Annotated in this window: 34 protein-coding genes and 1 tRNA gene; 30 read left to right on the plus strand and 5 right to left on the minus strand. The window is 60.0% G+C overall.

The window, feature by feature from the left end:
- The 11 genes from B3H65_RS03570 to B3H65_RS03620 form a co-directional block, all read left to right on the plus strand.
- Positions 1-999, plus strand: a 999-nt coding sequence (locus B3H65_RS03570) for a Glu/Leu/Phe/Val dehydrogenase dimerization domain-containing protein (RefSeq protein WP_286684159.1), incomplete at its 5' end; no start/stop codon positions are given.
- A gap of 300 nt (positions 1,000-1,299) precedes the next feature.
- Positions 1,300-1,383, plus strand: a tRNA-Leu gene (locus B3H65_RS03575).
- A gap of 76 nt (positions 1,384-1,459) precedes the next feature.
- Positions 1,460-2,743, plus strand: coding sequence for a trigger factor (gene tig / locus B3H65_RS03580; RefSeq protein WP_009140589.1), 1,284 nt, complete (start codon positions 1,460-1,462; stop codon positions 2,741-2,743).
- A gap of 147 nt (positions 2,744-2,890) precedes the next feature.
- Positions 2,891-3,514 (plus strand): ATP-dependent Clp protease proteolytic subunit, encoded by a 624-nt coding sequence (locus tag B3H65_RS03585; protein WP_009140588.1) that lies wholly within the window; start codon positions 2,891-2,893, stop codon positions 3,512-3,514.
- Between the two features lie 2 nt (positions 3,515-3,516).
- The gene (gene clpX / locus B3H65_RS03590) at positions 3,517-4,929 is read left to right on the plus strand and encodes an ATP-dependent Clp protease ATP-binding subunit ClpX (protein ID WP_286684160.1); all 1,413 of its coding nucleotides are present in this window, start codon (positions 3,517-3,519) and stop codon (positions 4,927-4,929) included.
- A gap of 331 nt (positions 4,930-5,260) precedes the next feature.
- The gene (locus tag B3H65_RS03595) at positions 5,261-6,058 is read left to right on the plus strand and encodes a sulfite exporter TauE/SafE family protein (RefSeq protein WP_286684161.1); all 798 of its coding nucleotides are present in this window, start codon (positions 5,261-5,263) and stop codon (positions 6,056-6,058) included.
- 64 nt (positions 6,059-6,122) lie between these two features.
- Positions 6,123-6,431: a hypothetical protein gene (locus tag B3H65_RS03600; protein WP_286684162.1), complete on the plus strand. Its 309-nt coding sequence runs from the start codon at positions 6,123-6,125 to the stop codon at positions 6,429-6,431.
- 1,006 nt (positions 6,432-7,437) lie between these two features.
- The gene (locus tag B3H65_RS03605; RefSeq protein WP_286684163.1) at positions 7,438-8,892 is read left to right on the plus strand and encodes a helix-turn-helix transcriptional regulator; all 1,455 of its coding nucleotides are present in this window, start codon (positions 7,438-7,440) and stop codon (positions 8,890-8,892) included.
- Positions 8,893-8,943: 51 nt separating this feature from the next.
- On the plus strand, positions 8,944-9,210 hold the full coding sequence (locus B3H65_RS03610) for a hypothetical protein (RefSeq protein WP_286684164.1): 267 nt from the start codon (positions 8,944-8,946) through the stop codon (positions 9,208-9,210).
- A 96-nt stretch (positions 9,211-9,306) separates the two neighbouring features.
- Positions 9,307-12,012, plus strand: coding sequence for a valine--tRNA ligase (locus B3H65_RS03615; RefSeq protein WP_286684165.1), 2,706 nt, complete (start codon positions 9,307-9,309; stop codon positions 12,010-12,012).
- Between the two features lie 117 nt (positions 12,013-12,129).
- Positions 12,130-13,488: a bifunctional folylpolyglutamate synthase/dihydrofolate synthase gene (locus B3H65_RS03620; protein ID WP_286684166.1), complete on the plus strand. Its 1,359-nt coding sequence runs from the start codon at positions 12,130-12,132 to the stop codon at positions 13,486-13,488.
- Positions 13,489-13,495: 7 nt separating this feature from the next.
- Here B3H65_RS03620 and B3H65_RS03625 read toward each other — a convergent pair whose 3' ends face one another.
- Positions 13,496-14,584 (minus strand): anaerobic sulfatase maturase, encoded by a 1,089-nt coding sequence (locus tag B3H65_RS03625; RefSeq protein WP_286684167.1) that lies wholly within the window; start codon positions 14,582-14,584, stop codon positions 13,496-13,498.
- Positions 14,585-14,796: 212 nt separating this feature from the next.
- Here B3H65_RS03625 and B3H65_RS03630 point away from each other — a divergent pair, with 212 nt between their 5' ends.
- Positions 14,797-15,888, plus strand: a complete 1,092-nt coding sequence (locus B3H65_RS03630) for a M24 family metallopeptidase (RefSeq protein ID WP_286684168.1) — start codon at positions 14,797-14,799, stop codon at positions 15,886-15,888.
- A 313-nt stretch (positions 15,889-16,201) separates the two neighbouring features.
- Here B3H65_RS03630 and B3H65_RS03635 read toward each other — a convergent pair whose 3' ends face one another.
- The 3 genes from B3H65_RS03635 to B3H65_RS03645 are packed head-to-tail and all read right to left on the minus strand — an operon-like array spanning position 16,202 to position 19,451.
- Positions 16,202-16,591 (minus strand): DUF1667 domain-containing protein, encoded by a 390-nt coding sequence (locus B3H65_RS03635; protein WP_286684169.1) that lies wholly within the window; start codon positions 16,589-16,591, stop codon positions 16,202-16,204.
- 2 nt (positions 16,592-16,593) lie between these two features.
- Positions 16,594-18,009: an NAD(P)/FAD-dependent oxidoreductase gene (locus B3H65_RS03640; protein ID WP_286684170.1), complete on the minus strand. Its 1,416-nt coding sequence runs from the start codon at positions 18,007-18,009 to the stop codon at positions 16,594-16,596.
- Between the two features lie 2 nt (positions 18,010-18,011).
- Entirely contained in the window at positions 18,012-19,451 is a 1,440-nt protein-coding gene (locus tag B3H65_RS03645; RefSeq protein ID WP_286684171.1) for an NAD(P)/FAD-dependent oxidoreductase, read from the minus strand.
- A gap of 318 nt (positions 19,452-19,769) precedes the next feature.
- Between B3H65_RS03645 and B3H65_RS03650 the strand changes: the two genes are divergently transcribed.
- The 4 genes from B3H65_RS03650 to B3H65_RS03665 all read left to right on the plus strand — a co-directional run bounded on the left by B3H65_RS03650 (position 19,770) and on the right by B3H65_RS03665 (position 23,921).
- Positions 19,770-20,201 carry a double zinc ribbon domain-containing protein gene (locus B3H65_RS03650; RefSeq protein ID WP_009140572.1) on the plus strand — a complete coding sequence of 144 codons (432 nt, stop codon included), beginning with the start codon at positions 19,770-19,772 and terminating at the stop codon, positions 20,199-20,201.
- Positions 20,202-20,362: 161 nt separating this feature from the next.
- Entirely contained in the window at positions 20,363-22,123 is a 1,761-nt protein-coding gene (gene thrS, locus B3H65_RS03655; RefSeq protein ID WP_281694336.1) for a threonine--tRNA ligase, read from the plus strand.
- A 134-nt stretch (positions 22,124-22,257) separates the two neighbouring features.
- The gene (locus B3H65_RS03660; RefSeq protein WP_286684172.1) at positions 22,258-23,271 is read left to right on the plus strand and encodes a PLP-dependent transferase; all 1,014 of its coding nucleotides are present in this window, start codon (positions 22,258-22,260) and stop codon (positions 23,269-23,271) included.
- A 77-nt stretch (positions 23,272-23,348) separates the two neighbouring features.
- A complete protein-coding gene (locus B3H65_RS03665; protein ID WP_286684173.1) occupies positions 23,349-23,921 on the plus strand; it encodes a manganese efflux pump MntP family protein in 573 nt (190 codons plus the stop codon).
- Positions 23,922-23,934: 13 nt separating this feature from the next.
- Here the strand turns inward: B3H65_RS03665 and B3H65_RS03670 are convergent, their stop codons facing one another.
- Positions 23,935-24,267: a winged helix-turn-helix domain-containing protein gene (locus B3H65_RS03670; protein ID WP_117679338.1), complete on the minus strand. Its 333-nt coding sequence runs from the start codon at positions 24,265-24,267 to the stop codon at positions 23,935-23,937.
- Positions 24,268-24,400: 133 nt separating this feature from the next.
- Between B3H65_RS03670 and B3H65_RS03675 the strand changes: the two genes are divergently transcribed.
- The 14 genes from B3H65_RS03675 to rpoD all read left to right on the plus strand — a co-directional run bounded on the left by B3H65_RS03675 (position 24,401) and on the right by rpoD (position 44,211).
- Positions 24,401-25,912 (plus strand): IMP dehydrogenase, encoded by a 1,512-nt coding sequence (locus tag B3H65_RS03675; RefSeq protein WP_286684174.1) that lies wholly within the window; start codon positions 24,401-24,403, stop codon positions 25,910-25,912.
- A gap of 141 nt (positions 25,913-26,053) precedes the next feature.
- The gene (locus B3H65_RS03680; protein ID WP_009140566.1) at positions 26,054-26,815 is read left to right on the plus strand and encodes a MurR/RpiR family transcriptional regulator; all 762 of its coding nucleotides are present in this window, start codon (positions 26,054-26,056) and stop codon (positions 26,813-26,815) included.
- 178 nt (positions 26,816-26,993) lie between these two features.
- On the plus strand, positions 26,994-28,199 hold the full coding sequence (locus B3H65_RS03685; protein ID WP_286684175.1) for an enolase C-terminal domain-like protein: 1,206 nt from the start codon (positions 26,994-26,996) through the stop codon (positions 28,197-28,199).
- A gap of 47 nt (positions 28,200-28,246) precedes the next feature.
- Positions 28,247-29,641 carry a PTS transporter subunit EIIC gene (locus B3H65_RS03690; RefSeq protein ID WP_286684176.1) on the plus strand — a complete coding sequence of 465 codons (1,395 nt, stop codon included), beginning with the start codon at positions 28,247-28,249 and terminating at the stop codon, positions 29,639-29,641.
- 313 nt (positions 29,642-29,954) lie between these two features.
- Positions 29,955-32,525 (plus strand): leucine--tRNA ligase, encoded by a 2,571-nt coding sequence (gene leuS, locus B3H65_RS03695; protein WP_286684177.1) that lies wholly within the window; start codon positions 29,955-29,957, stop codon positions 32,523-32,525.
- Positions 32,526-32,737: 212 nt separating this feature from the next.
- Positions 32,738-33,232 carry a ribosome maturation factor RimP gene (gene rimP, locus B3H65_RS03700; protein ID WP_009140562.1) on the plus strand — a complete coding sequence of 165 codons (495 nt, stop codon included), beginning with the start codon at positions 32,738-32,740 and terminating at the stop codon, positions 33,230-33,232.
- Positions 33,233-34,504: a transcription termination factor NusA gene (nusA, locus tag B3H65_RS03705; RefSeq protein ID WP_117679342.1), complete on the plus strand. Its 1,272-nt coding sequence runs from the start codon at positions 33,233-33,235 to the stop codon at positions 34,502-34,504.
- 67 nt (positions 34,505-34,571) lie between these two features.
- The gene (gene infB, locus B3H65_RS03710) at positions 34,572-37,265 is read left to right on the plus strand and encodes a translation initiation factor IF-2 (RefSeq protein WP_286684178.1); all 2,694 of its coding nucleotides are present in this window, start codon (positions 34,572-34,574) and stop codon (positions 37,263-37,265) included.
- 15 nt (positions 37,266-37,280) lie between these two features.
- Positions 37,281-37,739: a 30S ribosome-binding factor RbfA gene (rbfA, locus tag B3H65_RS03715; protein WP_009140559.1), complete on the plus strand. Its 459-nt coding sequence runs from the start codon at positions 37,281-37,283 to the stop codon at positions 37,737-37,739.
- Entirely contained in the window at positions 37,732-38,757 is a 1,026-nt protein-coding gene (locus tag B3H65_RS03720) for a DHH family phosphoesterase (protein ID WP_286684179.1), read from the plus strand. Before rbfA ends, B3H65_RS03720 begins: the two co-directional genes overlap by 8 nt.
- A 14-nt stretch (positions 38,758-38,771) precedes the next feature.
- A complete protein-coding gene (gene truB / locus B3H65_RS03725) occupies positions 38,772-39,707 on the plus strand; it encodes a tRNA pseudouridine(55) synthase TruB (RefSeq protein ID WP_286684180.1) in 936 nt (311 codons plus the stop codon).
- On the plus strand, positions 39,704-40,720 hold the full coding sequence (gene ribF / locus B3H65_RS03730) for a riboflavin biosynthesis protein RibF (protein ID WP_286684181.1): 1,017 nt from the start codon (positions 39,704-39,706) through the stop codon (positions 40,718-40,720). The genes truB and ribF overlap by 4 nt, the downstream gene beginning before the upstream one ends.
- Positions 40,713-42,791, plus strand: a complete 2,079-nt coding sequence (gene dnaG, locus B3H65_RS03735; RefSeq protein ID WP_286684182.1) for a DNA primase — start codon at positions 40,713-40,715, stop codon at positions 42,789-42,791. The genes ribF and dnaG overlap by 8 nt, the downstream gene beginning before the upstream one ends.
- Positions 42,792-42,879: 88 nt before the next feature.
- Positions 42,880-44,211 carry an RNA polymerase sigma factor RpoD gene (gene rpoD / locus B3H65_RS03740; protein ID WP_286684183.1) on the plus strand — a complete coding sequence of 444 codons (1,332 nt, stop codon included), beginning with the start codon at positions 42,880-42,882 and terminating at the stop codon, positions 44,209-44,211.
- Positions 44,212-44,626: the final 415 nt, after the last annotated feature.

A 44,626-nucleotide genomic window follows, 5' to 3' on the forward strand; every position in this document is an offset into this window, starting at 1 on the left:
CCCATGGGCGGCGGCAAGGGCGGCTCGGACTTCGACCCCAAGGGCAAGTCCAATAACGAAATCATGCGATTCTGCCAGTCCTTCATGACCGAGCTCACCCGCCACATCGGTCCCAATACCGACGTTCCCGCCGGCGACCTGGGCGTTGGCGGTCGCGAGATCGGCTACATGTTCGGTCAGTATAAGCGCCTGCGCAACGAGTGGACCGGCGTTCTCACCGGTAAGGGCCTCTCCTTCGGCGGCTCCCTCGCCCGTACCGAGGCAACCGGCTACGGCCTGGTCTATTTTGTGGACGAGTACCTCAAGTGCCACAACGACTCCTTCGAGGGCAAGACCGTCGTGGTCCACGGCTCCGGCAACGTCGCTATCTACGCTATCCAGAAGGTTTCCCAGCTGGGCGGTAAGGTCATCGCCGCTTCCGACACTAAGGGTTGGGTCGAGGATCCCGAGGGCATCGATTACAAGGTCCTCGAGGACATCTACAACAAGAAGCGCTCCGGCAACGACCGCGGCGTGAGCCTTGCCATGTACGTCGACGCGCGTCCCGCCGCTACCTGGCATGCAGAGGACGGCCGCGGCGTGTGGCAGCTTCCCTGCGACATCGCCCTGCCCTGCGCTCGCGAGAACACCCTGCTGCTCGAGGACGCTCAGGCTCTGGTCGCCAACGGCTGCAAGATCGTGGGCGAGGGCGCCAACATGCCCACCACCACCGATGCCACCAACTACCTGATCGAGAACGGCGTCGCCTTCATGCCCGGCAAGGCTGCCAACGCCGGCGGCGTTGCCACCTCTGGCCTCGAGATGGCTCAGAACGCCGAGCACCTCTCCTGGAGCTTCGATGAGGTCGACGGCAAGCTCGAGAACATCATGCGCGGCATCTACCACGCATGCGACGACGCCGCGACCGAGTACGGCTTCGAGGGCAACTACATGGTCGGCGCCAACATCGCCGGCTTCAAGAAGGTCGCCGATGCCATGATGGCCCAGGGCATCGTCTAATCGATTCGTTCGTCATTTGATATAGCCTTCACCAAAGGGGCGTCCTCGGTTTGCCGGGGACGCCCTATTTGATTCAATGGACAGTTGAGTGGCTTGCCTTCTCTAGGCAATACTTAACGTGCAGCGTCGTCTGACGAGTTTGGGCGGGAATGGGCGGGAATAGAGCGGGGCGGGGGAGTGCTCCTTGCTTTATCTATGGACGGTCTATGGACGGACCGTGTGCTGCCCCGGGCACTATTCTATGTTCATGGGTCATAATGCCCATGTATCTGCTATCATACAAAAGTTGCTGTCATATATGCGGGCGTGGCGGAATTGGTAGACGCGCTGGGTTTAGGTTCCAGTGGGATTCCCGTGAAGGTTCGAGTCCTTTCGCCCGCACCATCTGACAACATTGGTTTTATCGTCAACTGGGTTTGATCGGCACCCCATCTAAGCCGATGGTATTTGAGGAGGAACGTTGAACATCTCTGCTTCTGACGTGAAGGACGCCAAGCTTACCGCTACGGTCACCATTCCCGCTGCCGACGTTGATGCCACCATCAAGAAGGCCTACAAGGCTGCTGCCAAGCAGTACCGTTTCCCGGGTTTCCGCCCCGGCAAGGCCCCTCGTCCCGTCATTGACAGCATGCTGGGCAGCGAGGCCGTTCTCGCTCAGGCCACCAACGAGCTGATCGGCTCCAACGAGGCCAACGTTCTCAACGAGCTCGACATCGTCCCCGTCAAGGAGGGCAACTACGAGAACATCGATCTTTGCCGCGACGGTGAGGACTACACCTATTCCGTCGAGTTCACCCTCCGTCCCTCCGTCGTCCTGACTTCTTATGATGCCGTCGAGATCGAGATGCCCCCTGCAGAGGTCACCGAGGCTGAGATTGACTCCCAGGTCGACATGCTCATGGGCTATCACGCAACCTTCGAGGACGTCGAGCGCGCCGTCGAGGCTTCCGACTACATCACCATGGATGTCGAGAACGTTAAGAACGCCGAGGCCATCGCCGGCGAGGGTCGCATGTTCGCTATGGACTCCCAGTCCATGCCCGCAGAGTTCACCGAGGCCGTCCTGGGCATGAACGTCGGCGACGAGAAGGAGATCTCCTGGACTCCCGAGGGCGCTGAGGAGGCTACCATCAAGGTCACCCTCAAGTCCGTCAAGGAGCGTAAGGTCCCCGAGCTGACCGATGAGTTTGTCAAGGAGTCCTTCAGCTTCGACAGCATCGACGCCATGCGCGACGCTATCAAGCTCGAGGTCGAGGCTGACAAGTCCTCCAAGCTTCCCGCTCTCAAGGAGAACCGCGTTGTCGCCAAGCTGGCCGAGCGTCTTGAGCTCGACAAGGTTGACGAGGACTACGAGCAGTCCGTCTTCTCCGAGCTGGGTCAGAACTTCCTGCAGAACCTCTCCGCTCGCGGCATGACCCTGGACGCCTGGCTGTCCGCCAACGGACTGACCTCCGAGGCGTTCATCGCCGACCTGCACCAGCAGGCTGACGACGTCGCTCGCGAGTCCCTCGCCCTCGACGCCCTGGCCCGCGAGCTCAAGCTCGAGGTCACCGACGAGGACATCGACGAGGAGTTCAAGAGCGCCGGCGTCGAGGACGTCGAGGCTTCCAAGGCCGCCTTTGTTGCCGAGGGCCGCATGCCTGCCGTCCGCGACTCCATCCGTCGTTCCAAGGCCGTCGACTGGCTGGTCGAGACCGCTAAGGTTACCGAGGTTGACGAGTACGCCGAGCGTGCCGCCCAGTAGGGATATCAACCGACTCGCACACCCTCTTCGAGGGTAGAGTAATATACCGGGTAACACCGGATCAGTTTCGTACGGTGCAACGACTCATAGCGCGCATGCGCGGTCGTGCACCGTACGTCTATGTAACGCTGAATGAAAGGAGAGGGCATGGTTTCACGCATCGACTCCGCGCTCGTTCCGTACGTCATCGAGCAAACCCCCCGCGGCGAGCGCAGCTACGATATCTACTCGCGCTTGCTCAACGACCGCATCATCTTCCTTGGTGAAGAGATCAACTCCGTGACCGCCAACCTGGTCATCGCGCAGCTGCTTCATCTTGAGAGCCAAGATGCCGAGAAAGACATCTCGCTGTACATCAACTCCCCTGGTGGAGAGGTCTACTCCGGCCTGGCCATCCTGGATACCATGAACTACATCAAGCCCCAGGTCTCCACCATCTGCGTCGGCATGGCTGCTTCCATGGCCGCTGTGCTGCTTGCAAGCGGTGCCAAGGGCAAGCGCTTCTGCCTGCCCAACTCCATCGTCATGATTCATCAGCCCAGCGGCGGTGCCCAGGGCCAGCAGACCGAGATCGAGATCGCAGCGCGCGAGATTCGCGAGACCCGCGCCACGCTCAACAAGATTCTTTCCGACGCCACCGGTCAGCCTTTCGAGAAGGTTCAGGCCGACACCGAGCGCGATAACTATATGCGTGCTCAGGCCGCGCTCGAGTACGGTCTGGTCGACCGCATCGTTTCCTCCCGCGTCGAAGCTGCGAAAGAGAGCAATTAAGCATGCCTTCCGATAATCACGATACGCATGATCACGGCGTCGTCCGCTGCTCCTTCTGCGGTAAGACGCAAGATCAGGTCCGCAAGCTGGTAAAGGGTCCCTCCAATACCTTTATCTGCGATGAATGCGTTGCCGCATGCTCTGAGATTCTCGAGGAGTCGCTGGCACAGGATTTCATGGCTGCTTCCTACGGCATGCCGCCCATGCAGGACGCAATGGGCGAGTTCGAAGTCGAGGAAGAGGATCCCTCCACTTCCGAGGTCGCATCCAGCCTCATCCGCCGCGTGCCCACGCCGCATGAGATCTATGACGAGCTTTCCCAATACGTCATGGGCCAGGAAGACGCCAAGCGCGCCATGTCCGTTGCCGTCTACAACCACTACCGTCGCGTTTTGGAAGGTTCCACCGCTCAGGCTGATGCCTCTTCGTCCAGCTCGCTTGGCAAGCATGCCAACGATGCGGACGATCTCGAGGGAGTGGAGCTCGCCAAGAGCAACATCTTGCTTCTTGGTCCCACCGGTACCGGCAAGACCCTGCTTGCGCAGACGCTCGCTCGCATCCTCGAGGTGCCCTTCGCGATCGCCGACGCCACGGCTCTGACCGAGGCGGGCTACGTTGGTGAGGATGTTGAGAACATCCTGCTCAAGCTTATCAACGCTGCGGACGGTGACATCGACCGCGCGCAGATTGGCATCATCTACGTGGACGAGATCGACAAGATTGCTCGCAAGGCGGAAAACCTCTCCATCACGCGCGATGTCTCCGGCGAGGGCGTGCAGCAGGCGCTCTTGAAGATCCTCGAGGGCACTGTCGCGAGCGTTCCCCCCACCGGCGGCCGCAAGCACCCTCAGCAGGAGCTTCTGCAGATCGACACCACCAATATTCTGTTCATCTGCGGCGGTGCTTTTGTTGGCTTGGACAAGATCGTCTCCGACCGTGTGGGCAACAAAGGCGTCGGCTTCAACTCCGAGATCGCCGGCCCCACCTCCGCCGACGAGAACGACCTGCTTCGCCAGGTGCTTCCGCAGGATCTCAACGCGTTTGGCATGATCCCCGAGTTCATCGGCCGTACGCCGGTCATTACCCAGACCCAGGCTTTGGACGAGGATGACTTGGTTCAGATCCTCACCGGTCCGCGCAACGCGATCACCAAGCAGTATCGTCGCATGTTCCAGCTGGAGGGCTGCGAGCTCGAGTTCGAGCCCGAGGCCCTGCATGAGATCGCTGCCAAGGCGCTGTCCCGCAAGACGGGAGCCCGCGGTCTTCGTTCCATCTGCGAGGAACTGCTGCAGCAGACTATGTTCGACCTGCCTAGCGAGCAGAATGTCGCCAAGGTGGTTGTCACCGCCGCCGCGGCCCGCGGTGAAGAGCAGCCCCGTCGCGTTTACAAGGGTTCCGATATCGATCTCGACTAGCCCTTGCCATTGCATTTACCAGCATGACGCCGCCCCGAATTTGCGATTTTGGGGCGGCGTTGCTGTAGCTAATATCGTTAGTAATTATGCAAGCGATATAAGTTTCATCGCCCCTTGAACGGCGCCGTACAGGTTAGCGTCGTTTCCGAGCTGGGCGACGACCATGTTGGGCGTCGGGAAGCCGTCGAGCGGGCCCGCGACGCCCGAGAGCGCGACGTCCATCCGCCTCTAGAGTGCCTCCATGAGCTCTGTGTCACAGATTCGAACGTGGTATTATCAGATTACTGTTCTTTTTTGTTCAAAATGTTCGTATATGTTTGAGAGGTGCGTTGTGGACGTGCGTTTCGTCGCGGTGTTCATCGTTTGTTTTCTGGCCTCGCTGCTTGGCCCTCTGTGCGGAATCGGCGGCGGGGTGATCATCAAACCGGTCGTTGATGCGATGGGTGTGATGGGCGTCGGCGCGGTAAGCTTCCTATCGAGCGTCTCGGTGCTGGTCATGTCGCTGTCCACGCTCGTCCAAAATGCGTGTACGCGATCGTCGTCAATCGACTCGCGGTCCTTGATGCCCATCGCTGTCGGCTCCGCGGTGGGCGGTGTGGCGGGCAAGGTCGCCTTCAACCAAATGATTGCCGTTCTTCCCAACGCCGATCTTGTGGGTGCGGCACAGGCGGCGGTGCTCATCGTCTTCTCCGTGCTTGTTCTCATATACACCCTCAACAAAGACCGTATCGCCGGCGTTGAGCTTCGTGGTGCCGCTCCGCAGGCCCTTGCCGGTTTTTTGGCCGGTGCCTGCTGGTCGTTCCTCGGTATCGGCGGCGGACCGTTCAACTTGGCCATCCTCGTGTTCTTCTTCTCCATGGAAAGCAAGACGGCGGCTCAGGCCTCCCTGTTCATCATCGCGTTTTCGCAGACGGCGAGCCTTGTCTATACCCTCGTCAGCGGCAGCGTGCCCGATTTTTCCCTCATCGTGCTTGTCGGTATGTGCCTTATGGCCGTCATGGGCTCCGTGGTGGGTCGCAAGTTGTCGAAGCGGATGGATAGCTCCACCATCGATCGCCTGTATGTGTTCGCGTTGTTGCTGATCATTGCGATCAGTCTGTACAACTTCGCTCGGTTTGCGATTTTGTGATGTGCGCTTAAAGGCTTGGAAGGCTGAAGGTCCGGCAGCCTGAAGGTCCGGCCCTTGAGTGTGCTTGGCCGCCGCGCTTGAGAAGCTCGATGCGTTCGCAGCCGGCGCGACCGCGCTACCCAACATCCTCACGAACGCCTGGTGGTTCACTTTCGTCCAGCTCGGCGGCTCCGGCGGCATCATCGGCCTTGTGCCGTGTATGCTCTTTGTGGCCAAGAGCGAGCGCTGCAAATCCCTTGGCAAGATGGCTGTCGATCCGGCGCTCTGCGGCGTCTTCGAGCCCGTTGTCTTCGGTATACCATTGCGGAAAAGGAGCACAAAGAAGGCATTCAATCGCAAATCGTGCGTCAATGGGGCGTGCAACTGTGAATAGCGGGCGGGACCCGGGTTGATAGCATTGTTCCATAAGGGTGGTTCTATCGACCTGGGTTTTTCGTTTTATGGGCCACGATATTGAACGGGGTCTGAAGCCGTGAGGCTCACCAAGGCACTCAACAATAACGTAGCCGTAGCGCAGGATGAAGAGGGGCCTATAGGACAAAAGGCGGGCGGCCGCTTCCCGTTCGCTTAAATCTCGTGCCCCGTTTTTATCTCCCGGACAAAAAGCGTGCTCTCCTAAGCGGTGAAGCTGCAGGTGAGCGCCCGATAATCGAGCTGCTATTCCTTTCGGGCGGGAGGGTTCGATGAAAAGGGCGAAGTGCCCGTGCTGCGGGGCGGAGGTGCGCAGTAACGAGAAAACTGAGGCGTGGGCGCGGAGATGGCGCTGCGAGCTGTGCGGGGCACCTGGGACCGTTTCGTAGGACTCACAACGTCGCCAGGCTCGAGGATCTCCCGGTGCGGCTGCTCTCGAGGGGCGGGAAGTTTCACGCGCCTCCCATCGACCTCGTGCATCCGGACGTGCTCCGTCCGGCCGGCTGGTGGGCGGAGCGCTGTCCGCAGCCGTGCCCGTTCCGGGCGGACTTCTGGTTGGGCTGCTCGCACGCCGAGAACCCGACTCCGGCTGGGGAGCCCCTTCTTTCCATGCCGACCGACGACGATATCGACCCGCTCTACAGGACCTGCTCGGCATCACCCAAGCGCGGGGGCGACGGGCCCGTATGGGGGAGCTGAGCCACAAAGATATGTATCCCCTTTGGCTACACTGAAAAGCACGCTTTGTGTTCTATAAGGCTCCATTACGCGGGCGTGTATTATTGGATGTCCTTCACTTGATGGCACCGGCTGTCATTAGGAGAAATGGCGGCTTTAATGACAAGACGGTTGCGCAGGCGAGCTCTATAGTGATGACCTAATCCACAAGGAGGTCCGCCATGAAACGCAGCCCAAACAAAGCAATGGCCCCGTGCGTTCAAAGAGCTACCGTATACGCTCTTTGGGGCATGCTTCTGTTAGCCCTTCCGCAATTCGCTCGCGCGAGCGCACTTGCCCCCGCCGGCTTTGGCTTGAGCGGGTTTCCCCAACTCGTCATGTTGCTTATCGTCTCTCTTCTCGTCATGATGATCGAAGGTTTGGACGAACATCTACGTCCGCTTGCGCGCGCTAAGGTGATTGCTTTCGCTTGCCTGCTGTATCTTGCCCTCGAGGTGGGGTTTCTTGTTGTTAGGGATACTCCGGCTTGGGTGTCGAGCACGCATGAGGGCTGGTTTGTTCTCGAGCAGGTTCTCTATATGACTTTGGTGATGCAATGGATGCTCCGGATGCACGCGGACGCTACGGCGCACGATTATGGCCTTCAAGATGGTTTGCGCGCAGGGTCAGACGACAAGCGACTCGTTGGCTATCACAACTATCCCCGGATCGCTCTTGCACTCTTTGGTGGCCTTACGCTGTCGTCGTTAGGGATGGATGTAGCAGATGCCTGGTTGTCCTCGTTCTTCGCGCAGCAGGGTTTCGCGCTACCGGTCGATTTTGCTATGGGTCTCTCGGCTTTCGCCTTCGCTGCGTGCGCGTTGCTTCCGTTGCGAGCTTGGCTTGCGAGCGGCATGGGTTTGCACGCATACCTTTTGGTGTATTTTTGCTCAAAAGTGAGTGCCCTTATGCTTATGCGACTGGTGCCAGCTGGTGCGAGCCTTTCCATTGCCGCGATATTTGGAGTTGCCCTTGCATCCATTCTTATCCTGTTGCTTGTTGCCGTGCATCTGAAGCGCGGCCATGCTGATGGTAGCGTGGAGTATGGGGGTCAAGAGCTGCGAGCGAATACCTCGCTTGTCGCTCTTGATGGAATCGATGCGCTGTCTTCCCGAGAGCATGAGGTGCTTGATCTCACGTTGCAAGGTCTTACCCAAAAGGAGATCGGTGCTCAGCTGGGTGTTTCGGTCGCTACTGCGGGGACCTATCGCACGCGTGCATATCGGAAGCTCGGTTTCACCTCAAAGGAGGAGTTGATCGCCCTGTTGGAAGCGCGCCGCCAAGTCAGGGGAGATTCTACCCAGGTGACAGGCGCTGATCTTGCCGCCCGGCGTTCGCAGGTGCTGCATCCGTTGATGGCGAGCGCCGCGCCGTTTCTTTTCGTGGCGGCCGTGCTTTATGTGCCATTAAGCCTGCTGCCCTTCGAGGTGCGCTTCGCGCTATCCCCCGTACTCGTTGTTGCAGTTTTCGCGGTAGGAATCGTGTTGCTTTTCGCTGGCGCGACGGGTAGAGCGCCTGGCCAAACGACTGAGCAAACGACTACACAGACGGAGACGCGCGATAAGGGCATCACTAACAATGAATGGGGCGCCGCGTGCGTCTTGGCGTGCTGCCTCATCTCGCTCAGCGCGCGCATGTACACCGATCGCGGTTATACCGATCCAAACAGCGTCAAGCTCGATATCGTGCTTATCGCAGTCCTTTAAATCGTGGCGATTGTCCGCGCCCTGGGTTGCCGGCGTCAGGCTTTTGAGAGCATGCAATTCCCGTCCCTTCTCGATAGGAATCAGTTTTACCGGCGTGCCTGCAGCTTGTTTGTCGTTATGGGGTATTCGGACGATGAGGCGAAGGCGCTGGCGGATACGTGTCTGGGCAAAACCGCGCCGAGCATTGCAAAAGAGCTCTATATGTCTCCGTCGCGCGTGCGCGCATGCCGAACGTGTGCCTATCGTCAGCTTGGCGTTCGCGATGGCGCCGAGTTCCGCCGTGCTGTATCCAGGCTTATTGCTGCACAATTCACGTAGAGATTGGCGGCGTCTTGGAGCGAAATGTCTGCAGCTCATTTGCTGTGTTATCCTGTTATGCGTTTACGCAAACTTCGACTCTTGGGGAGCATGGATATGGCAGACGAGATGCCCAAGACATATGATCCTGCGGTCAACGAGCCCGCAATCCTTCAGAAGTGGCTTGATGGCGGCTACTATCGCCGTCGTCCCGGTGTGGGCGACTGCACCGTCACCATTCCGCCGCCCAACGTTACCGGTAAGCTGCATATGGGCCACGCAACCGATGACTCCATCCAAGATGCCATCGTCCGCATGGCGCGTATGCGCGGCAAGTCCACGCGTTGGATCCTGGGCACCGACCATGCCGGCATCGCTACCCAGACCAAGGTTGATAAGAAGCTGAAAGAGGAGGGCATCAGCCGCCTCGAGATTGGACGCGACAAGTTTATCGACGCCTGCTGGGATTGGACCCACGAGTACGGCGGCATTATCCAGGACCAGATCAAGCGCATGGGTTGCTCCATCGATTTCGAGGACGAGCACTTCACCATGGACGCGGATTACGCCGAGGCCGTGCGCAAGGTCTTTTGCGACTGGTACCATGACGGCCTGATCTACCGCGGCAAGCGCATCGTCAACTGGTGCCCCAGCTGCACTACCGCTATCTCCGATGACGAGGCCGAGTACAAGCAGGAGGACGGCCACCTGTGGCACCTTCGCTACCCGTTGACCGAGCCCGTCAACGGCCAGGATTACATCGTTGTCGCCACCACTCGTCCCGAGACCATGCTGGGCGACACGGGTATTGCCGTCAGCCCCAAGGACCCCGAGAAAGAGGCCTTTGTTGGCAAGACCGTCATGCTGCCCATCGTCAACCGCGAGATCCCCATCTTCTCCGATTGGCACGTGGACGCCGGCTTTGGTTCCGGCTTTGTCAAGGTCACCCCTGCGCACGATCCCAACGACTACGCCATGGGCCAGGCTCACGACCTGCCGCAGATCAACATCTTCGACGAGCACGCGGTGGTGGTCGAGGGCTACGGCGAGTTCTCCGGCATGACCCGCGAACAGTGCCGCGAGGCCGTTCTGGCGTGGTTCGAGGAGCACGGCCTGCTGGACCACGTTGAGGACCACGACCACTCCGTCATGCATTGCTACCGCTGCGACAACACGCTGGAGCCCTGGCTCTCCGAGCAGTGGTTCGTTGCCGTCGACAAGCTGAAGGAGCCCGCGCTCAAGGCCGTCGAGGATGGTCGCGTGACCTTCCACCCCGCGCGCTGGACCCAGACCTACACCACCTGGATGGAGAACCTCAAAGACTGGTGCATCTCCCGTCAGCTGTGGTGGGGCCATCGCATCCCGGTCTTCTACTGCGAGGACTGCGGCTGGGAAGATGCCTGCATGGAAGACGTGCACGTGTGCCCCAAGTGCGGCAGCACCCACGTGCATCAGGACGAGAACGTGCTCGATACCTGGTTTAGCTCCCAGCTGTGGACGTTCGCCACGCAGGGCTGGCCCCAGAAGCCCGAGCTGCTCGAGGGCCATCATCCCACCACCGCGCTGGTGACCGCCCGCGACATCATCGCCCTGTGGGTCGCCCGCATGATCATGAGCTCGCTGTATTTCTTGGACGAGGTCCCGTTCCATGACGTGGTGATCTATCCCACCATCCTGGCCAAGGACGGCAGCCGCATGTCCAAGTCCAAGGGCAACGGCGTGGATCCCATGGACCTCATCGGCATGTACGGCGCAGACGCCATGCGCTTCAACCTGCTCACCCTGTGCACCACCAACCAGGACGTCAAGTTCGATGCCAACATCGATAAGAAGACCAAGCAGCTGGTGGATAGCCCGCGTACCGACCAGGCTCGCTCCTTTGTGACCAAGATTTGGAACGCCAGCCGCTTTTTGCTGATGAACATGGAGGGCTACACGCCCGGTGCCCCGGTAGCGGAGACCGCCGCGGACGCCTGGATGTTCTCCCGTCTGGCAAAGGCGTCGCGTAGCGTTACCGAGGGCATCGAGCAGTACACGTTTGGCGAGATGGCCCGCGGCGTGCAGACGTTCTTCTGGAACGAGGTGTGCGATTGGTACATCGAGATCACCAAGGGTCGCTTGAACGACGAGTCCACCCGCCTGCAGGCGCAGCGCAACCTCATCTTTGTCCTGGACGCGTCGCTTCGCCTCATGCATCCCTTGATGCCGTTTGTCACGGAGGCGATTTGGGACACCATGCCCGCTAGCTGGCTTGACGTTGACCCGGCTACCGGTGAGGCCAGCCGCGCCGATGCCCTGATCGTTGCCGCCTGGCCCGAGCCCGACGCACTCGCCCAGTACGTGGACGAGGACGCCGAGCGCTCGTTCGAGCTGCTCCGCACCGTGGTGACCGCAGCCCGCTCCACCCGCGCCCGCTACCGCCTGAGCCCGCGCGAGGAGCTTGATTTGGTGGTCCGCGCCGGCGCTGCCGACGTCGAAGCGCTCGAGGGCCTGCGCGGCACCATCGAGTCGCTCGCCCGCACTAGCAGCCTGGTGATGGGCGCCGACGTCGATAAGCCCGCGGCCAGCACCGCCATTGTCGAGGGCGGCGTCGAGGTCTTCATCGTCCTGGAGGGCAAGGTGGACCTGTCTGCCGAGAAGGCTCGCATCGAGAAGGAGATCGCTTCTTCCGAGAAGGAGCTCGCCGGCCTTAAGCGCATGCTCGCCAACGAGGGCTTCATCTCCAAGGCGGCTCCCGCCGTGGTCGAGGGCAAGCGTGCCCGCGCCGCAGAGCTCGCCGACGCTCTGGAGGCCCTGAAGGGTCAGCTCGCTGACTTCTCATAGTTGTAGCGCTAAGTTTGGGTGCGCCCCGCGGTGGGATGTCCGCTGCGGGGCGCACTTTTTTGATATGTTCAATTTGCGTGTCGACGCATGTGCGCCGCGGTAGAAGGAGTGCTCGCGATGACATATAGTTGCCCGTTTTCCATCGAGGAACTGGCGTATGACGAGGCGGTGCGCATCGCGCACGATACGGGGAAGATCTCCGGCGACGCCGGTCCCTTGCTTGAGACCGTGGTGGATATGCTGGACGAGCTCGAGCGCCCGGACTCGCACTTTGATTGCATCCAGATCGCGGGTACCAACGGCAAGACCTCGACGTCGCGTTTCGCAGCGTCGATCCTTGGTGGAGAGGGACTGAAGTGCGCGTTGTATACCTCGCCAGAGCTCGTCCATATGGAAGAGCGCATGGAGATCTTGGGCGCCCCCGTGGCGCCTGCGCAGTTTGCCCACGGCGTCTCCGCGGCTCGCGAGGCGGGCCGCCGCGTCAACCTTCGTCGCGAGGCCGCCGGCGAGGCCCGCTATACCATCACGCCCTTTGATTTGCTTACAGTTGCCGCGATGGTGGTTTTTGCAGAGGCCGGCGTAGACGTGGCGGTGCTGGAGGTTGGCATGGGCGGTCGCTGGGATGCCACCAGCGCCACCGACCCCGTAGCCGTTGCCGTGACGGGCATCGGCTTGGACCACATGAGGATTCTGGGCGATACCTTGGAGAAGATCGCTGCCGAGAAAGCGGCGGTCATCAAGCCGGGGCGCATCGTTGTGCTGGGCGAGGGCACGCACGAGCCCGGTGTGTGGCGTGTCATGAGCGAGCGATGCGATAAGTGCGGCGTTGCGCCGCTGGTCTCCTCGCATGAGACGCTTGAGCTGCCGGAGCGCCTGGGCGATCGCGTCCGCTTTGCCTGCCAGACCGCTAGGCGCCGCTACGAGGTCTCAATGCCCAAGCCGTCCTATCAGCCGCAAAACGCCGCGTGTGCCATCTACCTGTGCGAGGCGTATATAGGGCGAGCGCTTGACGCGGCATCGCTGCAGGCGTCTCTTGCGGCTTGCCCTACGCCCGGCAGGTTCGATGTGCTGCGTGAAAGCCCCCTGGTGCTGGTAGACGCCTGCCATAATCCGCAGAGCTGCGAGAACTTTGTCTCGGCGTTGGACGAGATCGATCCGGTGGTGGAAAACAGGCCGGCCCTCTTGGTGGCCGCGCTGGCCGACAAGGATGTCTCCGGCATCGTAAACGTGCTTCTCCCGGCTTTTCCTACCTTTGCGGTGACCCAAACGGCGAGCGACCGTGCGCTACCTGCGGGCGAGCTAGCGAAGCTCGTTGAGGACGAGCTTGCACGCTGCGGCCGCGCGAACGCTTCCGTAGAGGTGTTCGCCTGTGTGGACGATGCCCTGGATGCGTTCACCGCCGCAGGTAGAGACGTGGTCGCCGCGGGTACCATTACGCTTGCGGGTGAGGTGGCGGGCTGTCTTTCCCGCAGGTAGGCACTTGCTATAGCGAGCGGGCGATCTGCTGCATAGCGGGCGCGGCGTATTCCAAGAAGTCGCGGTAGCCGCAGCAGTCTTGGCGGTAATAGGCAACGTTCAAGCGCTTGCAATTCTTGTGGCAGATGCGCTCGAAGGGGCAGGTGGCGCACTGCGAGCAGTCGCGGCGCGGCTCCGCCAGGAAGGTTTTGACGGCGTCGCACGTGGCCATGTCCTCAAGCGAGTCCGTTTGAACGTTGCCGCAACGGTACTGATCGAGCACGTAGAAATCGCAAGGGTAGACGTCCCCGTTGCTCTCGACCACAAATTGCGGAGCGCACCGGCCCAGCATGCCGCACTGCTGCGGCGGGTAGCCGCGAAACAGCGGGATCACGTTGTCGAAAAGCGTCACGCTCATGTAGTGGCCCCGGCGGAAATCCTCTGTCCATAGGCGGAAGAAGGCCTTGTAAAACGATGCGAACGCCTCGGGCGTCAGCGAGAACTCGTCCCCCTCCTCATCGTCAAAGCCGGGTAGGCAGGGGATGAGCTGCACGTAGTCCAGCTTATGCTGGCGGTAGAACTTGTAGACCTTTTGCGGATGCTTGGCCAGCTGCGCGGTGAGCACCGTGAGGACGTTGAAGTCGACCTGCGCCGCTCGCAGAAGCTCTATGGCGTGCATGACGCGGTCGTAGGTGCCCTCTTGCGCGGCGTCAGGACGCAGCCAGTTGTGCAGGTCGCGGTATCCGTCAAGTGAGACGCCTACCAGGAAGTTGTTCTCATGGAAGAACTCCGCCCATTCTTTGTCTACGAGATAGCCGTTGGTTTGCAGCGCGTAATGGATGGTTTGATTGATGCGGTGGTCCGAGACGTAGCGGGTGAAGTCCCGGAAGAACTCGAGCCCCGCCAGCGTGGGCTCGCCGCCTTGGAACGCAAAGGTGACCTCCGCATCCTCGCCCAGGCCAAGCGCGCGGTCAATAAGGGCGCGCATGGTTTGGGACTGCATCACGCCGTGACTTTTGACCTCGCGATGCGCCGACACGTCTGCATAGAAACAGTATCGGCAGCGCATGTTGCAAAGCGATGACGCCGGCTTGATGAGAAAACTGATGTGCTTCATGGTGTCCCTGTTATACGTGGTTGAAATCTAGCATTGGGTCTAGTATAGCCTTGCGCTCGCTAGGATAGAATCAACTGCGGGCGCGGTGCGTGCGGGTGCATGCGCCGTGACGAGTTTGGAACCTTATTTGGGATTTGTTTGCAACGCCGCGATGTTCGCGGGCGCCTATGCGGGCGTTCGCGGGTTGCGGCAAGGTCGATATTGGAGGAGCTATGGCAACCGTTAATGAGGCGCGAATCGCTCGCGTGCTGCAGGTTCTTGGCGAGGGGCATCCCGGCTCCCAGCTGCTGGTGACCGATCCGTGGTCTATCTACTATCTGACCGGCTTCTATGCGGAGATGGGGGAGCGGTTCTCCGGTCTGCTGCTGTCCGATGGCGAGCGCCCGGTCATCTTTGACAACGCGCTGTTCCCCATCGATGAGTATGACAATGCGGACGTGGTGCTCTTTAGCGATACCGATGACCTTGCAGGGGTCTTGATGGCTCGCATCGACCCTGACCGCCCGCTGGGCATCGACGCGCAGATGAGATCTGGTTTCCTGCTGCCGTTGCAGGAGCGCCGCGCCGCTGCATCGTTCTTTTTGGGGTCTTACGCCGTTGCGCGCACGCGGGCGATCAAGGACCAACGCGAACGCGAGCTTATGCGCCGTGCAAGCCAGATCAACGATCAGGTGATGGCGCAGCTGCCCTCCCTGTTGCATGCGGGCGTGACGGAGCGCGAGGTTGCCTCGCGGCTATCGGGCCTCTACAAGGAGCTGGGGTGCGACGGATTCTCGTTCCCTCCCATCGTGAGCTTTGGCGCCAACGCGGCAGATCCCCATCACGAGCCGGATGACACCGTGCTGGGCGACAATCAGGTTGTGCTGTTTGATATCGGCGGCCAGTATCGCGATTATTGCTCTGACATGACGCGCACTTTCTTTTGGGGCGAGCCGGACGAGGAGTCCGCTCGCATCTATGACGTGGTGCGTCGCGCGAACGAAGCCGCCGAGGCCATGGTGCGTCCGGGCGTTCGCTTTTGCGACATCGACCGCTGCGCGCGCGATATCATCGAGCAGGCCGGTTACGGGCCGTACTTCACTCACCGCTTGGGCCACTCCATTGGCATGCAGGATCATGAGCCGGGCGATGTCTCTCTTTCCAACACGGCCGTGGTGGAACCCGGTATGACGTTTTCCATCGAGCCGGGGATCTATCTGCCCGGACGCACCGGCGTGCGCATCGAGGACTTAGTCCTTGTGGGTGAGGAGGGCGTCGAAGTGCTCAACTCCTATACGCATGAGCCGGTGAGGCTGGACGCGTAGGCATTCCTGTAAGGGCATAGCACGCGATCTCTAGGCGCCGTGCCAGGTCTGGTATTACTTTGTGCCGTTTTAGACGGCTTATGTGGTCCCTTTTAATACCGCTATGAGAATTGGTATTAAAAGGGACCGCTTTTTTGCAAAAAAGTGGCACATGATAATACCGATTCCAAAGTTGGTATTGCCACGTGCCACTTGAAGGGCTTCAATATGGTCCAAAGTAATACCTAAAACATCGGTATTACTTTGGACCATTTTTGGTGCCATTGGTGCGTCCTGCATCGGTGCGGTCGCGGTTGCGAGCGGTGACAAGGGCCTAGCGCTCGCAATCGATATCGAGGGACGCAACCACGTCGACGCCGCTGTCCATGATATCGGGCACCACCACATCGCCCATGCGTACCGGTGCGGCCACTTGCGTGGCGCGCAGTAGTTCCATCGCCTGCATATGCAGCGCGCGGGGGATGGACTCCCTGGTGCGAACCGGCAGCAGCGGCTGGTCGCCGCCGGTGACGGGGACGGTGGTTGCCAAGATGCGCATGGGGCAGGTGGTCTCCTGCTCCGCAAACGCCGCGCCGCGCTGGCAGCGGTTGCCGTGGACAGATAGGACGCGGGTGACGTCGCCGTCTTTCTCAATTACCACGTCGAGTAGGCACTCGGACGGGCATGTGGTGCAGTGGAACTGCAAAGCTTGCGTATCTGCCATGGCTACCGTACCTCCTTTGCGGGCGTATCCTCATCCTCGACGGGCTCGACGCTAAACGTGATGGTCCCGTGCGCCTGCTGCATCATCTTGGGTGTGAGTGGCATGGATTCCATGATGCTGGGTTTGAACGCGCGCGGCTTGCCCTCAAAGATGACCGCGCCGCCGCTAGAAACCTTGATGCGCGCGCGGTCATGCGGACGCCGCACGCGAAAGTACAGTTTCACCAGCTTATCCGTGTTTGAGATGACCTCCGGCAGGGCGTAGCCGGCTATGCCGCCCGCCTCTACCTTAAGGTTTTCGGCTTGGACGGGGGCGGGGTCGACGTTGGCGGCAGTGCCTTCCCGGCTTTCAAGGTCTTCCTCGTCCACATACATGGAGTTTGCCCACGATGCCGCGGCGGCGCCGGCGCGCTCGGCCTCAGCCGTGGCGTTGTCCGCAAGGTCGTGCACGTGTAGAACGTTGCCGCACGAGAAGATGCCGGGCACGTTTGTCATAAGGTCTTGGTTCACCATGGCGCCGCGCGTGCGGGGGTCGAGCTTTACGCCGGCGGCGACGGAGATCTCGTTTTCCGGGATGAGGCCAACCGAGAGCAGCAGCGCGTCGCAGGGGATGGTGCGCTCGGTGCCGGGGATGGGGGCGAGATTTTGGTCTACGCGCGAAACCTCGACCGCTTCGAGTCTGTCATGGCCAATGATGCGGGTGACGGTGGTGGAGAGGTGCAGCGGAATGCCAAAGTCCTCAAGGCAATTCTTCACATTGCGGAACAGTCCGTTTGCGTAGGGCATGAGCTCGTAGACGCCCTCCACCTCGAAGCCTTCCAAGGCCAGGCGGCGCGCCATGATGAGGCCGATGTCGCCGGACCCCAGGATGACGAAGCGTTTGCCCGGCGCCAGATTCTCGATATTGATGTAGCGCTGCGCCAATCCCGCGGTGAAGACGCCGGCGGGGCGGCTGCCAGGGATCTTGATCTCCGAGCGCGTGCGCTCGCGGCATCCCATGGCGAGGACCACGGATGCGGCATCGAACTCGATGTATCCATTGGGGCTCATGCAGGCGACGGTGTGGACGGCGTGCGAATCGCGCGAGGGCGCGGGGGAGTCGATGCCCGCAGCGCCGTTCGCGTCGCCGCCGTCGATAGAGAGCACCATGGTGTTGGTAAAGACGTCGACGGCGGTCTGCTTCACCTGGTCGATGAGCCGCTGGGCGTATTCCGGTCCGGTGAGCTCCTCTTTAAAGTGCTCGAGACCAAATCCCGGATGGATGCACTGGCGAAGGATACCGCCCAAGTGCGCGTCTCGTTCTATGATGGCGACACGTGCGCCGGCTGCCTGCGCGGAGAGCGCGGCTCCCATTCCCGCGGGGCCGCCGCCAATGACCAAAACGTCATAGCGGGTGCGTTTACGTGCATTTTCGCTCATGGTTAGTGCACCTCCTTTACAGGGCCGTAGACGATGTTCGAACCCTTGTCCTCAAGAAGGACGTCGGCGGGATCGCAGTCGAGTTCGCGGGCGAGGATGCGCACCACACGGCTCTGGCAAAAACCGCTTTGGCACCTTCCCATCCCGGCGCGGCAACGGCGCTTGACGCCTTCGACCGAGACGGCTCCCGGCTCGCGGCGGATCGCGGCGACAATCTCAGCCTCCGGCACGGTTTCGCAGCGGCACACCACGCGCCCCCAGGCAGGGTCGGACTCGATGAGTTCTCGCTTGCGATCGGGCGAGGCGAGGTCGAAATCCTCCGGCACGGTGCGCGCGGGGTTATAGCCGGGTTTTTCGATAAGCGTTATGCCCGCTTGGCGAATGAGGCCCTCGATTCGTTCTGCCACGGCGGGCGCGCTGGCGACGCCGGGGGACTGGATGCCGGCGGCCTGGAACAGGCGCGGCTGCGCGGCGGAGCGCTCGATAAGGAAGTCGTTAAGTCCGCGGATGACTGCTCGCCCGCCCGCGAACGCGCGGACTAAGCGGCGCGTATCCAGGTCAGGGACCAGTTTACGGGCTCCGGAAAGCAGCTCCTCCACGTCCGCGGCGTAGGTATCGTTGTCGCCCGCCTCGCGAATTGCGGCCGTTGCGGTGATGACGGTGTTGCCATGGACCGTTCCGGTCACGATGACGCCTTTGGAAACCGACGTCGGGATAGGGTAGAGCGGCATGAGGGGACGAGCCTCATGGTCCAAAACAGCGATGTTGCCCTGGCGCCATACCAGCTCAAAGTGTTCGCCGCCCGCCATGCGCGAGATGTCGGCGCAGCCGTTGCCTGCGGCGTTAACCAAGTAGGAGGCGCTAAGGTCGCCGGCGGACGTATGGAGCACAAAGCCGTCGGCATGCTCGTCGATCGCGTCGACCGCGGCGCTGCGCCAGAATTCGACGCCGTTCGCAGCGGCGTTCTCGGCGGCGGCGATAGCGACTTCAAAGGGGTCGACGTAGCCAGTCGAGGGGCACCAAAGCGCGCAGGTGGCTTCCTTGCTCGCGCGGGGCTCGTGCTCCCAGATCTCATCGTCCTCTATAATGCGCATGTCCTCGACGCCGTTGGCGCGTCCGTTTTCCAGCAGCTTTTCCAGGTGTTCGCGGTCGGCGGGGGAGAAACCCAGCACCATGGAGCCGGTGCGCTTAAAACCAAATCCAAGCTCTTTGGCCCAACGGCCGTAGAGGGCGCAGCCGCGTGCGTTAACGCTCGCCTTGACGGTGCCTGCCGCCGGATCGTATCCGGCGTGGACAAGACCGCCGTTTGCCTTTGTCGAGCCCAGCGCGATGTCGTTGCCCGCCTCCACGCAGGCGATCGCAAGGTCATATCGTGAAAGCTGGCGCGCGATGGCGCACCCCGTGATGCCTGCTCCCACGATGACGATATCGTAGTGTCTCACCCTGATATCACGTCCTTTTTGGTGTCAGGTGTTCATGTTTCATGGCTTATGGTATCCCTGCGGCAGGATTGGCACGCATGATATAGACGAAGCGTCAATAAGCGTCCGCGAACGGCCTTATGCTCCGTTAGCGGGCGGCGCCATCCGTCCCGACGCGTTTCTATACATACGGGGCTTCTTGCTGCTGGGCGATGCCGCCACCGGGCCGCGTTGAATCAAAATGCATGAATAATGGACGAAGCCGCCGTATGCGGTATACAATGCCAAAGACCATGTCGCCGCAAGTCGGCGTACCAGATAGGAAGGTAGCGCATCGCTATGTCGAAGTATATCCAGGAGCTCATGTCGCCGCAGTTGATGATGGCGGTCTATCTGTTCATCGGCTTCATTGTCGCACTGTACGTGCTCTCCGTCGTCTATGTGTTCATCGACGCGAAGCGCCGCGGCGTCAAGGCGTTTTGGGCGTGGGGCCTGGTCGCGCTCATCCCGCTGGTCGGTCTCATCGCATACATTGTCCTGCGTCCCAATTCCTATGCGTCCGATCGCGAGGAGCAGGAGCTCGACGTCGCTATCCGCGAGCACCAGCTAGCCCAGTACGGCGCATGTCCCAAGTGCGGCACCACCATCGAGAAGGACTTTATTGTCTGCCCGGTATGCAACACGCAGGTTCGCAACGTCTGCCCCTCATGCCACAAGCCGCTCGACGCTCATTGGAAAGTGTGCCCGTACTGCCGAACTCACATCCAATAGGCGCGCACGCTCCGGTTTTCGCGGCGTGATATGCGCGTCCAAGCACCCGTCTTCCAAATATGTGGATGGCGGGTGTTTTGCGGTATCGATACATTGTGCGTGGGCGCATGGCGATACATCTTTATTCTGGTACTAAGCTCATCTACAAGAGGGAGATTTACATGAAGGCACTGTATAACGACGGCTCCGTCGCAGAGGTCGCGGACGAGGATGTCGTCCACGTAATCCGCCACTCCGCCGCTCACATCATGGCGCAGGCCATCAAGCGCCTGTACCCCGAGGCTGACTTTGCATACGGCCCCGCAACCGATAACGGCTTCTATTACGACGTCGACCTCGGTGACAAGAAGATCAGCGAGGACGATTTGCCCGCGATCGAGGCCGAGATGAAGAAGATCGTCAAGGAGAACCTCAAGTTCAGCACCTTCGAGCTTCCCCGCGAGGAGGCCGTCGCCCTCATGGAGGAGCGTGGCGAGAAGTACAAGGTCGAGCATATCGGCGACCTGTCCGAGGACGCCCGCATCACTTTCTACCAGCAGGGCGACTACATCGACATGTGCGTCGGCCCGCACCTCACTTATACCAAGGCGCTCAAGGCCTTTACGCTCACCGGCGTTTCCGGCGCCTACTGGAAGGGCGATAAGAACAATAAGATGCTCACCCGCATCAACGGCACCGCGTTTGCCACCAAGGACGAGCTTGAGGAGCACCTGCGCCTGCTCGAGGAGGCCAAGAAGCGCGACCACCGCAAGATCGGCCGCGATATGGACCTGTTCATGATGCGCGACGAGGCCCCCGGTTTCCCGTTCTTCCTGCCCAACGGCATGATTCTTAAGAACACGCTGCTTGACTACTGGCGCGAGATCCACACCGCCGCCGGTTACGTCGAGATTTCCACGCCCCAGATCATGAACAAGCAGCTGTGGAAGACCTCCGGTCACTGGGACCACTACAAGGACAACATGTACTCCACCGTCATCGATGACGAAGAGTACTGCATCAAGCCCATGAACTGCCCGGGCGGCGTCCTTGTCTACAGCTCCAAGCCGCATAGCTACCGCGAGCTTCCCATCCGCGCCGGCGAGATCGGATTGGTGCATCGTCATGAGCTCAAGGGCGCCCTGCACGGCCTGTTCCGCGTCCGCTGCTTCAACCAGGACGATGCCCACCTGTTCGTTACCCCCGAGCAGCTGACCGACGAGATCGTGGGCGTTGTGAACCTCATTACCTCCGTCTATGACAAGTTCGGCTTCACCTATCACCTGGAGCTCTCTACTCGTCCCGATGACTCGATGGGTTCGGACGAGGATTGGGAGGCGGCGGAGGCCGGCCTCAAGACCGCGCTCGAGCAGCTTGGCATGGACTATGTCATCAACGAGGGCGACGGCGCCTTCTACGGTCCCAAGATCGACTTCCACCTGGAGGACTCGCTGGGTCGCACCTGGCAGTGCGGCACCGTTCAGCTGGACTTCCAGATGCCCCAAAACTTCGATCTCACCTACATTGACGCCGATGGCGAGAAGAAGCGCCCCATCATGCTCCATCGCGTCTGCTTCGGCTCCATCGAGCGCTTCATCGGCATCCTGATCGAGCACTTCGAGGGCAAGTTCCCCACTTGGCTCGCTCCGCTGCAGGTCAAGGTCCTGCCCGTCTCCGAGAAGAGCCGCGACTACGCCCACACCGTCTGCGATCAGCTCGTTGCCGCCGGCGTCCGCGCCAAAGTGGACGATCGCGACGAGAAGATTGGCTACAAGATCCGCGACGCCCGCAGCACGGACCGCGTTCCCTACATGCTCATCATCGGTGAGAAGGAGGTCGAGAGCGGCAACATCTCCGTCCGCGACCGCAGCAACGAGACCGTCCAGCGCGAGCTTTCCGACTTCATCGCCGATATCAAGGCAGAGATCGCCGAGCGTCGCTAACGGCTTTGCTTAGATGGGCTCATCGGCCAAAGCATTACAGAGCCCTTACAGCGCCTCGCAGCCCTTTTGGTTGCGGGGCTTTCCTTTTGATGGAATAATAAATTCTTCTTATTTGCAAAAAGGAGGGGATTGCAATGGGCGACCTCGTGTCTATCGAGGAGCGCTATGCGTACGCATGCTCGGCCCGCGCTTCTTGGTTTATGCGGGCAGCTCATGCGCCCGCGGCCCTTGCGCTAACGGGCCTTGCGGAGCGTTCGTGTTTGGTGGCGTGCGCAAATGATTTCGCCGGTGCTTTTTTGCAGGGTTTCGATTCAACCTGCATTCGCTTTATCGACCGTCCGTGCGTGGACGAGTTTGTACGAGCGGGAAGGGATGCGGGATCCAAAGACGCTTCGCTTGTCTGGTTTGTGAATTCTATCGGCTGCCTGGGGCTCAGGGTTCCAGATCTTCGCGCGCTTGCGGTCGCCGCTCGAGAAGAGGGAGCTCTGCTGGTTGTCGATAACACCGTTGCCTCTCTTTTTGGGTGCCGTGCCCTTTCCCTTGGAGCGCACGTGGTGCTCGAGGCCCTCGATCGCATTGCCGCCGGATCTCTTGGCTGCAAGGTGGTTGCCGTGAGCGTTGCGCGCGATCAATTCAAGCGGGGCGGGCATCGCGCGGACGATCCCGCGGCAAGAACGGCGTTAAATCATCTGGAGTCGCGGCTGTCCCAAAGCGAGGCGCGTACGTCCCTTCTTTGGGATGCGTCATCGCTTGACTGCATCGCCCAAGGACTCGATACCGTCGAGGTTCGCATGCAGCGCCATATGGATAACGCGAGGGCGATCGCCGAATACCTTTCCGCCCATCCAGCTATACCGCGTGTCGACTATCCCGGTCTGTCCGCCCATGTAGATCGCAATGTCGTTTCGAGCGTGCTTATGCACGGCGCGGGTCCGACGATTGATTTCGCACTGCCGCGGGGCGAGCGGGCGGGTGAGTTTATCCGCGCGCTTGGAGCCGAGTACCGTACGGCTCCCGCAGGAGGTCCCCGCACCAGGGTCTCAGCGCTCGAGGGCGACGGGGGTTGCACCGTCAGGCTTTTTGCGGGGACCGACAACCCTCTTGGCGTTGTGGATGATATCGACAGGGCGCTGCGCGGCATCGTCTAGGCGTCGGGCCTGGTCGCATTCATCTTGTGAATTGGTTCTGCATCGTCGGTGTTGCAGATTTAGTATGGGGAGGAAACTTGAACGCAGCGGTTATAGGTTCTTTGGTCGAGAGCATTGTTTTGGGCATCGCGCTAGCTATGGATGCCATGGCGGTCACCTTGTCCAATACCCTGTGCGAGCCGGATATGCCTATCTCAAAGAAGATCGCCATGCCCATCGCCTTTGCCGTCTTCCAGGCCGCTATGCCGGTTGCGGGGTATTTTGGCGGAACCTTGATAGCGCCTGTCATCGAGGCCTATGCGGGCATTGTTTCGCTGGTTATTCTCGCGTTCGTCGGCGGTAAGATGATTTTCGAGGCCGTACGGGAGTTGCGCGAGCCCGAGGCGTGCTCGGCCACCAAGCTTTCGTTCGCCACTATCTTCTTCGAGTCGATCGCAACGTCTATCGATGCGTTTGTGGTCGGGGTTTCTCTTGCCGCATCGGGCGCCAATATCGTGATGTACGGTCTGTCGATCGGTCTCACCACGCTTGCGTGCTGCTTTGCCGTCCTGATAATCGGGCGTCGTTTGGGCGAGCGCTTCGGCTCTCATGCTCAGATTACCGGCGGCATCGTCTTGATCTTCATCGGCCTTAAGGCGTTTTTCGGTTAGCCTGTGTTCGCGCCTATCCAAATAGCTCGGGGGTGCGTCGCCGTAGCAGCTCGTCTATCTCATCCTGAAGGATGCGATAGGCCTCTACCGCGCGAGCGCCCTCGGGCGTAAGGCTAGACCCTCTGGCCCCGTCGCGCAGCAAGAGCTGATAGCCAAGCTGGCCTTCTGCTTCCTTTACCAGGCGCCACGCTTTTGAATAAGCCATGCCAAGCTCTTTGGCGGCCTTGTTAAGCGATTTGGTGCGAGACACGCCGTCGAGAAGCATGACGCAGCCGTGGCTAAAGGTGCCCGGCAGCTCGGGGTTCTCCGAGTTGACCACAAGGCGCGCGGAAGCCTTCAATTTCATATGCGACCTGCCTTCATACAATCGCGATGCATTGGAATATCGTGTAATAGTTTGGACACTCTGCATTGTAGCAGCACCGACTGCGCTACAATGGGCTGCAACCTATACGACATGCGGCATGCGAAGGAGTACCATGGCCACGTTTTTCCCAGGTGAGTCCCATACCTTTTCCGAGTACCTACTCGTCCCCGGTTATTCATCCTCTGAATGCGTGCCAACAAACGTCTCGCTCAAGACGCCGCTGACTCGCTTCAAGCGCGGCGAGGAGCCTGCAATCACCCTGAACATCCCCATGGTCTCCGCCATCATGCAGTCCGTGTCCGGCGTCGACATGGGCGTCGCCCTGGCAACCGAGGGCGGCCTTTCCTTTATCTACGGCTCCCAGACTCCCGAGTCCGAGGCAGCCATGGTCAAGGCTGTCAAGGACCACAAGGCAGGCTTTGTTGAGTCCGATTCCACGCTGACCCCGGACATGACCATGGCCCAGGTCATCGAGCTCAAGGACAAGACCGGGCACTCCACCATGCCCGTGACCGATGACGGTACGCCCCGCGGCAAGCTGCTGGGCATCGTCACCAGCCGCGACTACCGCCCCAGCCGCGACGACCACTCCAAGAAGGTTGCCGAGTTCATGACGCCGCGCGCCGAGCTCATCGTGGGCGATAAGGACATCACCCTGAAGGATGCAAACGACCTTATCTGGGATAAGAAGCTCAACGCTCTTCCCGTTGTGGACGAGAACGACCACCTGGTGGGCATCGTCTTCCGTAAGGACTACGATAGCCATAAGACCAACCCCAACGAGCTGCTCGATGCCAACAAGCGCTACATGGTTGGCGCCGGTATCAACACCCGCGATTACGCCGAGCGCGTGCCCCTGTTGGTCGAGGCCGGTGCAGACGTTTTGTGCATCGACTCCTCCGAGGGCTTCTCCGAGTGGCAGAAGCGCACCATCGAGTGGATCCGCGCCAACTACGGCGAGACCGTCAAGGTCGGTGCGGGCAACGTGGTCGATGCCGAGGGCTTCCGATTCCTGGCAGATTGCGGTGCCGACTTCATCAAGGTGGGTATCGGCGGCGGTTCCATCTGCATCACTCGCGAGACCAAGGGCATCGGCCGCGGCCAGGCCACCGCGCTGATCGACGTCTGCCGCGCTCGCGATGAGTACTACGAGGAGACCGGCATCTACGTGCCCGTGTGCTCCGACGGCGGCATCGTCTACGACTACCACATGACGCTCGCCCTTGCCATGGGTGCCGACTTTATGATGCTGGGTCGCTACTTCGCCCGCTTCGACGAGAGCCCGACCGAGCGCGTCAACGTCAATGGCCAGTACATGAAGGAGTACTGGGGCGAGGGTTCTGCGCGTGCTCGTAATTGGCAGCGCTACGATTTGGGCGGCGCCGCGAAGCTCAGCTTCGTCGAGGGCGTCGACTCCTACGTGCCGTACGCCGGCTCCCTCAAGGACGGCGTGGGCGGCACGCTCTACAAGGTCAAGTCCACGATGTGCAACTGCGGTGCCCTCTCGATCCCCGAGCTCCAGGAAAAGGCACGCCTGACCCTGGTAAGCTCCACCTCCATCGTCGAAGGCGGCGCCCACGACGTTGTCGTGAAGGATTCGCAGCAGTCCGTTACCTATCGCTAGCGTTTAGGTATTAGCGGGTTTTTATGTTGAAGGCGTCGTCCGCTTCATTTGCGGGCGACGCTTTTTGTTTTCGATAGGTCCACAATCGAGTATCGTTGTCTCAAACGTCCTGTGGCGCTTTTCATAAGGGAGATATTAGAAATGAAGATTGACGAACTGGTCCGAGACCATTACGTCGATTTGGGTGAGATCGATCGTGATATTTGGCATTATATTTCGATACATCGCTTTGAAGCGGCGAACTCAACGCTCGTTGATCTTGCTGCTAAGTGCAATGCATCGAAGTCTGCTGTGCTTCGCTTTACTCAGCGCTTGGGATTTCGAGGGTTTTCCGAGTTCAAGTATGCCCTTAAGGCAGAGGTGGAAGCTGATGCGCGCGGTATGGTTGATGCCGCAGTTCTCGATAGGTATACCTCCATCGTTTCGAAATGTCTTAAGGATTTTCTGACCCGCGATTTCACGTCTGTTTTTAGGCTCATCGAACAAAGCTCAAAGGTGTTCCTTTATGGTACGGGAACACTTCAGCGCGCAGTTGCGCAGGAGATGCGTCGCGTGTTTCTGGCCGGCGATGAGTACTTTTATGTCGTGGAAGGCGTTGACGAGACTGCCGCCCTTACGGGTGCGTTAACTCAAGATGACTTGTTGTTTGTATTCTCTTTGAAAGGCCAGTCTGATAACGCGACGACATTAGCGCGAAATCTCAAAGCCAGAAATGTTCCTTTTATTGCGGTAACGAGCTATCTGGATAACGATATCGCTCATCTTGCTGATGCGAGCATTTTGGTCGGTACCGAGAGTTTGCCGATCGGCGGAGGGCGCACCTACGATGTTCTTGATGCGTACTTCCTCCTCGTCAGCATCCTGTTCTTAAGGTATTCCGAATATAAACGGGCACATCGTTAAGTTTTTGCAGGTAAACGACCTGTGGAAAATTCCCAGCCTTTGGGAATTCGTCCCAACCGCGGACGAAGTACCTATATCTGCTTTCTCGAATCACTTGGGGGCATTGGCCTCCTACACTGGGCCTTGTTAGGCGAGACCGCGAACAGAAGCGTGTCTCGGTGAATCGGGAAGGAATCACATGGACTCCTTGAAGATCACGGACGTGCGCCCAATTTGCACTGCTCCCGAGGGTATTAACCTCGTTGTGGTGAAAGTGGAGACGAACGACCCGTCTATCTACGGTGTTGGCTGCGCCACATTTACGCAGCGTTATGAGGCGGTGGCGCACGCAGTCGATCGTTACCTAAAACCTTTCTTGGCTGGTAAGGATCCTGCTCGGATTCAGGATATCTGGCAGACCGCGCACGTTTCTGGTTATTGGCGCAATGGGCCAATCTGGAACAACGCCCTCTCTGGCGTAGATATGGCACTTTGGGATATTAAGGGCAAGATGGCCGGTATGCCGCTTTACGACCTGTTTGGCGGTAAATGCCGAGAGGCCGTTCCGGCTTACATTCATGCCGATGCGCAGACGGTTGAGGGTGCTATTGATTTGGTTCAGCAGCGTGTTGATGCTGGATGGAATCGAATTCGCGTGCAGATTGGCGGCTACGGCGGAAACGTTCCCGTCGAGTACAAGCCTAAGGGTGCGTTGCCTGGAGCCTACTATGACCCCAAGGTCTATATGCGCACAGCCATTAAGGGCTTTGCTGCGCTGCGTCGAGAATTTGGCGACGACATCGAGCTGTGCCACGATGTACACGAGCGTTTGACGCCCTCCGAAGCGATTCGCTTTGCGCAGCAGATGGATCAATTCGACCTGTTGTTCCTTGAGGACGTGCTGCCTCCCGAGCAGATCGCGTGGTTCGATCAGGTGCGTGCTCATACGACGTGCCCGCTTGCCATGGGCGAACTCATCAATAATCCTCACGAGTGGATGCAGCTTGTTCAGAATCGAAGCGTTGACTATCTGCGTCTCCACATTAGCCAGGCGGGCGGCATCACGCCCGTTCGCAAGATTATTGCTTTTGCGGATGTTAACGGTGTCCGTACGGCTTGGCATGGGCCCGGCGATATGTCCGGTATTGGGCATGCGGTCAACACGCACCTCTCCATTTCGTCTCCGAACTTTGGCATTCAAGAGTGGAGCTGCAGCATTAAGGAGAATACGTATCGCGTGTTCCCCGGCATGCCGGTTGTTGAGAACGGCTATGTGTATCTAAACGATCAGCCTGGCATTGGCGTTGATATCGATGAGGATCTCGCAGCGGAGTTCCCTCCTGCCGATAAGGATCTGAGCTGGCTTCTCTGCAGGCTTCCGGATGGCTCGGCTGCTCGTCCGTAACGTGACTCATAACTATGTATTTTGAACTTCTCGAAAGGGGATTAATCATGAAAACTGACGATAAGGCCATTGCCGATGGCATTATTGCCGCGATTGGCGGAATGGACAATATTAGGGCGGTCGGCCACTGCTCGACCAGGTTGCGTTTGACGCTGCACGACAAGGCCAAGGCCGACGAAAAGGCCATCGAGGACATCGAGGGCGTCAAAGGCCAGTTCTTCGCTGGCGAGCAGTATCAGGTAATCTTGGGTACCGGCCTCGTCAATCGCGTGTATGACATTGTTGCTGGAGAGAATCAGGGTGGCGTTAACACCGATATTAAGGCTGATCTGTACGCTGGCATGTCGCTCCCTAAGAAACTATCCCGTATTCTGGGCGATATTTTTATTCCCGTCATTCCCGTTCTGGTTGCAACGGGTCTCTTTAGCGGTTTTATTAACTGCATTAACTCGTTTGGTGTCCAGATGGACCCCAACGTTCTGACAATCGCAACTATCTTGATGAAAACCGCCTTTACGTTCCTGCCCGTGCTCATTGCATGGTCGGGTATGAAGCAGTTTGGCGGCAGCCCCGTTATCGGTATCGTCCTTGGTCTCATGCTGGTAAACCCGCTTCTTCCTAACCCTAACGACGTGGTCAAGGGTACGGTTGAGGCAATCACCTTCCACCCGTTTGGTCTGGAGTGGAATGTGGTTGGCTATCAGGGTTCTGTTCTTCCTGCTCTTGTCGTCGCCCTTATCGCTGCGAAGACCGAGAAAGCTCTAAAGTCTGTTGTCCCTGATGTGATGGATCTGATCGTTACTCCATTCACCACTATTCTTGTCGCCGGCCTGCTTGGCATGCTCGTCATCGGTCCCGTGTGCCAGACTGTCGAGCACGCTGTCCTGGCGGCTGCTAAGTTTGTTATTGCTTTGCCGTTTGGCCTCGGTGGACTGATCCTTGGCGGCACGCAGCAGGCGATCGTGGTTACCGGTATGCACCACATCTTCCTTGCGCTCGAAACCGACTACCTTGCCACCACTGGTTTTAATCCCTTTAACGCCATGATTTCCGGCGGCATTATGGCCCAAGCTACCGCTGCTCTGGTTACCGGTCTTAAGGTGAAGAATCCTAAAAAGCGTGGTTTTTATATGGCTGCATCGCTGCCTGCCTTCCTGGGCATTACTGAGCCGGCAATCTTCGGTGTGAACCTTAAGTTTGGCAGGCCGTTCCTGTTCGCACTTTGCGGTGGTGCCTGTGCTGGTTGGTGTGGTGCAATGCTTCATGCGGCCAGCACCGGTATGGGTGTCGCTGCCATTCCGGGTATCGTTACCTACCTGTACAGCCAGCAGGCCATCATCAACTACTTCATTATCCACGGCGTTGGAATAGTCGTGTCGGGCCTACTCACTTGGTTCTTCTTTGACCCCAATAAGGCCGAACAGGGTGAACTTGAAGGCTAGGGTCAACTTAGTTGATTTTGCTGGTCCAGTTACTCATTTGGTGGGCCTTTGATGACTCACAACCAATGAAGTGTGTTATCCCTGTACATACTCTTTTTAGATAAAGCGAGATGCCAACAAGTCGCAGGCATCTCGCTTGTTGTATTTGCTATCATCAGTCAAGTTAACCTTAGGGTCGGTCGGCTTTGCTTTGTTCGCTACAAGTTCCGCACGAGCCGAAGACCACTTAATGTGGCCTTCGTGCGAGCAGGACTGTCCGCAGTAGCGAACAAAGCCAAGCCGACCGACCCCAGCTAAGATTAAAGGAGCTGATATGTGCGATTGCACAGACCATAAGGATGAGATCCCTGCCTACGACGCGCAGGCCATTGAGTCCCGGTGGATGAAAGCTTGGGAGGATTCCAGCCTCTTTGCCGTCGACACCGACGCGAGCAAGCCCAAGAAGTACGTTTTGGAGATGTTCCCGTATCCTTCGGGCGACCTGCACATGGGACATGCGCGCAACTACACCATCGGCGATGCCATGGCGCGCCAGGCCCGCATGCGCGGTTTCGATGTGCTGCATCCCATCGGCTTCGACGCCTTTGGCCTTCCTGCGGAAAACGCCGCCATCAAGCACAACACCCAGGCCGCTGCCTGGACGTACAAGAATATGGAACAGGCGCTTGCGACCATGAAGCGCATGGGCTTCTCCTACGATATGGACCGCCTGGTCAAGACCTGCAGCCCGGATTACTACCGCTGGGGCCAGTGGATCTTCGAGAAGCTGTGGGAGCGAGGCCTTGTCTACCGCAAGAAGAACCCCGTCAACTGGTGCCCCAAGTGCGAGACTGTCCTTGCGAACGAGCAGGTGACCGAGGGCCGCTGCTGGCGCTGCGACTCCGAGGTGGAGAAGCGCGACCTGGAGCAGTGGTACATCAAGATCACCGCCTATGCACAGGAGCTGCTCGATGACCTGGAGAAGCTCCCTGGCTGGCCCGAGCGCGTGAAGCAGATGCAGGCGAACTGGATCGGTCGCTCCGAGGGTGCCGAGGTCGACTTCACCCTTTGCGATAAGAACGGCGAACCCATCCCCGGCGACGAGGGCAAGATCACCGTCTTCACCACCCGTGCGGACACCCTGTTCGGCAACACCTTCTTCCTGCTCGCCCCCGAATACAAGGGCCTGATGGAGCTCGTCGAGGGAACCGAGTACGAGGCAGCCGTCCGCGAGGTGGTCGAGGGCGCCAAGCATATCTCTGCCGTCGAGCGCGCCCAGGGCACCCTTGAGAAGCACGGCGCCTTCACTGGCCGTTATGTTGTCAACCCGGTCTCCGGCGCCAAGGTGCCGGTATGGGTCGCCGACTACATCATCTCCGATTACGGAACCGGCGCCGTTATGGCCGTGCCTTGCGGCGACCAGCGCGACTTCGAGTTTGCCAAGAAGTACAATCTCCCCGTTGTCCCCATCATCCTTTCTGATGACGACCCGTTGTTCGATCAGCTCAAGGACGAGCAGGGCACGGTCGTCACGTCCGTCGATTGGGAGGAGGCGCTCACCTGCGAGGGCACGCTGGTCCAGTCCGGAAAGTACACCGGTATGATCGGCGGCAAGCACTCCGAGGGCGAGGCGGCCATCGTCGCCGACCTGGAGGCGGCCGGCACCGGCAGGCGTTCCGTTCAGTTCCGCCTGCGCGACTGGCTTATCTCCCGCCAGCGCTACTGGGGAAACCCCATCCCGGCAATCCACTGCGAGCACTGCGGCATCGTTCCGGTTCCCGAGGACCAGCTGCCGGTGACGCTTCCCGAGAACCTTGACCTGGGCGCTGGCGAGACGCTCGCGGAGTGCCGTGAGTTCTATGAGACCACCTGCCCGGTCTGCGGTGCGCCCGCCCGTCGCGAGACGGATACCATGGACACCTTCACGTGCTCTAGCTGGTACTACCTGCGCTATACCGATCCGCACAACACGGAGCTGCCCTTCTCCAAGGACGCCGCGAACCATTGGATGCCGGTTGATAACTACATCGGTGGCATCGAGCACGCGATTCTGCACCTGCTCTACAGCCGCTTCTTCACCAAGGCGCTGCGCGATATCGGGCTGCTCGATGTGGACGAGCCCTTCACCAACCTTCTGTGCCAGGGCATGGTGAAGGACGAGAACGGCGACACCATGTCCAAGTCCAAGGGCAACGTGGTTCCGCCTTCCAGCGTTATCGAACCCTTTGGCGCCGATACCATGCGCCTTGCCATCCTATTCATCGCCCCGCCCGAGAAGGACTTTGACTGGGATCCCAACGCGGTGGAGGGTGCCAACCGCTTCATCAAGCGCGCGTGGCGCATCGTCTGGCAGCTCTGCGAGACCGCCGGCGACCCGTCCGCCCTTGATAAGGCGAGCCTGGACGCTCCCGCGCTGGATTTGTACCGCGAGCGCCACCGCACGCTTGCCAAGTGCACGGACGACTTTGACCGCGGCCAGTTCAACACCGCGATCTCCGCGATGATGGAGCTGGTCAACGCTGCGAGCGCCTATATCAACGGCGTGGACGCCGCTTCGCGCGACGCCGCGCTCACCGCGCTGGTGGCCCAGGACATCGTGTCCGCGCTTGCCCCCATCTGCCCGTTTGTCTGCGAGGAGCTGTGGCACGCCGCGCTTGGCCGCGAGGGTAGCGTCTACACCGCGCCCTGGCCCGTTTACGACGTTGCGGAGGCCGCCGCGGACGAGGTGGAGATCGCCGTCCAGGTGCTGGGCAAGATGCGCGCCCGCGTCATGGTTCCGGTGGATGCCGACGCCGCTACGATGCAGGCAGCCGCCGAGGCCGCGGTTACCAAGTGGACCGAGGGCAAGACGGTGGTCAAGGCCATCTGCGTCCCCGGCAAGCTGGTGAACCTGGTGGTCAAGTAACGGCTCGAACAGGGCCCCGGCAGGGGAGAGGCGCTTCATCTCGTGGAAACATTGTGGTGACGCGCGCTCCATTCGTCCGTTAATCTCGACCAGTTCGCCGATTTTTTGCAAGTTCAGCCTATTCGTGGTAAGCTTGGCAAGTAATTGAAGCTGTTTCGTAAGAGGGAGTGGGGTTTCGACCCCGCTTCCTTTCTTGTATGAGGAGGTGTTGCATGGTCAAGAGCAAGTTGGAGCAAGAGATCATCGACGCATTGGAGGCGGTCGCCCAGGATCACGGTATCGATGTAGTCGATGTCGAGATCGTGGGCGCGACCAAGGCGCCGTGCGTGCGCGTTCGCCTCGATCGCCTTGACGGCGAATCCATCTCGCTCGAAGACGTGACCGCGCAGAGCGCATGGGTTTCCGATTGCGTTGAGCAGCTCGATCCTATCGCCGGACCCTATACGCTCGAGGTTTCGAGCCCTGGCATGGCGCGCCCCCTGCGTCGTCCTTCCGATTTCGCCCGCTTTGTGGGCGAGCCGGTTGAGCTCACCACCACGGCCATGCAGGGTCGTCGCAGCTATAAGGGCACTATCGCCCAGGCGACCGATACGCAGGTGACCCTGGAGCTTGAGGGCGAGGACCCTGCGACCATCTCTTACGACGAAGTGAAGAAGTGCGTCTTGAAGCCGGTGTTCGACTTCAAGCCCAAGAAGGAGGAGAAGTAAATGGCATCCGATATGATGGACGCGCTGATGGCGCTGTGCCAGGAGAAGCACATCGACCAGCTCTACCTGATCGACCGCCTCGAGCAGTCGCTTGCCAAGAGCTACGCCGAGATCTTGCATCTTGATTGGGGCGCCAAGGTCACCATTGACCGCTCCAATGGCAAGATCTACGTCTACAAGCTCATCCCCATCGATGACTCTATGGACGAAGAGGGCAACTACACCGAGTGGGAAGAGATCGACGTCACCCCTCGCGATACTTCTCGCATCGCCGCCCAGCACGCCAAGGCGGAGATCAACGCGATCGTCCGCAACTCCGCCCGCGAGCAGATCTACGAGGAGTTCTCCGGTCGTATCGGCGATATCATAAACGGCACCGTGCTTCAGTCCACCCCGGACTTCACCATCGTGAAGATCCGCGAGGGCGTCGAGGCCGAGCTCCCGCATTTTGACCAGCGCCGCTACGAGAACGAGCGCAACGAGCGTCCCCAGGGCGAGCGCTATCTTCACAACCAGCGCCTCAAGGCCGTCATCATCGACGTCCGCGACCCCAATTCCACGCTGCAGCCCGTTCGCGGCGAGCACTCTCGTCCGCCCATCGTGGTCTCCCGTACGCACCCCGCGCTGATCAAGCGCCTTTTCGAGCTCGAGGTGCCTGAGATCTATGAGGGCACCGTCGAGGTCAAGTCCATCGCCCGCGAGCCCGGTATGCGCTCCAAGGTCGCCGTCCGCTCCCTGGACGACCGCCTCGATCCGGTCGGTGCTTGCGTTGGCCCCAAGGGCAGCCGTGTCCGCACCGTGGTTTCCGAACTCCGCGGCGAGCGCGTCGACGTCATCTTGTGGGATGCCGATCCGGCCGTCTACGTTGCCAATGCTCTGTCTCCCGCTAAGGTCACCCGCGTGCTGATCGATGAGGAGAAGAACTACGCGGGCGTCATCGTCCCGGACGACCAGCTCTCCCTCGCCATTGGCAAGGAGGGCCAGAACGCCCGTCTCGCCGCTCGCCTCACGGGTTGGCACATCGACATCAAGAACGAGACCCTTGCTGCGGACATCCTCAAGAACGTTCCGGTTCCCGCCGCCCCCGCCGAGGACCTTATCTACGAGGACGATGAGGACCTTGAGCCCGAGCGCTGCGCTTATGTGGACGAGGACGGCGTGCGCTGCCGCAACCAGTCCCGCCCCGGCTCGCGCTTCTGCGGCGTTCACGACGAACTTGTAATGGGTGAGCCCGGCGCCGATATCATCGACGACGCCGACGACCTGATCTAACGCTGTCAAGCATGGCCCGTTTCGTATGTATGAGCACGCATGTGCTTGAGAGGTAGGTGAAAGGCGTATGGCGAAGGTTCGCGTATCAAGCCTTGCTAAAGAATTTGGAATGACTTCCAAGGAGCTGCTCGACCAGCTCGCAGAAATGAAGATCCCGGCGAAGTCCGCTTCGTCTGCACTCGAAGACGCATACGTCTCCATGGTGAAGAAGAAGCTCGCCCCGGTGATCGAGGCCCGTTCTGCTGAGATCGAGGCGAAGAAGATTGCCGAGCAGCAGGCTGCTGCAGCCGAGGAGGCCGCTGCTAAGGCGGAGGCCGAGAAGGAGCGCATCGCCGCCGAGGCCCGTCGCGAGGAGGAGCGTCGACTCTCCCTCGCAGCCCAGGCCGCCGAGGAGGCCGCCCGCGCCGCAGCCGAGGAGGCTGCCCGCGAGGCTGCCCGCAAGGAGAAGGAGCGCATCGCCGCCGAGGAGCTCGAGGCCAAGCGTCGTGCTGTTCCGGCATCGGATTCCGGCTCCCGCTTCCGCTCCCTGCTTGATCAGATCGCGGCTCAGGAAGCCGTCCTGAAGGAGAAGAAGGAAGAGGACGCGAAGAAGCAGGCTGCTTCCGCTTCCGAGCGACCCGCGCGCAAGGGCCGTGGCCAGCGCGGCCAGCGCGGCGAGCGTTCCGATCGCGGTTCCGCGACGAACGAGGCGCCTGCTCATCGTCGCCGCAGCAACGCCGCCCCCGCTGTTCCCGGCAACGTCGACTTCCCGTCCCCGGATAAGGGTGGCAAGGGTAAGAAGCGCAAGGGTTCCGCTCACGTTGAGGAAGACCGTTACGCCCGCATGGCTCGCGAGGCGGAAGAGTACAGCCGCGAGAAGGTCCTCGAGGAGGCTCGAGCCGCCGTCGAGGAGGCGTCCCGCGAGTCTACCGGTCGCCGCAAGAAGCGCAAGGAGAAGCGCGAGCGCGAGGCGGAGCAGCTGAAGCAGGAGAAGAAGCTCGAGGAGGCTATCGCCCAGGGCATCAACCCCGAGGATCTCGACGCCGTCAAGGTTTCCGAGGGCGTCACCGTGGCAGAGCTCGCCGAGGCCCTCGATGTTTCCGCTAACGACATCATCAAGCGCCTGTTCCTGCTGGGCACCCCGCTTACCATGACGCAGTCCATGAGCAATGAACTGGTTGAGCTCGTCGCCGACGACATGGGCCGCAAGGTTCGCATCGTCACCGCCGAGGAGGAGAACTCCTTCAGCTTCTACGACGATCCCAAGGACCTCAAGCCCCGTCCGCCCGTGGTCACCGTCATGGGCCACGTCGACCACGGCAAGACCAGCTTGCTCGACGCCATCCGTCACACCAACGTTTGGAGCGGCGAGGCCGGCGGCATCACCCAGCACATCGGTGCTTCCGAGGTCATGATCAACGGCCGCAAGATCACGTTCGTCGACACCCCGGGCCATGAGGCGTTTACCGCCATGCGCGCCCGCGGCGCGAAGATTACCGACGTCGTTGTCCTGGTGGTCGCTGCCGACGACGGCGTCATGCCCCAGACCATCGAGGCTATTAACCACTCCAAGGCCGCCGGCGTGCCCATCATCGTCGCTGTTAACAAGTGCGATAAGGAAGAGGCCAACCCCGATAAGGTCCGCCAGATGCTGACCGAGTACGGCATCATCCCTGAGGAGTGGGGCGGACAGAACATGTTCGTCAACGTCTCCGCTAAGAAGAACATCGGTATCGATGAGCTGCTCGAGACCATCCTTCTCCAGGCTGACGTTCTCGAGCTCAAGGCCAACCCCGATACCTTTGCTTCCGGCAACATCATCGAGGCAAAGCTCGATCGCGGCCGCGGTCCGGTCGCCACGCTGCTCGTCACGCGCGGCACGCTGCATGTTGGCGATACCATCGTCGCGGGTCAGAGCTACGGCTCCGTTCGCGCCATGCTCGACCAGCACGGTGAGCACAAGGACGAGGCGCGTCCTTCCGACGCCGTCGAGATCCTCGGTCTCAACTCGGTTCCGGCAGCCGGCGACGAGTTCCGCGTCTTCGAGGACGCCCGCGATGCTCGCGACCTTGCTGAGCAGCGCGCTCTCAAGGCCCGTATCGAGGAGCAGAACAAGGTCAAGCACGTCACCCTCGAGACGCTGTTCGAGGAGATGAGCCAAAACGAGCTCAAGGAGCTCAACCTGGTCGTCAAGGCGGACACCCAGGGCACCATCGAGGCGCTTGCCGACTCCATCGGCAAGATGGACCAGTCCGAGGTCCGTATCAACATCATCCACTCCGCCGTCGGCGCCATCTCCGAGACCGACGTCTCGCTTGCCGCCGCGTCGAACGCCATCATCATCGGCTTCGGCGTCCGTCCGCAGGGTAAGGCTCGCGACGCCGCGGAGAAGGAGAGCGTGCAGATCAAGACTTACTCGATCATCTACAAGGCGATCGAGGACATCGATGCCGCCCGCATCGGTATGCTTGCTCCCACCGAGGAGGAGGTCCAGACCGGTTGCGCCGAGGTCCGCGATACGTTCCGCGTTCCCAAGGCAGGACTCATCGCTGGCTGCATGGTTACCGAGGGCGAGATCAGCCGCGACGACAAGGTCCGCGTCGTTCGCGACGGCGTCGTCATCTTCGACGGCGAGTTCGGCTCCATGCGCCGCTTTAAGGACGATGTCAAGACCGTTAAGAACGGTTATGAGTGCGGTCTTGGTATCGAGAAGTTCCAGGACATCAAGGTCGGCGACATCTTCGAGGCTTACAAGATCGTCGAGGTCGCTCGTACCGAGTAAATAAGGAGGGCAAGCGTGAAGCAGAACAACGCCACTCGCAGGCTTGGCGAGCAGCTTCGTGAGAAGCTGGGCTACATCCTGCTGTTCGAGGTTTCCGATCCTAGGCTCGACCTGGTAACGCTCACCGGCGTGGAAGTCTCCATCGATCGCTCTTTTGCCCGCGTGTTCGTTAGCTGCGATGGGGACCGCTATGAAGAGGTCCTCGAGGCCCTTGGCTCAGCCAAGGGCCGCATCCGCAGCCTTCTCGCCCGGTCTCTGGATTGGCGCGTGACTCCCGAGCTCGATTTTCGTATCGACCGCTCCACCGATGAGGCGGAGCGCATCGCGAGGGCTCTTGAGAACGCGCCGGAGACTATCGACGTCGAGAAGGACGAGGAAGGATACCCGCTCGCTCCCGAGCTTCGCGCCAAGCTTGGCTTGGACCAACTCGATGCGGGTATCGAAGACGACGATGACCAGGAGTCGCATGAGTAGCACTTCTTGTTGTCTCGCGCGGAACACTACCCCCGACATGTGGGGGAGCGTTATAGATTGCATCGAGGGCGCCCAGACCATCGCTATTTCGGGACACACCAATCCCGATGGCGATGCGCTGGGCTCCGCCCTTGGTCTCGGTCTCTCCCTTCGCGAGAACTTTCCTTCTAAAAAGATCGTTTTCTTGCTTGCGGATAGAGCGCCTGTTCCGCGCGTCTACCGGTTTATGGCCGGTTCGGACATGATGGTTCCTGCCGCCGAGTATCACGAGACTCCTGACCTGTTCATTTCCGTGGACTGCCCTACGCTTGGGCGGCTGGCGGACTCCGCCGTTGTCGCAAAGCGTTCCCGCGGCCGCGTGGTCATCGATCACCATCCTTCACGCGAGGAGTTTGGTGATGCAGCCGTTCGCGTGGTCAGCGCCGCTGCGACGGCCGTTCTTGTTGAAGAGCTCCTCGAAGCCGCCGGCTATCCCAGGTCTCCTCAAATCGCTACCTGCCTGCTTACCGGTCTTGTTACCGATACGGGAAGGTTCCAGTACCAAAACGCCGACCCGTCGGCGTTTGCATGCGCTTCGCGTCTTGTCGACGCCGGCGCGGAGCCCGCGCGCATCGCGCTCGAGGTCTATCAAAGCCAGCGCATCGAATATTTACGGCTTGAATCGATCGTGATGGGCCGTATCAAGGCAATCGCCGGTGGACGAGTGGCCTATAGCTACGCCTATGCCGATGATCTGGCTTCATGTGGTGTCTCGTCCGACGAATGCGATGGCTTGGTCGACGTCGTCCGCTCCGTCCAGGGCTCTGAGGTCTGCCTGTTTTTGAAGGAGAACGAGTCGGGCGTTATCCGCGGCAACCTTCGCTCTAAGGGTTCGTTGGATATCTCCCATATCGCGTCGGCCCATAATGGCGGCGGACACGCTGCCGCAGCGGGATTTACGTTTTACGGAACGGTGGAGGAGGCGCTTGATACCCTCCTGCCCGAACTCGATGAATTGGTAACCAACGCCCGTCGATAGGTGATGCACAACTTATGGCAAAGCGCAAACCCGCAGACTTGAACCTGCTCCTCGCAGTCGACAAGCCGCTCGGCTGCACCTCTCACGACGTCGTCGCAAAGGTGCGCCGAGCGGTGCACGAGCGTCGGGTGGGTCATGCAGGAACCCTTGACCCACTGGCTACGGGGGTCATGATTATCGGCGTTGGCCAGGCGACGCGTTTGCTCGGCATGCTCACGCTTGATTCAAAAAGCTATATCGCCGACATCAATTTTGGATACGAGACCAATACGGATGATTCGGAAGGAGAGCCGACCCGCACGGTGGAACCCGATCAATCCCTGTTCGACGAAGAGGGCGCCCGTCGCGTGTTGTCGGGATTCCTCGGCGCATCCGAACAGGTTCCGCCCGCGTTCTCGGCTATCTCCGTTGACGGCGTGCGCTCCTACAAGCGCGCGCGTTCGGGGGACGAGGTGGTTCTGCCCGCTCGACCCATCGAAGTCTCCGCAGCCGACCTCATCTCGATATCTTTGGATCCTGAGTCTGGAAATCCGGTTTGGACCGTCGCGTTCAGCGTGAGCAAGGGTACATATATCCGAGCGCTCGCCCGCGACATTGGCCGCGCGGCTGGATCCGCTGCCCACGTGTCGGCGCTAAGGAGGACCGCTTCCGGCGGCGTCGGCATCGGCCAGTGCCTGGCGGTTGATGGTTTGGATGCAAAGTTGGCTCGCGAGCGCGCGCTCGATCCCGTGGCAGCTCTGAATCTACATGCCTCTTCGATCTGCGATGAGCAACTTGAGGACGTGCTGCTGGGTAGATCCATTTCTGCTCCCAACGGATTGCCTGTCGATCACGGCAGCCAGGTGGCGCTTGTGCACGCAGGGCAGCTGAGGGCCGTCGCTCGGGTCGACGGCGACCGCTTCAAGATGGAGCATGTTTTTCCGCAAGGTATTGAAGGGGTGCGTGGATGACGTATTCGATCGCCGAACTAAGACGCGACTTTTTGGTCGGTGCGCGCGCTGCCGGCGTGCGACGCATCGGCGAGGGCTTCTTTGATGGATTCGATGGGCCTGCGCCCGCATCGATCGCAATCGGCGTATTCGATGGTCTACATGTTGGCCACAGCGAGCTGCTCGCCCGCACGGTGGAGGACGCTCGCCGTCGCGGCACCATTTCCGTCGCGGTCACGTTCGATCCCGATCCCGATCAGGTGGTGTCTCGCAACCCATCGCTTAAACTCATGTCAGTCGAGGACCGTCTTTGCGCGCTTTCCCTAAGCGGCGTCGACGCCGTGCTCGTCGTCCCCTTCGATAGGTCCGTCGCGGCGCTTGACCACGTGGGTTTTTTCGAGGGCGTTCTTGCGCCTTACCTCGATATCCGCTCTATTCACGTTGGTTCGGATTTCAGGCTTGGCGCACGCGGGGCGTCCAACGTCGACGTTATCGCGCGCTGGGGATCGCAGCGTTCCATAGAGGTATTTGGGCACGACCTTGTTTCTGACCAAGGGGTCGCCGTAACCGCGACGCGCATTCGCTCTTTGCTGTCCAAGGGCGAAATCGACGACGTGAGCCGAGAGCTGGGGCGCACCTACGTTGTTCGCGGTGCCGTTGGTTCCGGCCGCGGGCAGGGGACCGGCATGGGCTTTCCCACCGCCAATGTCATAGTGGATCCCATGATTCAGCTGCCGCTTGATGGGGTCTACGCGGGTTACGCCTATCTGGATGGGTTCGTGTGGCCCGCTGCGGTGAACGTTGGGATTCCGCCTATGTTCGCCCAATCCAAGCGGTCCGCTCGTCTTGAGGCAAACCTTTTGGGTTTCTCCGGCGACCTGTACGGCAAAGACCTTAAGGTCTCGTTTACAAAAAGACTCAGGCCTTCATGCCATTTTGAATCAATCGCTCAGCTCATAGAGGTTGTCAACGGCGATATCGAAACGGTCTCGCGCCTTCATGGCGACTCGGCGATAAGGATTGCCCATGATTAGCGATGAAGATAAAGATAAGGTTAGGGCGGCAACGGATCTAGTGGAGCTCGTCCAAGAAACGGTCGAGCTCAAGCCGCGCGGCAGCGAGTTTTGGGGCTGTTGCCCTTTTCATGGCGAGAAGACCCCGTCGTTTCACATCATTCCATCCACGCAGGTATGGCATTGCTTTGGTTGCGGGGAGGGCGGCGACGTCTTTACCTATACCATGAAGCGCGAAAACCTAAGCTTTCCCGATTCGATTCGCTACCTCGCGGAGCGTGCTGGCATAGAAATCTCGGATGAGGGGCCGGCTCGCAAGGGCACCAAGCGCTCCCGCCTCATCGACGTGTGCGAAGAGACGTCGCAGTTCTTCCACACCATGTTGATGAGGGGCAAAGATGGGCGTGGAAGGGAGTACTGCTCGCACCGCGGGCTGACTGCGGACGTGTGCCGTCGTTATCGTCTTGGCTATTCTGTTGGGCGCAACACGCTGGTCGCCCATCTTTCCCAAAAGGGATTTACTCCTCGAGAGATGATCGATGCCAACGTTGCGTTTACAGGTCGCGGCGGCGGGCTGGTCGATCGATTCTATGAGCGCGTCATGTTTCCTATTTTTGACGAGCAGGGGAAATGCATTGCCTTTGGTGGCCGCATCACGGGCGATGGCGAGCCGAAATACCTCAACACGTCCGAGACCCCGCTGTTCCATAAAAAGCGCAACCTTTATGGATTTAACTGGGCTAAGGAGCATATCGTCGCCCAGGGTGAGGCCGTGGTGGTTGAAGGCTATACGGACTGTATCGCATGTTGGGAGGCTGGGCTTGGCAACGTGGTGGCAACGCTGGGAACGGCGCTGACGGAGCATCACGTTAAAACGTTGACGCGCTTTGCAAAAAAGATCATTTACCTGTTTGACGGCGATGCCGCGGGCCAGAAGGCCGCTGAGCGCGCGATTCAGTTTATCGAGAAGGATTCGGTCGATCTGCGCTGCGTCATTTTGCCCGACAACCTGGATCCAAACGATTTTGTGCACCAGTTTGGCGGCCAAGCGCTTCGCGACATGCTCGATGCGTCCGAACCGCTCATGGACTTTGTGTACCGCAAGCTAGAGGAGCGCAGCGACACATCCACCCCGGGCGGACGCGCCAGGGCATTGGAGGACGCGTGCAGGCTCATCTATCCCTTGCGGTCGAGTTACGTGATCGATACGTATTTCATGCAGATCGCAGACAGGATCGGTGTCGATGTGGACATGGTGCGCGATGTGGCGCCGCGCGTCTTTAGGGATGTGCAGAAAGAGGAGGAGGCATCCGCCCGCCGCGCGGAGCGTTATGAGCGGCAGCGCCGCGATCGGGAATCCTCGTCCTATCGCTCCGATGCATCCCGATCGCGAAGCGGCTCTTTGGCCGCCCCCGCGGCCTCGCAGGGCGCATGGAGCATGACCGGCTCCTCAGCGCCGACAGACGTTGTATCGGCTCCGATCGACGGGGGAGAGCCTTACGACTATGTGCCCTTGGATGCCTATGAGGACGCGCCGTATGCGGACGAGGCGCCGTATCCGGATGCCGGGGAAGCTTATGCACCTGCGCCCGCCCATCAATTTGCGGTCGCATTAACGGATTTGGAGCGACGCTCCCTGGCATGCGAGAGGGAGCTCTTGACGCTTCTGACCGCCTATCCAGATGATTTTCGTCCCAATGCAGAGCGGATTACGGAGATCGAGTGGGTGGAGCCAAGGAACGAGACTATCGCGTGGGCCGTGCTCGCCACGCCTGAGGGTACGTCGCCCCAAGACGTCATGGCCGCCGCGCGGGCCGTCTGCCCGGATGCGGCGCAGCTGGTAAGCGCGGGCACCATCGATGCGACGAGCAAGCATCCCACGCAGACCAACATCGCCTTCTTGCTTGACAGCCTTGAGCTGTTCACGTTGCGCCGCCGTATGAAAGCGAGTCAGTCGAGGCTTCGCAGCGACAAGAACCTGACGGCGGAAGAGAGGCGTGCGATGACTATCCAGGCGACGCAGGACGCTGCCCGCGCAAGGGAGCTCGCCAAGGCTGTCGAGGGCGTTGCCGACCCATTTAGGAATCTGTAGAAATATCCAACGGATTGACAAAGAGTCTGGCTGGGTATAGTCGAGTGTGTTAAAGTAATGTGTCCTATGTGCTATGAAGGGAGATTCTGTGCCTAAAAAGACGGAGAGCACCGGTAGCGAGCTCGATTCCTATGTAGGAAACCTGCTTGTCAAGGCAGCCACAAAGGGTTCGGTTACCGAGGACGACATCCAGATCGAACTGAAGGACGTCGACGTTTCCGATGCACAGCTGAACTCCATCTATCGAAGCTTGCGCGACCGCGGTGTTGAGATCGTCACGGCAAACGATGACGAAGACGCCGCTCTCGATCCGGATGATGTCAGCGATCTGGACGATGTGAGCCTGGATGACGATGAGAGCGATGAGGATCACGACGTCAAGGTCGCCAAGATGGCGGACGCCGAGATGGCGTCGGAGAAGCCCAAGAAGAAGTCCCGTGTTCGCACCACTCGTTCGCGCAATCGCGCCCGCGGCATCGATGCGTCCACGGTAATGCTCACCGGCGACCCGGTTCGCATGTATCTCAAGGAGATCGGTAAGGTCGATCTGCTGACCGCTGCCGATGAGGTTGACCTCGCTATGAAAATCGAGGCTGGCCTTGAGGCTTCCAATAAGCTTGAGGCTGCGGATGCGGGCGAGATCGAGCTCACTCGTGCCGAGATGCGACGTCTTACCCGCGTCGAGCAGGTTGGCCTTGAGGCCAAGCAGGCTCTTATCTCTGCAAACCTGCGTCTGGTCGTTTCCATCGCAAAGCGCTACGTTGGTCGCGGCATGCTGTTCTTGGACCTTATCCAGGAGGGCAACCTTGGCCTTATTCGCGCGGTCGAGAAGTTTGACTACGAGAAGGGCTTTAAGTTCTCCACCTATGCTACGTGGTGGATTCGCCAGGCCATTACGCGCGCCATCGCCGACCAGGCCCGTACCATCCGTATTCCCGTGCACATGGTCGAGACGATTAACAAGCTCGTTCGCGTGCAGCGCCAGCTGCTCCAGGATCTGGGTCGCGACCCAACCCCGGAGGAGATCGGTGCCGAGATGGATATGAGCGCAGATCGCGTTCGCGAGATTCAGAAGATCTCACAGGAGCCCGTCTCCCTGGAGACGCCTATTGGTGAGGAAGAGGATTCTCAGCTGGGTGACTTCATCGAGGACTCCCAGGCCGTCGTTCCCCCTGAGGCAGCGAGCTTCTCGATGCTTCAGGAGCAGCTCACCCAGGTTCTCGACTCTCTTGCCGATCGCGAGCGCAAGGTTATCGAGCTTCGCTTTGGCCTCGTCGATGGCCATCCCCGCACTCTCGAGGAGGTTGGCCGCGAATTTGGCGTGACGCGCGAGCGCATCCGTCAGATCGAGTCTAAGACTCTTGCCAAACTGCGCCATCCCAGCCGTTCGAGCAAGCTCAAGGACTATATCGAGAGCTAAATCATATTGATGCCCTTCGGGACCCCGGGTTTTCCGGGGTTCTTTTTGTATCGAGGCGCTTATCTGAAGGCGCTCTTCTGCAGGAGGTTTGCCGTGCGACTTCAAGAGGGTGTCGTAGATTACTTTACGAACTGCGGGTGTCAAATAATCGCTTAGTGCGGAACCGGGCTGGGACAAATAACGGCTTTTTTGACACACCGGATTTCTCGTACTAAGGCATTATTTTGCACAGCCCTATAGAGGAGATGGTTGAGGGCGCGTTGGGGGCGTTTTGCTTTTTAGCTAAGTGGAGGGTTTAAACTGCCTGGTCGTGATCCCGTAAAAACGGTTGAGCAGTTGGCTGTCTAGATAAATAATAAAAAACCCCGCTCCTAAGGAACGGGGTGAAAGGTCTGGCTCCTCGAGTAGGACTCGA

The organism is Collinsella sp. UBA1693, assembly GCF_002320115.1.
Lineage (GTDB): Bacteria > Actinomycetota > Coriobacteriia > Coriobacteriales > Coriobacteriaceae > Collinsella > Collinsella tanakaei.

Bases quoted from the DNA above. Each gene is read 5' to 3' on its own strand.
- B3H65_RS03690 (WP_286684176.1), top strand. From the start codon at position 28,247: ATGAAAACTGACGATAAGGCCATTGCCGATGGCATTATTGCCGCGATT.
- B3H65_RS03630 (WP_286684168.1), top strand. From the start codon at position 14,797: ATGGCAACCGTTAATGAGGCGCGAATCGCTCGCGTGCTGCAGGTTCTT.
- infB (WP_286684178.1), top strand. From the start codon at position 34,572: ATGGCGAAGGTTCGCGTATCAAGCCTTGCTAAAGAATTTGGAATGACT.
- B3H65_RS03670 (WP_117679338.1), bottom strand. From the start codon at position 24,267: ATGAAATTGAAGGCTTCCGCGCGCCTTGTGGTCAACTCGGAGAACCCC.
- ribF (WP_286684181.1), top strand. From the start codon at position 39,704: ATGACGTATTCGATCGCCGAACTAAGACGCGACTTTTTGGTCGGTGCG.
- B3H65_RS03605 (WP_286684163.1), top strand. From the start codon at position 7,438: ATGCTTCTGTTAGCCCTTCCGCAATTCGCTCGCGCGAGCGCACTTGCC.
- thrS (WP_281694336.1), top strand. From the start codon at position 20,363: ATGAAGGCACTGTATAACGACGGCTCCGTCGCAGAGGTCGCGGACGAG.
- B3H65_RS03620 (WP_286684166.1), top strand. From the start codon at position 12,130: ATGACATATAGTTGCCCGTTTTCCATCGAGGAACTGGCGTATGACGAG.
- B3H65_RS03720 (WP_286684179.1), top strand. From the start codon at position 37,732: ATGAGTAGCACTTCTTGTTGTCTCGCGCGGAACACTACCCCCGACATG.
- dnaG (WP_286684182.1), top strand. From the start codon at position 40,713: ATGATTAGCGATGAAGATAAAGATAAGGTTAGGGCGGCAACGGATCTA.
- B3H65_RS03610 (WP_286684164.1), top strand. From the start codon at position 8,944: ATGCAATTCCCGTCCCTTCTCGATAGGAATCAGTTTTACCGGCGTGCC.
- rimP (WP_009140562.1), top strand. From the start codon at position 32,738: ATGGTCAAGAGCAAGTTGGAGCAAGAGATCATCGACGCATTGGAGGCG.
- clpX (WP_286684160.1), top strand. From the start codon at position 3,517: ATGCCTTCCGATAATCACGATACGCATGATCACGGCGTCGTCCGCTGC.
- leuS (WP_286684177.1), top strand. From the start codon at position 29,955: ATGTGCGATTGCACAGACCATAAGGATGAGATCCCTGCCTACGACGCG.
- B3H65_RS03680 (WP_009140566.1), top strand. From the start codon at position 26,054: ATGAAGATTGACGAACTGGTCCGAGACCATTACGTCGATTTGGGTGAG.
- nusA (WP_117679342.1), top strand. From the start codon at position 33,233: ATGGCATCCGATATGATGGACGCGCTGATGGCGCTGTGCCAGGAGAAG.
- B3H65_RS03660 (WP_286684172.1), top strand. From the start codon at position 22,258: ATGGGCGACCTCGTGTCTATCGAGGAGCGCTATGCGTACGCATGCTCG.
- B3H65_RS03625 (WP_286684167.1), bottom strand. From the start codon at position 14,584: ATGAAGCACATCAGTTTTCTCATCAAGCCGGCGTCATCGCTTTGCAAC.
- B3H65_RS03685 (WP_286684175.1), top strand. From the start codon at position 26,994: ATGGACTCCTTGAAGATCACGGACGTGCGCCCAATTTGCACTGCTCCC.
- B3H65_RS03635 (WP_286684169.1), bottom strand. From the start codon at position 16,591: ATGGCAGATACGCAAGCTTTGCAGTTCCACTGCACCACATGCCCGTCC.
- truB (WP_286684180.1), top strand. From the start codon at position 38,772: ATGGCAAAGCGCAAACCCGCAGACTTGAACCTGCTCCTCGCAGTCGAC.
- B3H65_RS03640 (WP_286684170.1), bottom strand. From the start codon at position 18,009: ATGAGCGAAAATGCACGTAAACGCACCCGCTATGACGTTTTGGTCATT.
- B3H65_RS03585 (WP_009140588.1), top strand. From the start codon at position 2,891: ATGGTTTCACGCATCGACTCCGCGCTCGTTCCGTACGTCATCGAGCAA.
- B3H65_RS03650 (WP_009140572.1), top strand. From the start codon at position 19,770: ATGTCGAAGTATATCCAGGAGCTCATGTCGCCGCAGTTGATGATGGCG.
- B3H65_RS03615 (WP_286684165.1), top strand. From the start codon at position 9,307: ATGGCAGACGAGATGCCCAAGACATATGATCCTGCGGTCAACGAGCCC.
- B3H65_RS03675 (WP_286684174.1), top strand. From the start codon at position 24,401: ATGGCCACGTTTTTCCCAGGTGAGTCCCATACCTTTTCCGAGTACCTA.